Origin of the sequence: Olleya sp. ITB9 (assembly GCF_001315805.1) — a bacterium.
Classification (GTDB): domain Bacteria; phylum Bacteroidota; class Bacteroidia; order Flavobacteriales; family Flavobacteriaceae; genus Olleya; species Olleya sediminilitoris.
Genome location: NZ_BCBW01000009.1, coordinates 57,672 through 115,342, shown reverse-complemented (window position 1 = coordinate 115,342; position 57,671 = coordinate 57,672). Strand labels below are relative to the sequence as shown.

Sequence of the window (57,671 nt, the reverse complement as noted above, 5' to 3'; positions counted from 1 at the left end):
ACACTTTGGAGTTCACTGACCTTATGGAATATTTCTAGTTGATGCAAAGTATACTTCATAAATATTTCTTATGTAATTCATAATAAAAATAAATAAAAATAAATAAATAATACTTGTAATCTTTGCACAAATAATTAAAACTTTAAAATTATGAGCGATTTTGTAATTAGAAAAAATGACAACAGTAAATCAAAAAATAAACTAGCTACATATGCTAAACCAACAACAAAAGAGGCAACTCTATTTGTAAAAGTGATTGCTTTTGTTATTGCTTTTTCTGGACTTATTTTCATGTCTACTAGTAACGATAATTTAATGCTTAGTGAGCTAGTAGTTTCTGGAGTAATATTATCCATAGTCTTTTTTATTCACAATGTATCAAACTATTAGGTTAAAAATTAAACTCACTAAACAAACGCTAAATTAAATGGATTTACATTTATTATTGGACAATTTAACTAATCCTGCTTTACTTTTTTTCTTTTTAGGAATCATAGCAGTCCAGTTAAAAAGCGATTTAAGTATCCCAGAAAACTCCTCAAAATTTATTTCACTTTACCTACTATTAGCCATTGGTTTTAAAGGCGGTCAAGAACTTGCTCACAGTGATTTCTCTATGGAAATACTATGGTCATTACTCTTCGGAATACTGTTAGCTATTTTAGTTCCTGTTTACACCTATTTTATTTTAAGAAGAAAATTTAATGTAGAAAACGCAGGTGCGATTGCTGCTGCTTACGGATCTGTAAGCGCAGTAACATTTGTGACTACAATCTCTTTTTTAGAATTAGAGCAAATCGCCTTTAGTGGACACATGGTAGCAGTTATGGCACTGATGGAAGCACCATCAATTATGGTAGGACTTTTACTAATGACTTATTTCAAGAAAAGTAAAAAAGACGAAAAAACAGTACCAATGAAAAAAGTAATCCATCATGCACTGACCAACGGTAGTGTGTTAATTATTATTGGAAGTCTTTTTATAGGTTTTATGGCTAGTGAAGCACAAGCTGAAGGAATTAAACCATTTACTACAGACATTTTTAAAGGGTTTCTAGCTGTTTTCCTCTTAGACATGGGTATCACAAGCGGTAGAAAATTATCGGACTTTATTAAAAAAGGATGGTTTGCTCTAGTATTTGCTATTATAATACCTGTTATAAATGGAAGTTTAGTTGCCGTAAGCAGTGGAATAATAACAGAAAGCACAGGTAACAGATTACTGTTTGCCATACTTGCAGCTAGCGCCTCCTACATTGCTGTACCAGCAGCAATGAAAATTGCTGCACCAAAAGCCAATCCAAGTTTATACATACCTATGGCGCTTGCTATTACATTCCCTTTTAATATCACATTAGGGATGCCTCTTTATTTATGTATCATAAACATATCATAAATAAAATTAATAAATAGTATAAAATATATAAATAAAAATCAATACAATTAATTACGCAACTTTGCAATAACAACACAATAAAACAATTATAACATCATGGAAACATTAGTACAACCTAAAACAAAACAAAAAATAGATTTAATTGATGGTAAATTTACACCGTCAGAAGCTTCGGACATAATCAAATCTATATTAGACGCAAAAATAAATTTTCATAAAATACAACGACTTTCAATTACAGAAGGTAATAATATTGATCCTTGCGAATATGACAGTAGTAGAATAAATGAGCTTATCAATGAACAACAAATCGCTAAAGATTTTTTTGCTCAAGCACGATTACAAGGTAAAAAGTTAAAAATGCGTAGTGTTATTCAAATTGACATAGAAGAATAAATTTTCACATAAAAAAATCCTACTAACCATTATATAAATATTGTATAATGGTTAGTAGAATTTTTTTTTAGTTATAAATAAAAGGACTAAAATAGTACTAAAAAAAACTCACTAATGTTTTAAATAAAATACTTCTGTACTAATGATTCTAAATTAGTTCTCATTTTGCAATAACAATAGCCTCTTTTAATACTGTTTTACAAACTACTAAAGCTTACTTTTTCGCTTTCCTTTGGTGAGTAATTGATTATAAATGCTTTGTAAAACGTCTTCAATTTACAAGTATTATAACTGCATAAAAATAACAAAACAATTACCATTTATAATCCAAATAACAAGGGGTAATTTTAGTCTATTTTACCATAAAATCAAAAATCAACATAAACACCTAAAAAACAAATAGTTAAACTAAAACTTAACAAAGGTTATAGCGTGGTTATAGCATGGTTATAACATACTTATAGCATGCTTATAGTATGATTATAGAGAGTCAGCAATAACTAACCCTAATATAAAACCAAGCAGATTATACACAATAACCTTTTGCGACACTTATACTACCCATTATTTTTAGAAATAAAAAACTGCAAACGAAGCACTTAATGCAAAAGATTATAATAAAGTAGAAAAAATATTAAAGGTTAGTAAAGCCTCCCTATTTCAAGAAAAACAATCAAAAATATTTTCAAAAATAAAAACGATTATTAATTGTGACACGTTAAAAGGGTTTAACCAACTGGTAATTATTACAGAAATACAAGTTTATGAAAATATAGCAATGGGTCTTAATAGTAGCGGTTTGAAAACTCCAATTGGTGTTAATAATATTCTTGAATACCTAGAAGATTCTATAATAGTTTAAACAAAAAAATCTAATAGCTTCAAAGCCAAAACTAGATTACAAATTAACCGTAACTAATAACGCAACGGTAATATAAAATGTAGTCAATAAAAAAAGGTGCTAAAAAAAACTTTAGCACCTTTAGTATTTTTGCGTTGTAGCTTTAATTTATTCGCAAATAAAATTACTATTTATAGCATTCTCACCTGTAATTTCAGATTCTAAATTGTCTTCTGTAAATAATACAAATCTGTCAATAGCATGACCTGTAGATCGTCCCGAAACCTCAATGGTATAATCTCCAGGCGTATCAAAAACTACATAAATATTGTGTGCATCATTATCGCTTGTTTTTGTATTCCATTTCCAAGTATTTTGAGTATTCATATAAGCTTTAAACCATCCATCTCTTCCTGGTCCGTTTGGTAATGTAGAGGTTTGACCTGCACTTTCAGGAATAGGATCTAGAGTTGTTTCTTTTGGATAAACAATATGGCCATCGTTTTTCATTCCATAAAAGTGATCTGCATCAGGTATGCGTAACCAACTGTCATTATGCTCTGATCCTTGGTCACCAATGGTAATATATGATCGCCAAATAAATCTATAAGTTCCTGGTGTTGTTATTCTAATGTTATAAGTTAAAAGTCCATTTCCAGGATTCCCCAAAAAAGTATCTCCTGTCCATACTAAATATCCATCGCCAGAAGCTTCTTCAATACTTTGCTGAAAACTCCAATTAGTATTTTGAAAATTGGTCTTCTCAAATTCGATATCCAAAACACCGTTTTCCTCTATAAAAAAAGAGGCTTGTGTACCATCACAACCTGAAGACATGCCAGAATCGGTTGAATCATCTGAGCTACATGACGATATTGAAGTAATAAAGATTGAAAAAATTAAGGGAATTAAAATTGATTTTTTTAAAAACATATTATATAAATTTTGGTTGTTCTCAAATATAATAAATGTTAAAATAAAATAGCTTATTAAATAAGATAACTAAATTTAAAACCTATAAAACACAGTAACCATATTCTAAATCGTTACTATTAAACAAGACATAACTTATGAGAAAAATCACCTTAATAATTATAATAACTGCTTGTTTGTTCTCTTGTAAAGAAAACACAAAATCTAACAATAACATCAAGATTACAAATATTGAAGATTTAATACCTGGACCAATAGTTAATGACTCGTTAAGTAAAAAACAATTAGACCAAATTAAAAATATACATTAGACGTTTATTGAAGTGTATCCAATGTCTCTTAAAGAAACCATTTCTAACTTTAAAAGAGACCAAAATCCCGATAATGAAATTTTTATATGGTTAAATATGGCAAAAGTCTTTAAAGCATTTACCTTAGAAAACGTAGAACATCAAAAGCTTGAAGTAAAAAAAGAAGCCTTTAGATTAATTTTAATGCGTTCTATGATGTCTGAAAAAGAAGCGATAAACAAAGCTGATTTAAAATTACTTAATGAAAACAAGGCTAAAGAGATTTTGAAAAATTATTCTTTAGATAAAAAACCAATCAAAATAGAACATAAATAACTATTTTACCCAAATTAAACCAGGTAAAAACATGAAAAGAAATGAAAATTGGAGATTGTGTTGAATATAATAATGAATTTGGAATTATAATCGAAATCTCAAAAACAGACGACAACGGAAAATACTTGTCTGGAGATTTACTTGTAAGATGGGATAGCCCAAATAAAAACGATATTGAAAGCTGTATTGGTAATCTAGAGGGATTACTAAAAATAGTTAAACAACATCCATTCAAGTTTATAAAGGAACAATGCTATGAGTCGATCAAAAAAGAAAACTAAAATACAAGCAATTACTACTGCTAAATCTGAAAAAGACAATAAAACGGAGGCTAACCGAAAATTACGTAGGATTGTAAAACAAAAAGTTAACTCAGGACAAATGGATTTACCTGATTTACGCGAAGTTTCAAACGTTTGGAACTTTAATAAAGACGGAAAAAAATATAAACCAGAAATGACTGAAAAAGATTTACGTAAATAAAAACTAACACTTAAAACATTAATAAACAACAAAATAAAACAAACATCAAGCAACCATTTTACCAAAATTTGCGTCTATTAAATAAAACACTCTAAACAAGTATATCATGGACACAAAACAATTCTGGAAGCAGCTTACCTTATTTATAAGTATACTACTACTTATTTTAATAACAAGAGAGTATATTTCATACCAATTAATTAACAACAGAATTGAATCTTACCAAACACATACAATATTAAGCATTAGCGCAAACCTGATATTAATACTAGTGTCTTTATTTTTTATTAATAAAAACGGGCTTTACACCATTGCAGGACTAAAAGATACCACACTAAAAAAGTGGTACCTTTTAGTATTTCCGCTTATATTTTTGGTTATACTTAACCTATTAGTCATAGATCCTATAAATACAGAAACTTTATATTCTAATATTGTAATTTATACAATCTATTCTATGTCTATTGGGTTTGCAGAAGAATTAAGTATTAGAGGATTCATGCAATCGCATTTAATAAACTACTTTGGACAGACTAAAAAAAGCATCGTTATATCTATCTTTATAGCGTCTGCATTTTTTGGAGTTATTCACCTTATAAATTTTGACAAAGGGTTTTATGGCGAGATGTCTCAAGTTTGTTTTGCTACTTTTATTGGTGTAATGTTTGGTGTTTTATTAGTCATTACAAAAAGAATATATCCATTAATTTTAGTACACACTATAATAGATTTTGTTGCAGATTTGGACACCGTTGGCATGCCAATAACAGAAAAAATAAGCGATCCAACAACTCTTGAAACTGCTATAATTATTACTTTACTGGCTTTTCCTTGTTTATTATATGCTGTCTTTTTAATGAAAAAACAACCTTTAATACATCAAAACCAAAAATTATAAACTATCCTTTTAGTATTTCAAACTAATTTTAAGACTATTATAAAAAACATTTGATATACATTTCAAGAGTTCTTAATTCTTAAAATTTGAAACAAAAAGAATCCTTAAAAACAAAATATTAAAACTGAATTTAAATATTTTAAATAAATTCAGTTTAATCTAAAAAAACTAATAATAAAGATAACTTTACTCAAAAAAAACAATTCTTTTAAAATGAAAAAATTATTAACCTTTATTCTAATTTTATGTAGCATCACTGCTTATTGTCAAGATAAAATACTTGTTTTAAGTTTAAATAACTATCAAGTTTTTCAAGATACAACTCAAAAAACATACACTATTGTAGATTCTAATAACAACATAATTGTACAGGATTTAAAATATGTAAATTACGCAGGTTTCAGCCAAAGCTTACAGACTTTAGATAAAAGCAACAACATAATTTACTATGACAATACTTTAAAACAAATTGAAACACCTAAAGAGGGAATTATGACAGTTTGTGGTACTGTAGCCTATTTTAAAAGGAAAATTACTGAAGATAAAAACAATTACTATGTAGAGTTTACAAAGGATAATTCTGTATATAATAATGGTATTACCAAAACTATTGTAGATACCATTCCTAAAACTAATATCAAACAAATTTACTTTGCCAATACTAAAAAAGAAATTAATTACGATGAAAATTTCTATTTTCCAACGGTCTTAATTTTAAAATTAGAAAACACTATAACTATAAAAGACAAAGATTCGATAAAATATTACGACTCAATTGATTTAAACAATCCATTTGCTATAAAAGTAAAAAAAGGCGATTTACTAGGTTTTTATGGTATTACAGAGGTTAGATTTAAACAATTAGATAACTTTGTGTATAACCTTGCTAAATTCACAGATGCAAACGGTAAAATAGGTTATATTGATTTACTAGGTAATGAGTATTAATAGACATTGATTATTCCCTTAAAAATTTGTATCTTTTATAAACTAACCTATAAACACCTTACTCATGGAAGCTACAGTTATATTTGCCAGTTTACTATTTGTTTTAATCACGTTTGTGTTTTATAAACTAACAAGTAAAGATTACAAAAAAGATTATAGTAAAAAAATGTGGTCCAATTGGGTGACCAGATTGTATTATTGGCAAGGTGCATTACTAATTAGTGGTGGTTTAACCGTAGCTTTATTATTTGCCCTAAAGTCTGTAAATATCTTACAATTCTAAACTCTTTAGTTTTCATTTAAAATAAACAATTCAATTCCGTAAATTTGTTGTACTTAAAAAAGATAAATTAAAAGAATTAAGGATGTTCCGTTGTCACGGAAACTATTATAAATGATAAACATTCACGAAAAAACATTACAAGATTTAGAGTTTTCAACCGTATTACACCAAGTAAGCGAGTATTGTATTACCACTTTAGGAAACGAGAAAACACTAAGTATTTTACCATATAAAGATCAAGAAACGTTGTTAAATGCATTGCAATTAACCAACGAGTATCTGTCGTCTTACTACAATGATAATCGCATACCAAACCATGGTTTTGATACGATTAGCAAAGAGCTTAAGTTACTAAAAATAGAAAACACCTATTTAGAAACGCACAGCTTAAAAAAACTAGTCTCGATATCCTTAACAGCCAATGAGCTGGTAAAGTTTTTCAAAAAGTTTGAAACCTACTATCCTGGTTTATACCAATACAGTTCTAAAATTGAAGTCACTACAGATATCATTGAAAAAATTGATAGTGTTGTAGACCGATTTGGAGATGTTAAAGACACTGCTTCAGCATTATTAAAAGAGATTAGACAACAAATAAACAGGTTAAAAGGAAAAATAAACTCTAGCTTTACTTCCGCATTAAATCAATATCACAATCTAGAATATTTAGATGATATCAGAGAGTCTGTAGTAGATAACAAACGTGTATTGGCTGTAAAAGCCATGTACAGACGTAAAGTTAAAGGTGCCATAATGGGTGGAAGTAAAACCGGAAGCATTGTTTATATAGAGCCTGAAACCACACTACAACATTCCAGAGAATTAAATAATTTAGAATACGAAGAAAGCGAAGAAGTGGTTCGTATTTTAAAAGAAGTGACCAATTATATGCGTCACTACCTACCATTGCTTAATTTATACCAAACTTTTTTAACCGAAGTGGATGTGATTTCCGCGAAAGCGAAATACGCAAAATCCATGAACGCTATTTTACCAGAAATTAGCGAAACACGTGAGCTATATCTGCGTGATGCCTACCATCCACTACTCTATTTAACCAATCTAGAGAAAAAAGAAAAAACGCATCCACAAACCATTAATCTAAAAGAAGATAGTCGTATCATTGTTATTTCTGGTCCAAATGCAGGAGGAAAATCTATTACTTTAAAAACCGTAGGTTTATTACAAGTCATGTTACAATCTGGATTATTAATTCCAGTACATGAGCGTAGTAAAGCCTTTTTATTTGATAGAATTGTAAGCGACATTGGAGATAACCAGTCAATAGAAAATCACTTAAGTACCTACAGTTACCGTTTAAAACAGATGAATTATTTCTTAAAAAAAATTAACAAGAATACACTGTTTTTAATAGATGAATTTGGTACAGGATCTGACCCAGAATTAGGAGGTGCTTTAGCAGAAACTTTTTTAGAAGAATTTTATGCCAGAAAAGCTTACGGAATCATTACCACACATTATGCTAATTTAAAAATGTTAGCTAATGAAAAAGAGGAAATGATTAACGCTAACATGATGTTTGACGAGCGTACTTTGGAGCCAATGTACAAATTAGCATTAGGTCAAGCCGGAAGTAGCTTTACTTTTGAAGTCGCACAAAAAAATGGTATTCCGTATAGTTTAATAAACCGTTCTAAAAAGAAAATAGAACGCAGTAAAGTACGTTTTGATGCCACTATAGCTAAATTACAAAAACAACGTGCAAAGCTTGAAAAAACTAGCGAATCACTTAAGGTTAATGAGAAGAAAAAACAAACCGAAGCTGATAAGTTGGAAGAAATCAACGCAAAAATACAACGTAAACTAGAAAACTATCAAGAGTTGTATGATAACAATCAACGATTGATTTATTTAGGTCAAAAAGTAAATGATATCTCTGAAAAATACTTTAACGACAAGAAAAAAAGAGAATTAATGGCTGAGTTATTTAAACTAGTTCAGATTGAAAACTCTAAGCGTAAAAAGATATCGGCAAAACAAGCTAAAGCTGAAAAAGCTAAAGAAAAGCAAGTACAACAAGAAGCCGAGAAGAAGGTTAATGTTATTAGAAAAAAGAAAAAAGAAGCTAAACAAAAAGCTAAAGACATACCTGTTGCACCAAAACCAATTTTAAAAGTTGGAGATAGAGTCCGTATGAATGATGGACGAGCTGTTGGAACAATTGATAAGTTTGAAAAAGGAAAAGCTATTGTAAACTATGGTATGTTTACTACCAATGTTAATGTAGACCTTTTAGAGCTAGTTGAAGCTGTTAAAAACAAAAAGTAAATCTAGTAGGTAATTAATATAGTATTATAAGTTTTCAAAACACCAAACCACCACTTTAAGGGATTGGTGAGGCATGAACAAATTGTATCGAAAACCACTAAAACTAAATATGCTATAAAGCAATAAAAATAAGATCTAATTACTTACCAAATAACTTGTACATAACCCAAGCAGGTCCAACTAATAAAAACTGTAAATCATCAATAAAACTAGGTTTTTGACCTTCAACTTTATGACCATAAAATTGACCAATCCAAGCAATTACAAATAGCGCTATTGAGAAATATAAAATGGAAACATATTGAGCAATGTAATAATTAAGTATCAAACAAAATGCAGAAAATAATAGCATTTGTATCCCAACTTTTACAGACAGTCTAAAGTAAAATAATACTAAAATCACTACTAAAACAACAAATGCCCAATTAGCAATAATTGGATGTGGTAAAAACGTGCTTAATACACCTGAAGGTATAGACATAAATAAACCCACTACGCTAAAAAATATAGCTGGAACACAAATAAAATGAATTGAAATATTAGTTGGGTTTTGGTGACTGACTGCGTAGCTGTCAAACCATTGTTGTAAAGTTTTCATAAAATTGATTTATGTAAATATATTAATTTATTTTTGTGATATGCAAAAATTACCAAAAGACAAATCTTTAATTCTTTTTGATGGTGTTTGCAATTTATGCAACAGCTCTGTACTTTACGTTATTAAACGCGATAAGAACAATGCTTTTTTATTTGCACCTTTACAAAGTACCATTGGTAAACAGATTATTGATAAATATAATTTAGACACCACTGCAACAGATTCTATTTTATTATACAATGAAGCTAAAGGACTAAAAATTAAATCTACAGCAGCTTTACACATTGCTAAACGACTTGGGTTTCCTAATAATTTAATGACTATATTTTTTATAGTTCCAACTTTTATAAGAAATCTAGTCTATGATTTTGTGGCAAAAAACAGATATAAATGGTATGGTAAAAAAGAATCTTGTATGATACCTACTCCTGAATTAAAAGCGAAGTTTATAGATTAAAAACGTAATTTACTTTAATACTTTTTTAAGTAAATTATAGGCCATATGTTCCATTTGGTCCATATCTCCATCAGCAAATGCCATAAGTTTTATATCGGCAAACAAATCGGCTAAATCATTACGATAGTAATCATGAGATTTTACAGCTTCAATTATATTTTGAATACTTTGATAGTCATTATCTTGTTCAAATTTTTCGTGTACCTTTTTATAAACAGTTGTATCTACTCTTGATAAAATGTATTCTTTTTCCTTTTTGCTTTCGTCTAAATCAGAATGTGCTACAAATATTAAAATATAAGCTAGCAATTGGTCTTTAGTCCATAATTTAGGGTTGTCCATAGTTGTTGCTGTTAAAGTTCCGTATTCTGTCCACGAGCCATCATAAACACTATTAGTATAACCTAATGTGGTTGCTGCTAAACTTAATATAGATGCTGTTATACCTGATCCACAAGTAAACACTAAATGTTGTTTAGCTTTAGCAAAAGTATTAAATATAGCTACGATATCATCTTTAGATTTAAATTGACTTGTGTCTAAAATTGAGGTGTAAGGTAAATTTATAGAATTTGGAATATGTCCTGATCTTAATCCTACTCTAGGTTCTGGTACTTTAGAGGTAAATCTTTCTGTAGATCTGGCATCAATAATTTTAAAATTTTCGTCTTTACATATAACATCTAAAGATTCAAAATACACAACATTACTAGGATTATATTTTGCTTTAAAATTACCAGTCATATATTCGGCTTTAGCCTTAATTTCTGTTTTACCTTTTTGACCATTCCACTCTGGGAAACCACCATCCAAAACGGCTACATTATTATGTCCAAAGGTTTTAAATAACCACCAAGCACGAGGACTAGAGTAAATACCCTTTGTATCATAAACAACAATATAGCTGTCTTGTTGTATGCCTAAATGTTGAGCAGATTGCTCAAATTGTTGTTCCGAGGGAATGGTACTAGAAAATTGTGATGAAACATCACTAAAATCCTTTTTAATATCAAAATAACGAGCATTTGGTATTTGTAATTCTGTTGTAGTATTTTCCACTTCTGTGACTTTAGCTATAGTCGCATCCAAAATTATAAGTTGTGGATGATTTAAATTAGCTTTTAACCAGTTTACAGATACTATGTCACCAAATCCTTCCATTGTTTAGATTATTTTACTTTATCGTAATTATCATCCCATTCTTTTGGCACAGGATTATCATGAAGTTTTCCTAAGGATTTGGCTACTAACATAGACACTGTAGCGTCACCTGTTACGTTAACAACAGTTCTGCACATATCTAAAGGTCTATCTACTGCAAAAATAAGCGCTAGTCCAATTGGTAATAATTCGGCTGGAAAACCAATAGCTTCCAGTACAATAACTAACATTACCATTCCTGCACTTGGTACAGCTGCACTACCTATTGAGGCTAATAAAGCTGTTCCAACAATGACTAATTGGTTGGTTAATGTCAATCCCTCTGGCCAAATTACTTGCATGATAAAAACAGCAGCAATCCCTTGATATAAACTAGTTCCATCCATGTTTACAGTAGCTCCAACAGGTAAAACAAATCCTGAAACTTCTTTATCAACACCTAAATGCTCTTCAACACGCTCCATTGTTACTGGTAAAGTCGCAGCACTACTTGAAGTAGAAAACGCTAATAATTGCGCAGGACTAAATCTGTTTAAAAACCATAAAGGTGATTTTTTAGTCACTAATTTAATTAGTAACATGTAAAAACAAATCATTAAAAATAATCCAACAACTACACATGCTGCATAACCTAAAAGTTTGACTAAAATGGTTGTATCGTCAAAAGCTATAATGACGTTAGCCATTAAAGCAAATACTGCATAAGGTGCAAAAAGCATGATTAAATCTACCATTTTCATTACCACTTCATTTAAAGAATCAAAAAAGTCTATTAATGGTTTTGCTTTTTTCTCTGAAATTAACAATAAACAAATTCCAACAAACAAAGCAAAAAAGATAACTTGAAGCATTGCTGGTTCTGCAAAAGATTTAAAAATATTACTAGGAAAAACATCTACCAAAGCTTGTAATGGTCCAGCATCTTGAGTCGCTTTTGCTTTACCAATCATGACATCTGCATTACCTTGATAAGTTGTTTTTATTTTTTCAATGGTCTCTTTAGGCATTCCCACACCTGGTTTAACAATATTTACAATACTTAAACCAATTATAATTGCGATTACGGTTGTACCAATATAAATACCAATGGTGCGCAATCCCATAGATTTAATTTTAGAAATATCTTTTAAATCAGAAATTCCTTTAATTAAAGAGGCTAATATTAAAGGCACTGCAATAAGCTTTAATAAATTGATAAATATTTTACCAAAAGGAGCAATCCAATCGGTTACAAAGTCTTTACCTCCACTTACGCTATTCATTAAAAATCCAAAAATGATTCCTAAAATCATTCCAATAATTATTTTCCAGTGTAGTGCAAGTTTTTTCATATGCTTTATATAAATCTTAAGTGTTTGTTAGTTTAGTAATTAAAAGTATGTTTAGTAGGTCTTATTTATTAAAAAATAATCTGCTAAAACCAATGCAGCCATAGCTTCAACTATAGGTACAGCTCTTGGTACAACGCAAGGATCATGTCTACCTTTACCTTGCATTTCTACAATTTCTCCCTCTTTATTAATGGTTTCATATTTTTGTATTAAAGTCGCTACAGGTTTAAAAGCCACTCTAAAATAGATGTCCATTCCGTTACTAATTCCTCCTTGAATTCCTCCTGATAAATTAGTCTTAGTTGTGCCATCAATATTAAATTGATCGTTGTGATCACTACCTTTCATTTTAGCACCACAAAATCCGCTTCCATATTCAAAACCTTTTACAGCATTAATAGATAACATGGCTTTACCTAATTCGGCATGTAATTTATCAAAAACAGGTTCTCCTAATCCAATAGGTACATTTTGTAATACGCAAGTTACTGTTCCACCAATAGTATCTCCTTCTTTACGGATTTGTTTAATACGATCTATCATTTTTTCAGCTGTAGCTGAATCTGGACAACGTACAGCATTACTTTCTGTATTAGAAAAATCTAAATCTTGATAAGGCTTATCTATAAATATATCTCCAACAGAGGATGTAAACGCATTAATCTTTACATTGTTAAGCATTTGTTTTGCTATAGCTCCTGCAACAACACGACTGGCTGTTTCACGTGCAGAACTGCGTCCACCACCACGATAATCTCTAAAACCATATTTTTTATCATACACATAATCTGCATGACTTGGTCTGTAACTATCTTTTATGTGCGAATAATCTTTAGATTTTTGGTTTGCATTTTCAATAACAAAACCAATTGGTGTACCTGTTGTAACGCCTTCAAAAATACCTGACAAAAACTTAACTTCATCTGGCTCTTTACGTTGTGTAACAATAGCAGATTGACCAGGTTTACGTCTATCCATTTCTGCTTGTATGGCATGCAAATCTAATTCAATACCTGGAGGGCATCCATCAATAATCCCACCAATTGCAACACCATGTGACTCTCCAAAAGTGGTTAGTTTAAATAAGTTTCCGAAGCTATTACCTGCCATAAATAAATTAATTTACGCTAAAATAGTCATAAATAACAGTCAAACAAAACGTTAATAATTTCATCTTAAAAAAATTGATAATGATAACTTAACAATTAACTTATAATTAGATAATTATCCATTAATGTTTGATTAACAATAGAAACTAATCTTTGCTTATAATCTATTGAAAACATACGAATCCCTTGAAATTAAAAAGAAAAGTTGAAATTGTTGTTATATCAGACGTGCATTTAGGCACTTATGGTTGTCATGCCAAACAGTTATTGACTTATCTTAGCAGTGTTGAACCCAAACATTTGATCCTAAATGGAGATATTATAGACATTTGGCAGTTCAGCAAGCGCTACTTTCCTAAATCACATATGCAAGTTATTAAAAAGATTGTGTCTTTAGCTACTAAAGGCACAAAAGTAACTTACATCACTGGAAACCATGATGAAATGCTTAGAAAATTTACAGACTCTGAAATCGGTAATATTTCTATTGTCAATAAATTGGTTTTAGAATTAGACGGAAAAAAAGCATGGTTTTTTCATGGTGATGTATTTGACGCCTCCATCCAAAACGCAAAATGGTTAGCCAAACTAGGTGGTTATGGTTATGACCTTTTAATTTTATTTAATAGATTTATAAATTGGATATTAGTAACCCTTGGAAAAGAACGTTATTCACTATCCAAAAAAATAAAAAACAGTGTTAAAGGAGCAGTAAAATATATTAGTAATTTTGAAACTACTGCAACAGATTTAGCTATTGAAAATGGTTACGATTATGTGGTTTGTGGGCATATCCACCAACCAAAAAATGAAATTATCGAAACAAAAAAAGGGAAAACAACCTATCTTAATTCTGGAGACTGGGTAGAAAATTTTACTGCTTTAGAGTATCAGTTTAAACGTTGGAAATTATATAAATATAGTGACGACAAACTCTCGGCTTTTTTTGCAGATGAAGATTTAAAAGAAATGTCCGAACAAGAGTTAATTGCTGCTATAACCATTATGAAACCTCTTAAAAAAATCAAATAAGCATTTGATAACCCTCGTTTTAAGTATATTTATGTAATTTTATAAAAAACACATAAATGAATTTTAAACAGTTAATCACTCTCCTATTTTTAAGTCTTGTAATTTTTAATTGTTCTGATGATGACTCAGATAATACGGATAATAATGAAGTAGCTTTTACGGGAAACTTCTTCCCATTACACCTAGACAACAGTTGGACCTACCTAGTTACTGACCTTAATAATAACACTAATGAAACTACTGTAAATACAGACCTATTAATGGTAGAAAGTGAATCCAATACTGGTTATAATTTAACGGTTAACCAAGGTGATTTAGCTAACGGAATCATGAGTGGTATTTTAACTTCTGGAGAATTATCGCTTACCGAAACGACTTTAACATCCAATGGTAGCATACAATTACCAATTGAAGGATTTGATTTTGAAATAGAAATAGATAATGCTTTACTTTATAATACTTCAGCTGAGAATGAAACCGAATTGTCTTCACAATCAGATACATTTACTCAAGATATTGAAGGTTATCCAGTAACTATTAACTATACCTTAAGTAGTAAACAATTACAAAACTTAGAAAGCTACGTGGTAAATACTATTGATTATCAAACTGTAACCTCTGCCAAAATAGCATTGAACCTAACAGCAAGTATTACTATAACTCAATTTGGAATAAGTCAATCTCTTCCAATAGTTGACTCTCAAGAGGTATTAAGCATTGTAAGTCATTATGCTAAAGACATTGGTTTAATACAAGCAGAAGCTAATATTTCTTTTAGTTTAAATGCTACAATACTTGCACTTTTACAACAATCTGGCATGGATCTTAGTACATTACCAACTAGTTTATCAGCGACAAATACACAAATCTTAACAGATTTTAATATCACTGAATAGTTATAACAAAGCTTGTCTTAAAATAGTTACTGGATGCAAAGCTCTACGCTGCGTTCCATCTTTTATTTGATGTCTACAACTCGTTCCATTAGCACTAATAACAGTTGCTTTTGAGGCTTTTCTAACAGCAGGAAATAGGGTTTGCTCACCAACAGCCATACTGACGTCATAATGTTCTTTTTCGTATCCAAAACTTCCTGCCATACCACAACAACCACTAGGTATTAAAGTTACCTTATAATTTTTAGGAAGGTTTAAAACATTAAAACTATGTATTTGATTGGACTGTGCTTTTTGATGACAATGACCATGAAATTTTATCACTTTGGCTTCAGTTGTAAATTGATCCGAAGTAATGTTACCAATAGCGATTTCGTTAGATAAAAATTCCTCTATTAAAAAGGTGTTATTGGCAATCGCTTTCGCGGAAATTTTGTCGTCGACTAACTTTGGATATTCGTCTCTAAAAGACAAAATAGCCGAAGGTTCAATACCAATTAATGGAGTGTTTTTAGAAACTAAATCTTTATATAAATTCACATTATTGTTAGCGACTTTTTTAGCTTGTTCTAATAACCCTTTAGATATAAATGCACGACCAGATTCTGCATTTTTAACAACTTTAACTTTGTAATTTAATTGTTTTAAAAGCTGTAATGCATCTTTACCAATTTCAGAATCTAATTGATTAGTAAACTCATCATTAAACAAATAAATAGTTTTAATAACATCACTTTTAATGTTACTAATTATCTGTTTTTCAGTTTTTAAATAAAAAAATTTTAAAGTCTTACTTGACAATAAAGGCAAGCTCCTTTTAATAGCTATACCTAAACTTTTTTTAATAATAAAAGACGTCACAGGATTAGAAAACGTAAAATTTGTAAGTCCTTTAAAACGTCTTCCAAATTGGTTTAACGAATCATTATAAGCAAACATTTTAGTCCTAATAGATACACCGTTTTCTTTTTGATATTGGTATAAAAACTCCGCTTTTAAAGTTGCTACATCTACACTACTTGGACACTCGCTTGCACAAGCTTTACAACTTAAACATAAGTCAAAAACTTGTTTTAATTCTGTATGATTAAATCTGTTATTTTTTTCAGAATTAGTAAGAAATTCTCGTAGTGCATTTGCTCTAGCTCTAGTGGTATCCTTTTCGTTTTTTGTAGCACGATAACTAGGACACATTGTCCCACCAAACTCTGGTAATTTTCGGCAATCTCCAGAACCATTACATTTTTCGGTTTCACGTAAAATCCCTTCAGTTTTAGAAAAATCTAGAATGGTTTCAATGATAGGTTCAGTCCTATTTATCTCATACCTTAAATTCTCATCCATTGGATAAGCCTCTATAATTTTTCCTGGATTAAAGATGTTATTTGGATCAAAAGTTGATTTTATTTCTTTTAATAATTGGTAGTTTTTATCGCCAATCATTAGTTTAACAAATTCACCTCTTACTATACCATCTCCATGTTCTCCACTAAAAGAACCATTATATTTTTTAACTAAATAAGCGACATCTGTTGTTATTTGTCTAAATAACTTAACGTCCTCTTGTTGTTTTAAGTCTAAAATAGGACGTAAATGCAACTCGCCTGCTCCTGCATGAGCATAGTACACTGCATTTTGATTATAACCTTTCATTAAGGCTGTAAACTCTTGTATATAATTGGCTAAATCTGGTAAAGCAACAGCTGTATCTTCAATACAAGCTACTGCTTTTTTATCTCCTATCATGTTACCTAACAAACCTAATCCTGCACTTCTTAAATTATTTGCTTTATCTATTTGATTGTTTATTAAAATAGGGTTAGCATAACTTTTGGTTTGTTTTTCAGTTGTAGCGATTAAATTATTAGCTTTAAGCTTAGCCTCTTCAAGGGTTTTAGCTCTGACTTCACACATTAAAATCGCTTTAGGATCACCTTCAATAAAAAACCTGTTTTCTTGTTGGGTTTTATTATGTTTTGTAAGATCTAAAATGGTTTTATCCATCATTTCACAAGTATACAAATCATGTTCCATTGCTGGGTTTACAGCTATTAAGCAGGCCTCAATAGTTGTAAAGTGCATCGCTACCATAATTCTGTTTTCATCAGGTAAATCATCTAATTTTAAGGTTACTTGAGTAGTAAATGCTAAAGTCCCTTCGCTTCCTGTTAATACATCACATAAATTAATGGTTTCATTATTTACTAATTGGTCAATTGCATAACCTGTGTTTCTTCGATGTATTTCTTGTTTAGGATAATGTTTATTAATTTCAGCTTTAGCTTCATTTGTAAGTACATTATTATTAATTTGATTATAAATCTGACCTTCTAGGCTTTCTAATTTTAGTTTATTATTAAAGTCTTTTGTTGACAATGCTTTAAAAATAACTTCGCTACCATCGCTTAAAACAGTGTTTAGCTCTATAACCTTATCACGTGTTACACCATATTTAATAGATGTTGTTCCGGATGAATTATTACCAACCATACCACCTATCATACACCTATTAGATGTGGAAGTATTTGGCCCAAAAAATAGTCCGTAGGGCTTTAAGTAGTTATTTAATTGATCACGAACAACTCCTGGTTGAACAGTAACCGTTTTATTAAACTGATCAAAAGATATTATAGAATTAAAGTATTTAGAAACATCAACTACTATACCTTCTCCTACACATTGACCTGCTAAAGAAGTTCCTGCTGTTCTTGGTATTAAAGACGTTTTGTGTTGTGTAGCAAACTGAATTAATAGTTTTAAATCATTATTATTTTTTGGATAAGCCACAGCTAACGGAAGCATTCTATAAACAGAAGCATCTGTTGCATAAATAGATTTGGTTAAATCATCATAAAACAAGTCTCCTAACAAGCTGTTTTTTAAGCTTTTTAAATCCATACTACTAAATAAAATTAAAATTAAGTTAAGAAAAATGGTATTTAGACGTGAAAATAATACGTTTTACCGATAAACATCATTATGTTAAACAACAAAAATACTAAAGCTATTTAGAAAAATATCTTTGTATCTGTAATTATTAACATAAAACAATAAACAAATGGCAACAAATCTACTAAACTTATTTAAAGATCAATTATCTGATAATGTACTTGATAAAGTATCTTCTCTTGTTGGAGGAGAACAAAAGGATAACATCCAAAAAGGACTTATGGCTGCTGCACCTGCTTTATTAGGAGGAATGATGGATAAAGCGTCTTCACCAGAAGGTGCAAAATCTATTTTTAGTATGTTAGGAGATGGAAGTACTGTTAATAATTTAGCAGGAACTTTAAATACAGGAGGAGAACAATCAGAAGGATTTTTAAATAAAGGATTAGATTTTGTCAAAAATATATTAGGCGAAAAAGTATCAGGTGTTATTGACTTAGTAAGTTCTGTTTCTGGAATGGGTAAAGAGTCTTCTTCATCTATTTTAAATGTTGCAGGATCTGTATTAGGAGGAGTTTTAGGAAAACAAAAAGCATCTGGAATGGATTTAGGAAGTTTTGTAGGTTTACTATCTAACCAAGGAAGTTTTTTAGACAAGTTTGCTCCAGCTGGACTACTATCTTTATTGGGCTTAAGTTCTTTTTCAGGACTATCTGATAAATTAGGAAATCTTGCTAGTGGAGCTTTAGGATTTGCCGGAAACACAGGAAAAGCAGCTGTTGATGGTGCTGGTAAAATTATTGGTGGAGCTGCTGGTTTAGCTGGTGATGCTGGTAAATCTGTAATTAGTGGTACTGGAAAAGTTGTAGGAGGAGCTGCAGGATTAGCTGGAAGTGCTGGAAAAGCAGTATTTGATGGTGCTGGAAAAGTTACTGGAGCTGCTGCAAATACTGCCTCTAATGCTGTTAAGTCAGGTGGCTCATTAATTAAAAGAATTTTGCCTTGGGCAATTGGAATTATTGGACTGTTACTAGCTTTCTTTTTAATAAAAGGATGTGATAGTGAGAAATCTATAATGGATAATGTAAAAAATGCAGCAAACGAAACAACAGGAGCTATAAAAAATACAGCAAACGGTGTAACTGATGCAGCTGGGAATGCAATAGATAAAACAGTAGATGCAGCTGGAAATGTTGTTGATGCAGCTGGGAATGCAATAAACAAAACAGTAGATGCAGCAGGAAATGTTGTTGATGCTGCTGGGAATGCAATAAACAAAACAGTAGATGCAGCAGGAAATGTTGTTGATGCTGCTGGAAATACTATAGATAAAACGGTAGACGCAGCAGGAAACGCTGTTGATGCTGCTGGAAACGCAATAAGTAATGTTGCTGGAGGTATTGTTGATGCGTCTGGAAATGTGGTTAATGCTTTTGGTGAAGCTATCGGAAACTTTTTTAGTTCTGACTTACCAAATGGAACAAAATTAAGTATTCCTGAAGGTGGTTTTGAAGACAACTTTTTAAGCTATATCAAAGATGGAAAAATGGAAGCTGGTAAATATTATGCTTTTGATAGACTATATTTTAATACAGGCTCATCTTCTTTAGATGCTAATTCAATGAATCAAATTGAAAATGTTGCAGCTATAATGAAAGCTTATCCAAACGTAAAAGTATTATTTAGAGGTCATACAGACAATACAGGTTCTGTAGCAGGAAATAACAAATTATCAGCAAGTAGAGCACTTTCTGTTAAAAATAAATTAGTTGAAATGGGAGTTGCAACAGCACGTATTGATACAAAAGGAATGGGATCTGTTGAACCTATTGCTGACAACGCAACTGCTGAAGGACGAGCAAAAAATAGAAGAATTGATGTTTCTATTGTAAAATAGAAATTCATAGTTGGTTAGTTTTAGTTTAGTAAAGACTGATAAACATCTGTTTATCAGTCTTTCTTTTGCATGAATTTTAAAGTTTAATTAAGAAAAAACTGTTTGTTTTAACAATATATTTGTGTCACATAATCTATAAACTGATTTAAAACGTATTTACATTAATTAATAATTAACTTTTTATGAAACAATATTTTTTATTTGCATTAGCCATTTTTGGTTTTGCAACTTTTAGTTACGCACAAGACATTAGCGATAATGCTATAGGTTTGCGTTTAGGTGATAGTGATGGTTTTGGTGCTGAAATATCATACCAACGTGCATTAGGTGATAATAATAGGTTAGAAGTAGATTTGGGATGGCGTTCTGGAGATGCTTTTGATGGATTTAAACTAGCAGGTTTATACCAATGGGTTTGGGTTTTAGATGGTGATTTTAATTGGTACGCTGGTGTTGGTGGAGGTGTTGGATCTTATAGCTTTGAGAACAATGCTATTGATGATGAAACATTTATTTTTGCTGCTGGTGATATTGGAATTGAATACAATTTTGATTTCCCTCTACAATTATCACTAGATTTTAGACCAGAATTAGGTTTTGGTGACTATAGTGATGATCTAGATTTTGATATAGCATTAGGAGTTAGATATAGATTCTAAATGATGGTAATAAACAATAAAAAAGCCACCTTTTACAGGTGGCTTTTTTATTTAATTTAAAATCTTACATTTATTTAGAGTCTCTTGATAAATGGCTTCGTATTGAGGTACAATTTGGTGTATATCAAAATGTTTTGCTTGTTGTTTCGCATTTATTTTAAATTGATTTAAAACGGTTTCATCTTTTAAGATATGAACTGCATTTTTACTCATATCTTCAACATTACCAACAGGACTTAAGTATCCTGAAAATCCTTCCTTATTAACCTCAGGAATTCCACCTGTGTTACTAGATATTACAGGTACTCCTGATGCCATAGCCTCTAAAGCTGACAGACCAAAACTTTCAGTTTTACTAGGTAATAAAAACAAATCTGAAAAGCATAAAATTCGATCTATCTCATTACTATTACCAAAAAACACAACTTTATCGCTTATTCCTAAAGTTTCACATAAACGCTCAGCTGGTTCACGTTCAGGTCCTTCACCAACCATCATTAGTTTTGCAGGAATTTCTTTTTGAATAGCATTAAATATATTAATTACATCAGGAATACGTTTAACTTCACGCATGTTACTAATATGTGTAATAATTTTTTCGTCATCTGTTGCCATCATAGCTCGCTGGCAATCTGTATAATTATTATTAAATTTACTAATATCTATAAAGTTTGTAACAACATTAATTTCATTTTTAATATCAAATAAACGCAACGTATCGTCTTTTAAACTTTGTGACACAGCTGTTACAGCATCGGATTTGTTAATGCTAAATGTAACTGCAGGTTTATAAAACGGATGGCTACCAACTAAAGTAATATCTGTACCATGTAAAGTCGTTACTATAGGTACATAAATATTATCTTCTCTTAACATTTTTTGAGCCATATAAGCTGCATAAGCATGTGGTATAGCGTAATGTACGTGCAATACTTCAATTTGATGAAGCTTTACCATATCTACTAACTTACTAGATAAAGCAAGCTCATAAGGTTGATAATGAAATAAAGGATATTCAGGAACACTAACTTCATGAAAATGAACATTATTACCCAACAATTCTAACCTAACTGGCTGATTGTATGTTATAAAATGGATTTCGTGTCCACGTTTAGATAACTCCAAACCTAATTCGGTTGCTACAACTCCACTTCCGCCAAATGTTGGATAACAAACAATACCTATTTTCATTTAATCTTTAGTTTTTAACTTAGTCTCTTAAATTTAAATTCTTTACAAATTAATCTATAATTGCTTCGTAAATTGCTGCTTGAATATTAGTTCTTATGTCTTCTCTTAATAACATATTAGGACCTTTAGATGTTGGATAAGTACGGTTAGCCATAAACACATAAACGATTTCTTCAGATGGATCAGCCCAAGCGTAAGTCCCTGTAAAACCAGAATGACCAAAACTGGTCATACTAACACAACCACAAGTTGGTCCAACATTACCTAATTGTGGTTTATCAAAACCAATACCTCGTCTGTTGTTGCTTTCGCAATAATAACAGGTATTAAATTTATCCAGAGTTTCAGTTTTAAAATAGCGTTTTCCGCCATAAAACCCTTTTTGCAAATACAATTGCATGATTTTGGCTATATCATTGGCATTGCTAAAAATACCTGCATGACCTCCTACTCCATCTTGCATAGCTGCTCCCATATCATGTACATAACCTTGTACTTTTTGAAACCTATAATAATCATCATTTTCTGATGGGACGATGCGATTATCTGGGATTTTATAGTATGGATTATACATGGTATTATTAGCACCTAAGGATTTATAAAAGCGATCTGCTGTTAACTCGTCTAAACGTTTGTTATAGTGAGATTCAATAAATTGTTTTAAAATATAGTAAGGTAAATCACTATACCTGTAACGTAATCTTGATAATAAATCAGTATCTTTTATTCTGGTATTTATAGAGTCCATATAATCATCTCTTAAATACAATTCTGGTGCGACTTTAATAGAAAATCCTTGCGTACTATTTTTTCTGTAATATTTATCTGAAGGTTTTTTAGTTTCAGGATCTAAAGTTTTAAAATAAAAAGGAATCCATGGTTTTAATTGTGCATAATGTGACAACATTTTTTTTAAAGTCACATTTTTTTTATTTGAATTTTTATATGAAGGAATAATTTCTGAAAGTTTAGTATCTAAGGACACTATACCTTTTTCTTCTAATTCCATCAATAATGGTAATGTCGCTACAATTTTTGTTAATGAGGCAACATCATAAATATCTTCACTAGTTACAGGTTGATTACCTTCATAGGTATGTTTTCCAAAGTTTTTATTATAAATCACCTTACCTTTTCTAGCAATAACCAATTGTATACCTGGTGTCATTTTACCATTTACAGCATAATTAGCGATTGAATCAATTTTTTTTAAAGCATAACTTGACATACCTACACGTTCAGGAATTGTATATCCTAAACGTTCTAAAGCATTAGCTTGTTTTCCAGAACCAAGCTTAAAAAACTCTCCAGCAGATACTGGTAAAGTACCACGAGCAGGAATAGCTCCAAAAATTAATTGAGCTGATTTTTCTTGTGCTATTTTACTATTTTGATAGCTAACTACAACACTTTCAATATTTTCAACCGATTTTAAGTCTAATAACGCATATGGTTTAGCAAAAACATCTAGAATTACATTATTAGTGGCAGCTATTTTTTCTAGCCATAACTTTTCTTTTTTTGAAAATTTATATGATTTCCAAGGACTTGCATTAGATTTATGAAACCCAACAATAACCGTATTATAATTTTGAAGCTTAGTCATTAATTGCTCTAAATTATCTGCTGAAATCTCATGTACTTTAGCATATTTTTTTAATTCAGAAACAAAAGCACTTTCATCGCTATCACCTAATTTAACGTAGGCTATAGATTTAGTTTCAAGGTTACGTAATGGTAATTGGTCTGTTTGGTCACGTGCTATAGTTATAGCATTTTCCATTAGCATTTCATATAATGCATCATCTTTAATTCGGTTTAAATCAGATACTATATTATAGATACCAACTGGCTTATATTTATGTAAATCTACTTTATATTTTGCCATCAGTATTTTTTTAACCGAATGCTCTAAACGTGCCTCAGTTATAATTCCGTTTTTAAACGCAATTTTCATTCTAGCAATGGCTTTGGGTACGTCTTCTGACATTAACATAACATCATTACCAGCTAAAAAAGCAGCTAAATCAATTTCTCCACCTGTCACACCACTGTTAGATTGTCCTCCATCTAAATTTGGCTGAACAAAATCTGCTGCACCTTTCATGGTTAATGCATCTGTAAAAATAAGACCTTTAAACTGTAAACGGTCTTTTAAAATATCCGTAACAATTTTTTTTGATAATGTTGAAGGAAAGCCTTCACTTTGCGATAAACTTGGTATATTTAAATGTGCTACCATCACACTAGACAATCCTTCTTTAATTAGTTTTTTGTATGGATAAATCTCAATAGAATCTATACGTTTTGCATCAAAACCAACAGTTGGTAAGGTTTTATGCGAATCTGCCTCAGTATCTCCATGACCAGGAAAATGCTTGGCATTAGCTAAAACACCAGCACTTTGCATACCTTTCATAAAAGCTAAAGCTTTTTCTGTAACATTATCGCGATCTTCACCAAAAGAACGGTTTCCTATAATTGGATTATTAGGATTTGTGTTAATATCAACAACAGGAGCAAAATTAAAATGAACACCAATACGCTTACAATGTTCTCCTAACTGACGACCAGTTTGTTCTATTAAAAATTTATTTTTAACAGCTCCTAAAGTCATATTCCAAGGAAACGCGTACGTAGAATCCAAACGCATGCTTAAACCCCATTCTGCATCCATACCAATTAACAATGGTGTTTTAGCTGCAGCTTGAAGTTCGTTATTTAATTTAGCTTGTCTTACTGGACCACCTTTTGAGTAAATTAATCCTCCAATATTGTAATCTCTAATTAGCTCGACAATTTTATTTTTTTGTGCTTGAGATTGGTTAGAAAACACTTGTACCATATACAATTGACCGATTTTTTCGTCCAATGTCATGGCATTGTAAGTTTTATCAACCCATTGCTGTTGTGCTATTGGGTTAGTCGCTAAAAGAGGATTTCTACCATTTTGAGCATTTAAAATACTACCAAATGCTAAAAATAAAACTAGAGTTTTTAAATATTGCATATACTAAATGTGACTTTTAAAGTTGTACTTTACTATACAACTAAAAACAATGCCAAATTAGTACTTTTCTTATGATTAATAAAGCACTTTAAGAGAGAATTATAAAGGCAGTTGTAAACAATTTAATTTAAAAAACGATTATGCCAACTTTGACTAGCTGGTATTTCCCAACTCTCATTTAACTCTCCAATACTGGTAACTAGATTATTAAAGACGATTGTGTTTTTAGAAACCGCTTTTTGTTTAGCCATTTTTCTGAAATCAGTAAGTGTTTTATGAGCTACAAATTCACCTTGTTTGTAAGACACATTCATTTTATCAAGTAAATCTACGTTATATTCTTTTTCTAATTGTTGAATAAATGTCACTGAAGCATCAATACTACAACCTGTAGCTTGATTTAATTCTTGATCTAAAGCTATAATTATAAAACGTTTATATCTTATATCATATCCTGCTTTTAAATCGCTACCATGAGCTGTCCAACTTTCGATAAAAACATCTAATTTTGATTTGATTTCTTCTAATTCGGTGTCAGAAAAAGATCTATTGGCTTGGTAAATCCAAACTCTTGAAGTTTCGGGTAATGTATTAAATTGTACTAACATGTTGTTATTCTATTAAATCAATATGTCTATCATGATATCCTAATAAATATAAAACACCATCTAAACCAATACTTGATATTGCACTTTGTGCGTTATTTTTAACTTTTGGTTTGGCATGAAATGCAATGCCTAAACCTGCTAGGTTTAGCATTGGTAGATCATTGGCTCCATCACCTACTGCAATGGTTTGACTAATGTCAATCCCTTCTTTAATTGCAATTTCTTTTAAATACTCTGCTTTTTTATTTCCATCAACAATCTCACCAAGGTATCCTCCTGTTAATTTACCATCTTTAATTTCCAATTGATTGGCATATACATAATCCATACCTAATTCTTTCTGGAGATAATGTCCAAAATAAGTAAATCCACCTGATAAAATTGCAGTTTTGAAACCGTATTTTTTTAAGGTGTCTATTAATCGTCTTGCGCCTTTTGTTATTGGCAAATTAACAGCAACATCATGCAAAACCTCTTCGCTTAAACCTTTTAATAGTTTCATGCGTTGTTTAAAACTTTCGTTGAAATCAATTTCGCCTTGCATTGCAGATTCCGTAATAGCTTTAACCTGGTCACCAACTCCTGCAAGTTCTGCAAGTTTATCAATAACTTCTGCTTGAATTAGTGTTGAATCCATATCAAAAAACACTAATCTACGGTTACGACGATATATATTATCTTCTTGAAAAGCAATATCTACATCTAAATCATGTGATATTTGCATGAATTTTTCAGTAAACTCTGCTTTACTTTCAATTTTACCTCTTATAGATAATTGAATGGATGCTCTTGGATAATCTGCTTCTTTAACTAATGATGTACGACCAGTTAGACGCTTGATTGCATCTATATTTAGATTTTTATCTGAAATAAATTTAGTGACTTCAGAAATTTGTTCTGCAGTCAACTTCTCTCCAAGAATAGTAACAATATAACGGTCTTTACCTTGAAGATTAACCCATTTTTCATAATCTTCTAAAGAGATTGGTGTGAATTTAGCTTTTACACCAAGCTCATAAGCTTTAAATAATAAATCTTTTAAAACTGAAGCCGAATTGTTACCAGATTCGATTTCAAACATAAATCCTAAGGATAATGTATCATGAATATTTGCTTGTCCAATATCTAAAATTTTAGCTCCATAATGTGCCAAAACATTAGTCAATCCAGAGGTTAATCCTGGTTTATCTTGTCCTGAAATGTTTAAAAGAAATATTTCTTTAGTCATGAGTACTGTTTTGTTTTAAAACTAAAAGCACTTTAAAAAAGTGCTTTTATAATATTAGTTTACATTTTTTGCTTTTCTGTAAGTCATGTAACCATTAAAAGCTCCAAAAACAACTGTATGTATCACAAATTTTAAAACAGAAAATGGATTTTGTTTGTAATAATCCCATCCTGCTAATAATATGGCAAAAACTAAACCTGATATTAATCCAGTTATAATATATTTTTTAATATCCATTATAGGTTTTGAGCATTTGCAATTAACTCGGCTACGTCTAAAACTTTTATTTCGTTTTCTTTTTCTTTGACTTTTACACCATCAGACATCATGGTCATGCAATAAGGACAACCTGTAGCGATAATATCAGGATTGGTTGCTAATGCATCTTCAGTTCTTAACTCGTTTATATCTTTATCACCTTTTTCTGGTTCTTTAAACATTTGTGCTCCTCCTGCTCCACAACACAAAGCAGTTGCTTTGCTACGTTTCATTTCTTGAAGATTAGCATTTAAAACAGATAATACTTCTCTTGGTGCTTCATACTCTGAATTAGCACGTCCCAAATAACATGGATCATGAAAAGTAATACGTTTACCTTTAAAGCTATTATCTGTAACTTCAATTAGTTTTTTGTCTATTAACTCTTTGATAAATTGTGTGTGGTGTAATACCTCATAATTACCTCCTAATCCTGGATATTCATTTTTGATACAATTAAATGAATGTGGATCACATGTTACAATACGTTTAACCTCGTAAGCATTAAGTACTTCAATATTCATTACTGCTTGCATCTGAAACAAAAACTCGTTTCCTGCACGTTTAGCAAGATCACCTGTAGCACTTTCTTCTGCTCCTAATACTGCAAAATTTACATTTGCTTTGTTTAGTATTTTTACAAAAGCTTTAGTAATTTTTTTTGCTCTGTCATCATAACTTCCTGCAGATCCAACCCAAAATAAAATATCTGGAGTTTTTCCTTGGCTCATCATTTCTGCCATAGTTGGCACTATAAGTTGTTCGCTCATAATAAATATTATTTTAATGCTAAAAAATCGGTTTTAGATAATCTTATATAAATGGATAAGATTTTAATTCCGTTTTCTAATTTATTTTTTGGATCATATTGCTCTAAAGCTGCTAATTTTAATGCTTGTAATCCTAATTGTTTTTTTTGATTGTCTGTGCAATAATCACACATGACTTTTTTTAATTTGATGTCTTCTACTTGGCTAGAGTTATACTTTATATTGGTAATTATTTTAAATTGAAGTGAGTCTTTTTTATAATCTTGTGCCTGAAGCTTAGCTAAGCTAATGGTTAGTATTATTAGTATGTAAAGACTAATTTTCAATTTGCTTTTTGTTTATAAGTTATTACAAGTCCAACTCCTGTTCCTACTAAAATACCTGATAAAAATCCTCCTAAAAAACCTGTGTCATAATTATCTAAAATAAATAGAGACAATATTCCTAATACTGTTAGCGATAGGCCTAGTATTAATCTTGTTTTTGATGGTATTTTTAATATAAAACTCATTTTTTTGCGTTAGCGATAGTATTGGCATCCTTTTTTTGCTGCCATATATGGCAAAAAAAGATATAATGGATAGCGCGACCCTTGTGGTAACGCCCAAATTATATTACTCGTCTTTCCAATTTAAACGGTCCATTTGGTTATATGGCCAAGGTGCACCATTGTTTTCTATATTGGTCATCATGTTGTTTAACTCGGTTGGAGCTGCACTTTCTTCCATTACAGAGTATTGACGCATTTGCATAATAATGTTTAATGGATCGATACTTACTGGACAAGCCTCTACACAGGCATTACAACTTGTACATGCCCAAATTTCTTCTGGTGTGATGTAATCGCCTAATAACTGTTTACCATCGTCAACAAAGGTCCCTTTGTTAGCATCTATATTTTTACCAACTTCTACTAGACGGTCTCTAGTATCCATCATGATTTTACGTGGTGACAATTTTTTTCCTGTTAGGTTTGCAGGACACTCACTGGTACAACGTCCACATTCTGTACATGTGTAAGCATTTAATAGGTTTACCCAACTTAAATCTTGCACATCACTAGCTCCAAATTTTTCTGGTACTGCATCTTCTTCTCCTTCTGGTGCTGCTGCAAATGGATCTGCGTTTGGATCCATCATCATTTTAACCTCTTTAGTTACTACTGGATTATTAGCAAATTGCCCTTTTGGTGTTAATTTACCGTAGTATGTATTTGGGAATGCTAATAATATGTGTAAGTGTTTTGAAAAATACAGATAATTTAAGAATGCTAAAATCCCTACAATGTGTAACCACCAAGCTGCACGCTCTATGATATGTAATGTAGATTCTGATAATCCTTCAAATAAAGGTGCTATAAATTGACTGATTACATTTCCTGAATTATAACCTTGAAATACTGTATCTGTAGCATTCATGACTAAAAATAGACACATAAGTACGACTTCAAAATAAAGGATTATATTACCATCTGCTTTTGGCCAACCCTTCATCTCTGATTTGATAAAACGTTTGATTTTAATAACGTTACGTCTTACCCAGAAAATTATAACTGATACTAGTACTAATACTGCTAATATCTCAAAGCTACCTATTAAAAGTCCGTAGATTGATTCTGGTAAGAATTTGTGACCAATCCTGTGTGTTCCAAATAATCCATCGATAATGATTTCTAGAACCTCGATATTAATAATTACAAATCCAACATATACAACAACGTGTAAAATACCTGCTATTGGTCGTTTTACCATTTTGCTTTGTCCTAAAGCAATATAAGCCATATTTTTCCAACGTTGTGGTTTGTTATCCGAAACGTCTTGGTCTTTACCAAGTTTAATATTACGAATTAACTTTTTAACATTGTTTGCAAAATAGCCAATACCTACAGCAAGTATTATGGCAAAAATTATATTTGGTATGTATTCCATAAGTTAGTTAGTTTTTGTCTTAATCTTTCTTTTCTTCTTTAATTTCGTTACCCTCAGCATCATAACGTTTTGCTTTTTTTCCGAATAATGAAAAATGCACATAACGTTTAGGGTTAAGCTTCATGTCCTCTAAAAGTTGTTCCATTTGCAAAGCAGCACCTTCTAGATTGTTATATAATTTATCATCGTTAAGTAATTTACCCATTGATCCTTCTCCGTTTTTCACACTTGCTAGCATAGTATTTACACTTGATAAAGTAGATTCTAAATCAGATACCGTTTTAGTAATATCTACTTGCTTTAGCTTCTCACTCATTTCGCTTAAATTAGTGCTAGTGGTCGTAAAATTATCTACCATTGAGGTAATATTTTCATCATTCTTTTTTACAACAGAATTAATAGAGTAAGCTAAACCTTTGTATGATTTTAAGGTAGAATTTAACTCGGCTAATGTATTTTTTAAACCATTTTCTGACTGATCTGCTACCAAACCATTAAGGTTACCCATTAAAGTATCTACAGTTTGTAAGGTTCCGTCTAGATTGGTACTTAACTGAGAAAAATCGCTGGTAAGACTAGTAACTAAGCCATCTTCAACTTTAGATTGTATCAAATCTCCATCTTGGGCCATTTGATTATCGTCTGCTGGTTGAATAGCCAATGCATTTCCCCCCATTAAACCAGTTTGATACATGTTAATAGTGCTATTTTTTGAAAACTTAAGTTGTTTATCTACTGAAAAAGCAACTCTGGTTTTACCAGTTTCAAAATCGTATTTGATTTCTTTTACTTTACCTACTTTATTCCCTTTTATAGTGACAGGAGCAGATACTGCTAATGAGTTATAATCAAACTCTGTATAGTATGTATTATTGGAATCAAAAATGTTATTTCCTTTTAGATAGCTAAATCCAAAAATGAAGAATATTATTCCAAGTATGACTAATATGGCTGTTTTAACTTCTAGTGATAGTTTCAAGGTATGAAATTTAGATTGGTAACAAAATTAGAAAATAAATATAAAAGAATGGTTCTAATTAGCTTCGGTTTTTAAGACTTCTGACAGTTTTACTTGTTTTCCGTCTTTAAGTGCTACAATATAAGCATCTTTGTAGCCTTTATTTTTTGCTTCAATTTGAAGCTTTTGTGCTTTATTATAGTCAGAGGTATAACCGTAATAATATTTATATAAGCCATCTTGCTTTTCGCGTGAAATGTCATTTAAACCTTTAAAATTATAGGACATAGGCTCTAAAGCATTAGAGCTAGCAGCAATCTGAATTTTAAAAACTGTGTTTTCAATAGTATGTACTTCTGAAGAAATGGTATCTTCTATTGTAACATCTCCAACATAACTATCACCGACATTTAAATCTAAATTCTTTTTGTAAGCGTTAATAGCTTCAAGTATTGAGGCTGCCATTTTAGACTGACCACTTTTAGAATTTAAAAATTTCCCCTCGGCATTATTTGTTAAAAAACCAACTTCAACTAACACACTTGGCATGTATGTATTGTGTAAAACCCAAAGGCTAGCTTGCTTGATCCCTCTACTTTTTCGTTTAGATTTACCAATAAAACTATCTTCAATTAATCTTGCTAGTTTTATACTTTGTTCAACATAATCTTCTTGTTGAAAAGCTAATCCTATTAAAGATTCTGGTGCATCAGGATCAAATCCCTTATAGTCTTTTTTATAATCGTCTTCCAAAAAAATAACTTCGTTTTCTTTTTTAGCGATGTCAAAATTACGTTTAGTATTAGCAACTCCTAGTACAAAAGTTTCAGTTCCGGATGCTTGTGAAGAATGTGAGTTACAGTGGACAGACACAAACAAATCTGCATCAGCCCTGTTTGCAATTGCAGCTCTTTCCCTTAATTTAACAAACACGTCGGTCTTTCTGGTATAGATAACCTTAATGTCTTTGTTTTTTTCTAGGCTTTTACCGACTTCTAAAACAATTTTTAGAACAATGTCCTTTTCTTTATGACCATTACCCAAATTTCCTGGATCATCTCCACCATGACCTGCATCAAGCACAACAATAAATTTACCACTAGTACTTTGTGCATTAGCAATTTGAAAGTTAATAAATGTTAATACTATTGTAAAGGATAATATAATTTTAAAAATGTACGTTTGCATATAGGATATAACCATTAATTATTTCGTTTAGTATGAAATATAATTTTTAACGAATATTAAAACATTCACAAAAAAATATATGTAGTTTTGTCAATTCAAAAACCAAGCCATACTTTTACAAAAATACATTTAAAACCGTTGCGTACAAATAGTCTTTATATACTTTTTAGTTTGAGTTTTACAGTGTTTATTAACACTTTTGGCTTTGCCCAAGGGGATTTACCCAAGGATGGCACTTCAATATCACCTATTGAGGATAAACAAACACTTGTAACTAAACAAAAAGATTCTTCTACAGTTGATGTTAACGTCAAGGAATTGTTAGGTCCTAAAACAGAAACGGATAGTACAATTACAGATTCCATTAAACCTAAACCTTTATTAAGCAGCACAATTTCATACAAAGCTACAGACTATATGTCTTATAAGCAAAAAGAAGGTAAAATGTATCTATATAATGAAGCACAAATACTTTATGAAGATATGGACATTTCTGCAGGTGTAATTATTTTAGATTACAATAATGATTTAGTCTATGCTAAAGGAATCAAAGACTCATTAGGAGAATATACCCAAAAACCTGTTTTTAAACAAGGCGAAAATGTTATTGAGCCAGACTCGATTGTATTTAATACACAAACTAGAAAGGGGTTAATATATAATTCTGTAACAGAACAACAACAAGGTAGACTAATTACCGAAACGACTAAGCGTGTAAATGACTCGGTTTACTACCTAAGAAATTCAAAATTTACAACTTCTGATAATGTAGAAGATCCTGAATATTACTTTTTAATTAGAAAAGGTAAATTAGTACCAAACAAAAAAGTAATTACTGGTTTAACCAACTTATTTATCTATGATGTGCCTACACCAATAGGTTTACCTTTTGCATTTTTTCCGTTATCCAAAAAGCGTACTTCTGGTATTATTTTTCCTAGTTTTGGTGAAGACGGAAATAGAGGCTATTTTTTACAAAATGGAGGTTATTACTTTCCTATTAGTGATCATGTAGACTTGGCTATTTTGGGTGACTATTATACCAATGGAAGTTATGGTTTAAGATTAGAGAATAAATATGCAAAACGATATAAATACAATGGAAATTTAGGTTTTAGATATGAAAACCTAATTACTAGTGAAAGAGGTTTTCCTGATTATGCAAAAACAACAATATATAACTTACGTTGGTCTCATAGTCAAGATGCTAAAGCAAGTCCAAACTCAAGATTTGCAGCCTCTGTAAACTTAGGTAGCAGTAATTATTATACTCAGTCTATCAATCAATTAAACTTACCTAATACACAAAACAACACTTTATCATCATCTGTTTCATACTCTAAAACTTTTCAAGGTGAACCACAAGCTAATATTAGTTTAGCAGCCACACATAGTCAAAATACACAAACAGAAAGCATCAATATGACTCTACCAACTTTTCAAGGTAGTTTAAGTAGAATTTTTCCTTTTGCCGGAAAAGATGGAACAAAAAAAGGTGTTATTCAAAACATTAACTTTCAATATAGTGTGAGAGCTGAAAACAGAATAGTAACAACTGATTCATTATTTTTTAAAAAAGAAATGTTTAATGATGCAAAAGTAGGTGCCCAACACACTATACCTATAAGTACTAATTTTAAAATTTTTGATCACTTTAGTGTAACTGCAAGCACTAATTTTCAAGAAACATGGGCTATAAAAACAATTGAAAAAAATTATGATTTTGATAACGAAGAGATAGTTACTAGGGAAGTTAATGGTTTTGACGCTTTTAGAACATACAATTTTAGTACTAGTATTGGTACAACTTTATATGGGATTTTCAATTTTAATAAAGATAAAAAACTACAAGCGATACGCCATGTAATTAGACCCAGTTTAAACTATAATATAAACCCTTCTTTTGATAATTATTACGATGAATTTGAAGTTATCGATGCTAATGGGACAACCAAAAGTGAGTATACAAGATTTGAAAACAGTATATTTGGAACTCCTAACAAGACATTTTCAAGTTCTGTAGGAATAGCTGTTTCTAACAATTTTGAAGCTAAAATTAAAGACTCAGATTCAACCAAATTAGAGCCAAAAAAAATTAAATTATTAAATAATTTAAATTTCTCTACTTCTTATAATGTTGCAGGAGACTCCTTAAAATGGAGCCCTTTAAGAATCTCAGGAGGAACACAATTACTAGATAATAAAATGAATATTAATTTTGGAGCTAATTTAGATCCCTATGCTCTAAATTCAAATAATAAAAAAATTAATACTTTCAACATAAATAATGGAGGAAGTTTATTTAGACTAACAAGTGCTAATTTGACCATGAGCTATAGTTTAAGTAGTAAAAGTGGTAATACAAAAAATGATGAAGATGCTGTTGATGATAGATTATTAAGCGGTGGACGTGAAGATGATTTATTTGGTGTATCACAAGATTTTGCTAATCAACAATTAAACCAAAGAGACGAAGATAAAGAAGAACGAGAACCTGATGAATTTTATAATAATAAAATACCATGGAGCTTAAGGTTTGCCTACGCTGTTAACTATGCAAATAGCACACGTCAAAACGAAATATCTTCACACTCATTAATGTTTTCTGGTGATATTGAATTAACTCCTAAATGGTCTATTGGAGGATCCTCAAGTTATGACTTTAAAAATAAAGGCTTTGGTTTAACGCAATTGCGTTTTGAGCGTGATTTATTAAGCTGGAGAATGAATTTTTCATGGGTACCTTTTGGTACATATAACAGTTGGAATTTCTTTATAGGAATAAAATCAAGTATACTTAAAGACTTAAAATACGAGCAAAGACGTAAACCAGACGAAAGCTTGTAAATACTATAAATGTTTCGCTTACGCGGAAATTAAACACTCTTACTATGAAAAAGATTATTTCTACAACTAAAGCCCCTGCTCCTATTGGACCATACAATCAAGCTATTTTAAGTGGAAACACATTATATACATCAGGCCAAATTGCTTTACATCCAAAAACTGGAAAATTAGTGATGGATGATATTAAAACAGAGACTAAACAAGTTATGGAAAACATGAAAGCTGTTTTAGAAGCTGCTGACATGACTTTTGAAAACGTTATTAAAACCTCGATTTTTATTAATGACATGCATAACTTTTCAGAAATAAATGAAGTCTACGGAACCTATTTTGATGAAACAACTGCACCAGCAAGAGAAACTGTAGAAGTTGCTAATCTTCCTAAGTTTGTCAATGTAGAAATTAGTATGATTGCCATTAAATAAGTACTTTTCTTTATAAAAAAAGCTGAACATAATGTTCAGGCTTTTTTTTGTGTATTACTATTTGCTTTTAAAGCTACTTTAGCGTTTTAGGGTAAAGTGCGCTTTAAATTGTTTTCTGGTGTTGCTGGTATCATTTTGCTCTTTGTAATCTACCGTAAACCAATAATCACTGGTTGGCATTGGGTTACCATTGTAGGTTCCATCCCATCCTGATCCGGTTGGACTTAACTGTTTTATTAGCTTTCCGTAACGATCAAATATGTAAATAACTGCATCTGGTTGATTTGAGATTCCGTAGATGTTCCATGTGTCATTAAACCCATCTTCGTTTGGTGTGAAGAAGTGTGGATAGTCCATGATTGATACTGGTACACTTCGCTCTCCACATCCGTTTATATCTCTTACTGTTATTATATGATCGCCTGCTCCTACATCTGTAAAGGTAAAGCTTCCGTTGTTTGGGATATTACTTTCCCATGGTCCATCGTCTAAACTAAACTCATAGAGTGCTACCGTTCCGTTTCCTGTGGCTGTAACTTCTATGTTGTGAACATCTGCAAAGGCTTCTGTTAATAATTCATAGGTTACTGTTGGTGGCTCACTTTCTTCGACTATAGTCGTATCTGAGTTATTACATGTTGTGGTTACGTTGGTTACTATAACTTCATAAGTACCTGCTTGGGTTGGCTCTAAACTGCTTCCTGTTTCTCCCGAAAGGCTTAATCCGTCTAATAACCACTCGAAAGTATATTGGGTTTCATCTAATCCTGTGTCTATGATTGGTGCGCTGACTACCTCTGATCCATTGGTATTGATACATAGTAAATAACTATCTTCTAAATCAAATTCTGGTAATGGATTTACTCGTAAGGTGATTTCGGCTGTATCATAACAGATTGAACTGTCTACCATGGTTCCGGTTCCATCGTCTACCATGGTGTCGTTATCTACTCTTACATAAATAACTTGTGGGTTAACGATGTTTTCATACAATAATGGTAATGGATTGATTCCTGCATCTGCATCTGATTGTGACTCATAATAACTTACAATGTAGCTTAATGGGTCTTGTCCGTCTAATACTTCTTCGTTTAAACTTTCTAAATCAAATTGTACACTATCATTGGTGGTGTCTCCATCGGTTTCCATGTTATCATCACATTCTGAATAATCTAAGCTTTCCATGTCTGGATTGACTTGTGCTGCTTCTTGAACTTCTATCACAAACGTTGTTGTGGTATCACAACCAGTGATGGTATTAGTGATGTTTACATAAATGGTTTGTGGGTTACTTGTGTTAGTGTATGGACTAACTAAGTCATTCATTGATTGGTCTGCTTCTGCTTGTGTCTCATGATAAGTGACTGTAAAGAGGGTTGGATCTTGTCCGTTTAGGATTTCGTCCGTTTTACTCTCTAAATCAAATCCATATTGTCCGTCATTAAATAACTCGCAATAAATATAATCTGATATTGGCACTACTGCTGGTAATGGGTTAACCATGATATCAAAACTTACAATAGTGAAACATCCTGTTCCGCCTGTTCCTAAAGCATCTGATCCATTTGTTACACGTACATATATAGTTTGTGGTGTAATGGCTATGCCTGGATTGTTTGGATCTTCATTACTATGCATGGTTGGATCTACAATCTGATTGCTTCCCATTAAGGCATCGTCTAAGTCTGTGTAGTAACTTGCACTAACGTTAGCTTCGCCATTGATGGTTGCTACCTCGTTTGTGGTTAGATCAAAGATTTCGATTAAATCGTTTGGTCCGACTACATCTACATCATCACACAACACGATATTATCTGGGTTTGGTGCTGGTGTTGGGTTGGGTAATACACGTATGGTTAAGGTTGTGAATGAGAAACAACCTGTGTCGCCATCGGTAACACGTACATACACTGTTTGTGGATTGGCTGGATTGGTACCGACCATCATGTTAGTGTATTGCGTTGGGTCTGCTATAGCATTACTGTCTGCGGTAGCATCGGCTTGTGTTTCGTAATACGTCACGATCCAACTAGCATCTCCTGCTGTGATTTCATCATTTTTAACGGTTAAATCAAAAGTGGCTATCTCATCATTGTTTTCGTAATAATTAGCGTCTAACTCATCACAAATTGTTAATGGTGTTGGTTGTACGATTACTGGTGGAAATTCTACACTGATTATAAATTCGCCTGTGCTAACACATCCATTGGTATTGCTTACTAAACGTATATAAATAGTTTGTGGGTTGGTCGCGTTGGTATAGTTACCTGTGTTGACTATTGGACTACTTCCAGTGTCTGCATTGGCTTGTGTGGTGTGGTATGTTAGTGTGAAATCTGATGGGTTTTGAGTCCCTAAGATTTGAGGTGTCATTACCGTATCAAAATCAAATTGATTGAATCCATCGTCATTATCATCACAGACTACGTAATCGTCGATTGCTACTGGTACTACTGGTGAGGGTTGTACGTCTAATGGTAGTATAACGATAGTAAAACATCCTGTATTGTCGTTTTCTGCACGTACATAAACCATTTGGGTATTGGCTACAATGTTGGTGTATGGACTTATTAAAACATTAATGTCGTTGATGGCATCTGATTCTGTTTCGTGGTAGCTAATAGTGACATCTGGTTCTCCGTTTAAAATTGCTGTGGTTTGACTGTCTAAGTCAAAACTTGAGAATCCGTCATTGTCATCGTCACATACTACTAATGTTGCTGGTGTGGCTTGTGGTGATGGTGTTGGGTTTACTCGTAAATCTAAAGTAATGGTACTAACGCAATTAGTTACATTGTCTTCGGCTCTGATATACACGGTTTGTGCATTGGCAACATTGGTGTAAGGACTAAAATTTGGTCTGCTGCTGTTGCATTATCGGCTCCGAATTGTGTGAAGTAGTACGTTAACGTAATACCACTTTGTCCGTTTAAAATCTGTGCATTGGCATCTTCTAAAGTAAATTCTTCTTGGGCTAAAGCGCTAGTTTCTCCTGGTAAATCGGTAGCGTTACATAACTCTAATGCATCAGGTTGTACTAATACTGGTAATGGATTAACTACTAAATCCATTGTTGTTATTGTTGAACATCCATTAGCGTTATCGTCTACTCTTACCCAAATGGTTTGTAAATCTGGTGTGGTGTTTACGTAAGCATTTGGGGTTGCTATTGCATTTTGTGGCACTTCTGCATTGGCTAGAGTCTCGTAAAATGTAATTGTGTAATCTGCTGTTGCTAGATCGTTACTGGTATCTGAATCTAACTGGTTTAAAATCTCTGCATTATTTAATTCTAAATCAAAAACCGCAATACCATCTGTATCGTTATCACAAACTTCTAATGGGCTTGGGTCTGTGATTTGTGGGGTTGGGTAGACGATTAAATTTAAAAATACAACCGAAGAACAATCATTATTATAATTATTAATAGATACATAAATAGTTTGATTGTTTTCTACAATATTATAATACGGACTAGTTAAAGCATTTACGTTAAGTTGTGCATCACTTAAAGTTTCATGATAAGATAAATCTATTCCAGGTGCGCCTCCAATAATTGCTGGGTCTGCATCTGTTAATGTAAATACTCCAAAACCATCACTATCTGGATCACAAAATGTTAATGATGTTGTTGATAACAAAGCTCCAGAATTATTGACTATCAAATCAAAATCACCAACATCATAACAACCTGTTAACTGATTTTCTAAACGGATATAAACTGTCTCAGGATTACTAACGTTTTGATAAGATTCTGGATTATTAATTGCAGCATTACCTAATTGCGCATCTATTAAAGAATTATGATACGTAACCATTGTATCAGTTTGATTATTTATAATAATATCATCATTTGAGGTTAAATCAAAAGCTTCTGAATTATCAAAATCATTCTCACATATTATCATATCATCAACAGGGTTTACTGTTGGAGAGGTATTAACGTTTACGATAAAAGAATTTTCGTCTTTACAATTATTAGGAGAAGTTAAAGCTTCTGAAAAAACATACAAAGTTGTTGTTGCAAAAATTTCTGTACCAGCAGTAATCATATTACCAGTTCCGTAAGGTCCATCTGTTTCTGTGTAATAATTATTATTTGGAGATAACATTGGTAATATATAGGAATCACAAGCTTGAACATCCATTGGTGCATCTGCAACCGGAGAATAATCTATGATTACAATAAAGCTATTCTCGTCAAAACAATTATTTGGTGATGTTGCTGTATCAGAATACACATATAAAGTAGTGGTCGTTGTAATTGATGTTCCTTCTGAAACTAAATTACCAACGCCATTTGGTCCTCCTGTTGCTGTATAATAAGCATTATTGATAGACAATTGAGGTAATATATATGTATCACAAGATTGTACATTTGCAGGCGCATCTGCTACTGGTGTAGCATCTATTGTAATATTAAATATGTTTTCATCTGTACATTTATATGGATCAACACCTGACTCTGTATAGATATATAATGTCGTTGACATAGTGATTGTATCACCAGCTGCAAGCATTACTCCTGATCCGTTTGGTCCTCCTGTTTGTGAATAATAAAAATTATTTGGAGATAAAACAGGTAAAACATACATATCACAAGACTGAGCATCTGATGGATTATCTGCTATTGGAGAGGTATTGATTATTATGTTAAAATTATTTTCGTCAATACAAAAATTTGGTCCTGCACCTGTTTGACTATAAACAAATAGCGTTGTCGAGTTTGTAATAATATCACCTTGATTTAATAAAGTTCCTGTTCCTGAAGGACCTCCTGTAGCTGTGTAATAATTATTATTAGCCGATAACTGTGGTAAAACATAAGTATCACAGACTTGTACATCTATTGGTGCATCTGCGGTAGGCGTTGTATTAACAGTAACTTGGAAACTATTTTCATCTGTACAGTTATTTGGTGTAGAACCTAATTCTGTGTAAACATATAAAGTTGTACTGTTGGTAATTTCAGTTCCTGGTGCTACTATATTTCCTGATCCATTAGGACCTCCTGTTGCTGTATAATAGTAATTATCAGGAGATAAATTAGGCAAGAAGTATGAATCACATGATTGGACATCAGCTGGAGCATCTGCTGTAGGAGAAACATCAATAGTTATATTAAAAACATTTTCATCTGTACAGTTATTTGGACTTGTAGCTGTTTCAGAAAACACATACATTGTTGTTGTAGTTGTTATGGCTGTACCTTCAGGAACTAATAAACCTGTACCATTTGATCCTCCTGTCGCTGTATAATAAAAGTTATTAGGAGATAAATTAGGTAATATATATGAATCACAAGCTTGAACATCTACAGGAGCATCTGCTACTGGAGTATCATCAATTGTTATGGTAAGCATATTCTCGTCAGAACATATGTTTGGAGAAACACCATTTTCAGTAAACACATAAAGTATTGTGGATGAATTTATAACTGTTCCTTCAGCTACAATAGTTCCGCTTCCACTTGGTCCTCCTGTTGCTGTGTAATAAAAATTATCTGTAGATAATATTGGTAAAATATAACTATCACAAGCTTGAACATCTGCAGATGCGTCAGCAACTGGAGAGGTATTAATTGTAATTATAAAAGTACTTTCATCTGAACAATTATTTGGAGTAACTCCACTTTCAGTAAATACATACAACGTTGTTGTGCTTGTAAAATCAGAACCTTCTGGTAACATCGTACCGCTTCCGTTTGGACCTCCTGTTGCTGTATAATAAAAATTATCAGGTGACAGTATTGGTAAGGTATAAGTGTCACAAACTTCTACATCTGAAGGAGCATCTGCTACAGGTGATGCATTTATTGTGATATTAAACATGTTTTCATCAGAACACATATTTGGATCCATACCAATTTCTGTGTAAACGTATAGTGTTGATGACGTGCTAATTACTGTTCCTTCTACAACTATAGTTCCGCTTCCGTTGGGTCCTCCAGTTTCTGTATAATAAAAATTATTAGCTGATAATACAGGTAATATATAATTGTCACAGGCATTAACATCTATAGGAGCGTCCGCTACAGGAAAAGGGTTTATGGTTACTGTAAATGTATTTTCGTCTGAACAATCATTTGGAGCAACACCATTTTCTGTATAAACATATAGTGTGGTTGTTGTAGTTATTACAGTACCTTCAGCTATAATGGTTCCGCTTCCGTTTGATCCTCCTGTTGCTGTGTAGTAAAAATTATCAGCTGACAATGTTGGTAATGTATAAGTTTCGCAGGCTTGTACATCTGTAGGTGCATCTGCTACGGGAGATGTGTTTATGGTAATATTAAATAGGTTTTCATCAGAACACATGTTAGGTGCTGTACCAATTTCAGAATATACATAAAGCACTGAAGATGTTGTAATCACTGTACCATCAGCGACTAAAGTTCCACTTCCGTTTGGTCCTCCTGTTGCAGTATAATAATTATTGTTTGTAGATAATGTTGGTAATATATAATTATCACAAGCATTAACATCTGAAGGAGCATCTGCTACAGGAAAAGGGTTTATGGTAATTGTAAATACATTTTCATCTGAACAATTATTTGGAGTAACACCATTTTCGGTATAAACATACAGTGTTGTGGTGGTTGTTATTACTGTTCCTTCAGCAACGAGAGTTCCACTTCCAGTTGGTCCACCTGTTGCTGTATAATAAAAATTATTAGGCGACAATGTTGGTAATGTATAAGTCTCACAAGCTTGAACATCTATTGGTGTATCTGCTATAGGTGATGTATTAATAGTTATGTTAAAACTTTTTTGGTCAAAACACTCATTTGGTGCTATTCCAGTAACTACATATACAAATAAAGTTGTAGACGTTGTAATAACTGTACCTTCATTAACTATTGATCCACTTCCGTTAGGTCCATCGATTGCTGTATAATAAAAATTATTAGGAGCTAAAGTTGGTAAAACATATGAATCACAGACATTGATATCTGGAGAGGAATCTACGATTGGAAAAGGATTAACAATAATATCAAAAGTTGTTTCTGCAAAACAAGTTGGATTTGAATTATTATCAACTCTAACATAAATAGTCTGTGAGGGACTTGCTGTATTAATGTAAGCTGTTGGATTAACAATTGGGCTAACTCCACTAGTACTTTCTAATTGTGTTTCATAAAAACTTACAGTAAAATCTGCTGAATTTTGACCATTTAATATGTCTATTTCTTGAGAGGTAAGGTCAAAAGCTTCTACTCCATCATTCATTAAGTCATCACAAACTTGTAAATCATTAGGTTGTGTAGCAGTAGCAATAGCATTAACTACTAAATCAAACTCTGCAGTTGATGAAACCTCATAACAAGTTGAATCTGTAACACTTTCTACTCTAACAAAAATAGGTTGAGGATTAGTTGTATTTATATAACCATCACTTAAAGCATTTGTACCTGAATTAGCATTTGCTAAATCTAAATAATAAGTAACACTATATAAAGTTGGATCTAGTGAACCTAAAATAGAAGCATCTTGATTTGTTAATGTGAAAGCTTCAAAACCATCATTTGAACTATCATCACAGACTTCAAGGTTTGAAGTTGTATTAATTTCTGGATTTAAAACATTCAATGAAAAAGAATCAATTGAATAACAACCACCACTAATATTTTCAATTCTAACATAAATAGTTTGACCATTTGTCCCTGAATAAGAAGTAGTATTAGAAATAGGAGCAAAATCTAGTTCTGCCTGAGAATATGAGGTGTGAAAGGATACCATTACAGTACTCGGATCCTGAGTTCCTATAGCAGAGGTTTCATTGTCGGTAAAATCAAAAAGTGCAACACCTGTACCATCATCACATAAGCTTAAGTCTGTTAAACTTTGTATTGTTGGGCTAGGAATAAACTCGATTAAAATTGAGTCCGAACTTACACAAGAACCAGAGTGTGTTATATCAACACTATAAGTACCTGTTTGTGTTACATCCAAAGTAGATCCTGTTTCACCAGGAATTAATACACCATTAAAATACCATGAATGAGAATTTGATGGAAGTTCTGTATCCAAAGTTATAGATGTAGACTCACATTGTGCTGTTCCGTTTGCGATGGTAATATCATCACCCAAATAACCACCGACATCAAATGATTTTGCTTTTAAGAACACAGCAGAATTATAAGAAGTGTCATTATAATCTGCTATTATAATTTCAAGTGTATAGGGTACATTTGGAATAACTGTTGCAGATGCTGTCATGGGTTTTGTATATCCTCTTAAACTAATAGGATCGTCTACAAGAGGCAAGCCAGATGTACCGTAATAAGAATCGAAATATTGAGGATTGACTGAGGCGCAACTGGCATTATAAGTATTATCTCTGACTGTAAAAGTTGACACAAAATCTGTAGTACCAGGTACTAACGCAAGGTTTGATTCTACATTGGTTACCAAATTTGTTAATTTAAAAACTAAAGCATCTCCATAAGTACACTGAAAACCTCCATATTCATCTGAAGCAAATAAAAAATCAAAACTTATTGTATTTTTAATAGTAGTGAAATTAAAATCAATTAACGTAGCATCATTAGAGTCTCCAGGATTCATATAAGGAATCATGTCTTCCAAAATGGTACTTCCTGCCCAACCTCCACTACTAACTGGTCCCGTTTTTGGACCTACTAAATCCATTGCTGAACCTGTTGTTAAAACAACTCCAGATTCAAATGGAAAAACACCTGGATCTGCTGTAAAATAAGCAATACCATTCTCTTGACCTACACTAACTCCTGTAAAGTAACTAAAACTTGTTATGTCTGCACAGGTATTAGAAACTAAAACATCTGTTACTAATTCATTAAAACTATACGTAGTTTGGTCTATAGTAATATATTGTCCAGCAGCAGCAGCACTCTGATTTATGTCAGAAATCTCTTTTTTTTCTATATTACTTTTAACAGTATTAGAATTTGAAGATATTTTATTAAAAGCGGTAACTGAAATACCATCTTCTACAAAACATTGGTTATTATTTTGTATTGATGAATTTAAAATGAGGTTCTCATTTAAACTATCGATTTCTGAAACAAAAGAAACTTTGTAAGCATGTAATGCATTTGGAATATCATAATTATTTGATATTGTTGAGGGATTAAAATAACCTGATACAGCAAGTGCTGTGAGGAATATTAGGCTTTTCATAAATAATAAAATGGAATAATAATTAACTAATAGAGTTTAAAAATACTATTAAATTAATTTGTAACTAGCTAAGTAGTTACTTTTTTTACTCGAAAAATGAATAAATAAATTCCTAATGTTTTATATTATTTTTTTATCAACAAATAAATGATATTCAGTATTTTAATAATAATTACAGATAATGCTTGCTAAAAGATTAAAAAAAAGACATGTATATTAACGTATTTATATGCACTTTATAAAGCATTAACAAAATCATTCAAACACCTTAAAATCAATAGTTAACAAAAATTTTCTTACAAAAAAAATAACCCCTAAAATAGTTGACAATTTTGTGAATTAAAATCAACTATTTTAAGGGTTAATGTTAGGTTTCTTTAAAAAGAAAAAAAATTTTATGATGTTTTTAAGGCATTTATAAACAATTCTGCACTTGCTAAATTAGTGGCTAATGGTACGTCATGAACATCACATAAACGCATTAACATTAAAACATCAGGTTCGTGTGGATGCTTTTCTAGTGGATCTCTAAAAAAAATAACCATTTTACATTTACCTTCAGCGACTCTTGCTGCGATTTGTGCATCTCCACCTAAAGGCCCAGATAACATACGTATAACATCAAATCCTGCTTTTTTCACTTTTTTACCAGTGGTACCTGTAGATATTAAAGTAATTTCTTTTTGATGAAAAACAGCTTGATGCTCGTTTAAAAACTGAACCATTTCGGCTTTTTTACCATCATGAGCAATAATTGCTATTTCCATATTATTCTAATGTATTAGTATGAAAGGCTACTAACCCTTCAATTGGTCTTCTTTCAAAATTACCAACCTTAAAGTTTAATTCTTCTGCAACAGCTTTAATTTCATCTTGACAGAAAAATGCAATCGAACCAGCAAAATGAACAGGAACTGTTTTTAATTCTTCTTTGAATTGTAAAATCATGTTTTTAGCAAATCGTCTTATACCAGATTTTATTAAATTGATAATATAATCAGAGTCTTTATTTAAAATCATAAACTCTGCAAACTGAGCTAAATATGCATTTGGATTTGGTTGCTTGTATAGGTTATATTTGATATAATCTGCGTCTAAATTATATTTATCTGCAAATGCAATTTTAATTTCTTCTGGCATATGATTAAAATAATAATCACGAATTAATTCTTTACCATAGTAATTACCTGATGCATCATCCATAAGTGTGTAACCTAATGATTTTACACGTTGATGTAATATTGAACCGTCATAATAACTACAATTAGATCCTGTACCTAAAATACAAACTACAGCTGCTTCTGTTGGTTTATTAATGGTAGCATACACTGCTGCCATAGTATCTTCATCAACTAAAATTTCTGCATTTGGAAAAAATTCTTGTAAGGCTGTTTTTAGTAATAAACGTGGATTTTCTGTTCCGCAACCTGCTCCATAAAAAAAGACGTGAGATACTTCATTTTTATTATCAAACAAAGGTGTACTCTTTTTTAAAATTTTACTTATTTTCTTTTCAGAAAGTATTGCAGGATTTAATCCTTTGGTTCTTATTTTTTCAAGTAATTGGTTACCGTTTTTATCAACTGCAATCCAATCGCACTTTGTAGATCCACTATCAACAACTAAAATCATATATTAAATATTTATGGTAAGATAAAAAAAAGCACAGTAAAAAAGATACATATATCTAATTACTGTGCTAAAATTATTTAAAAAATAACACGTTTTATAGCGTGTTAATTTTTTGTGCTAAGTCTACTAATTTATTTGAATATCCAAACTCATTATCATACCAAGATACTAACTTAAAGAATGTAGAGTTTAACTCGATAGCAGAATCTGCATCAAAAACACTTGTTTTAACTTCACTTACAAAATCTTGAGATACTACAGCTGCTTCAGTATAACCTAAAACACCATTCATAGATCCTTCAGATGCTTTTTTCATGGCTGCTTTAATGTCTTCTAAAGACGTTTCTTTTTTAGTTTTAACTGTTAAGTCAACTACAGATACATCTACTGTTGGCACTCTAAAAGCCATACCTGTTAATTTACCATCTAATTCAGGAATTACTTTTCCTACTGCTTTAGCAGCTCCTGTTGATGTTGGAATAATATTATTTAAAGCACTGCGTCCTAATCTATAGTTTTTACGAGAAGGTGCATCTACTGTAAATTGTGTAGAAGTTGCTGCGTGAATTGTTGTCATTAAAGCTTCTTCAATACCAAAATTATCTTCTATAACTTTAGCTATTGGCGCTAAACAGTTTGTTGTACATGATGCATTTGATACGATTGTATCTGAAGCTGTTAATTTATCATCATTTACACCCATTACAAACATTGGTGCATCTTTACTTGGTGCAGAGATTACTACTTTTTTAGCTCCACCTTCAATGTGGTAGTTAGCAGTTTCTAAAGTTGTAAAAATACCAGTACATTCTGCAACTACATCAGCTCCAGCTTCATCCCAATTTAAATTTTTAGGATCTCTTTCTGCAGTTACTCTAATTGTTTTACCATCAACTATAAGGTTACCATCTTTAACTTCAATAGTACCATCAAATCTTCCGTGTACAGAATCATACTCTAATAAATATGCTAAATGGTCTACATCTAACAAGTCATTAATTGCAACAACATCTACGTCGCTACGTTTTACTGTCGCTCTAAATACTATACGACCTATTCTTCCAAATCCGTTAATTCCTAATTTTAATGTTGACATATTGTTATTTTGTTTAATTCAATTTATATTAAGTGGTCATTATGTCTGACACACGTATTAATTCTTCGTTTATTTTTGATTTTCCTTTTACTGCTTGTTCTAATGGTGTTAAGTCAATTTTATCGTTAACCAATCCTACCATGTAATTAGATTTTCCTTCTAGAAGACTTTCAACTGCTTTTACACCCATTCTACTAGCTAAAACACGATCAAAACATGAAGGAGATCCACCACGTTGCATGTGTCCTAAAACTGAAACTCGTACTTCGTACTCTTCCATATTTTCTTCCACATAATCTTTAAGTTCAAAAACATTTTTACCAATTTTATCACCTTCTGCAACAACTACAATACTGGATGATTTACCTGACAATTTACTTCGTCTTAAAGATTCTAATAATCTGTCCAGACCTAAATCTTCTTCAGGTATTAATATTTCTTCAGCTCCTGCTCCAACACCTACATTAAGAGCAATATGTCCAACGTCACGTCCCATAACTTCTACAAAAAACAATCTGTTATGTGAGCTGGCAGTATCTCTAATTTTATCTATAACTTCAACTACCGTATTTAAAGCTGTGTCATAGCCAAGTGTGTGTGAAGTCCCATAAATATCATTATCTATGGTTCCAGGAATACCCATTACTGGGAAATTAAATTCTTGATTAAAAATTAAGGCTCCTGTAAATGTTCCATCTCCACCAATTGTGACTAGTGCGTCCACGTTGGCTTCTTTTAAAGCTTCATAAGCTTTTTGACGACCTTCTTTAGTACGAAACTTTTTTGATCTAGCCGATTTTAATACTGTACCACCTTTATTAATAATGCCTTTTACATTACGTGCAGTAAGCTCTTTAAAATCACCTTCAATCATACCTTCATAACCACGATAAATACCTACACACTCTATATTATAATAGGCACAAGTTCTGGCTACAGAACGTATTGCTGCATTCATTCCTGGAGCATCTCCTCCAGAAGTCATAACAGCAATTTTATTTATTTTTTTTGACATATTTTTCTCTTAATAAAGTAAATCTACTAAAGAAAAATAATATATAACATTGGTTTTACTAAAATTTAACGATAAGCCTAAAACTATAACGTTTTCGTTAATAACTTAATAAAAAACAGTAGGTTAAATTGAATTTATGGATAAAATATGATGGTAAAGTCTACTCTTCATCAAAGGACATATCATCAGGAAAAAATGTGCCTTTATCATTTTGAGGTTGTGGTGTATTTGAAGGAGACTCTTCTTTTTTATCTTCTTCCTTCTTATTAGGATTAAAAATTTTGTGCAATAATTCTCCAAAAGTATCAAATGAAACGCTGTAAGATAAACCTACACCTTGAGTATACCCTACTTCTTCACCAAAGTTTCTGATACTATTTTCACGATTAAAAACTTTTGCAGTAAGCGTACCTTCTTCATTTAATAAAAAATCGACTTGAACATCTCCTGCAATTACAGAATCACCAAGACCACCAACAGGCACACCTACTTTACCATTTATTAATACACGATCTGATATTTGTGTTTGTAAAGTTAAACCAACACGATTATCTGTTTGATAATCTGGATTGTTTTGTCCAGCTTCAAAATTAACACCTATATTAAATTTACCATCACCTGTAGAAAGTAGATTATTAACTAAACTATTTAAACGTTCTGTTAAAGTACCTGTAAAATTAACATCGTCCAAACCACTACTAAAACCTCCTGTAGTAATTAAGTATAATGCTTGACTCTCTCTTTCTTCTTTTGAATCTAATCTATAATTTAACTCAGATTTTATAGTTGATTCTGTTGTTGGAAATGCATAACTATAGTCTATAGTTGGACGCTCTAGTTGATCTGATAATTCAATTAATAAATCTACAGGAATACTTCTACTAATTGGGTTATCTAATAAAGGAGAAGGGTTTGCTCGTGTTGAGTATTTAGCTTTTATATTGATGATTGCTTCCAAAGGAGACCCATTCCATTGTAAACTACTTACATATGGCACAACAGTAAATTTCTTCTCAATAACACCTCCATATAAGAAATTATAGAACCCTTCATAAACTACAAAATCACCATACATATCAAACTTATCATTGGTATTAATTTCAATTAATAGACCTCCTACACCACGACCACTAATAGTACTACCAGATGTTTTGTCTATTAAAATTTCAATTTCTGCATCTTCAGTAACATCTAATTCAAAATTAAGATCTAATCCAGATTCCTCAGCTACTTCAAAAGCAACTCCATCTTGTTTTGCTTGCTTTTCTTCAGGACTTAAAAAATGAATAATAGAATTGTCTCCAAAAGACTCGTTATCATTTAATGGAATTTTAAATACAGTTCCTTTTTTAGTTTCACCAATAACGTTAATACTTAAACTCTCTGTTGGACCATAAATTCTAGCCGAACCACCAATAAAACCGGTTCCATAGTACAAAGATTCTTCATTTTCTTTTGTATCTAAAACTAATAATCTAGGTGTTTCAAGATTTAAATCTAACTTCCATTTTGAGAAATTAGTATGACTAATACTTCCATCTAAAACCGCTTTAGAGTTTTCTTTTACATCAGTAATATTAATAGTATTAAAATTGAAGGTTTGATCTTTAAGTGTAACAGAGGCTTGATCTTGGAAAGCATAATCTACATTTAAGTAAGGTACACCAATACCACCATTATCTATTTTTAAAGAACCATTAAAACTTGGTTTATTTAGCTTACCAATCACTTTAACATTACCATAAACATCCCCTCTAATTTTATCTAATACACCTTCTAAAAATGGGTTTAAAATCTGAAGATCAAATTTATTAAAGTCTAAATTAACACCAATTAAAGCTTCGTCATTTTTAATATTTACATTCCCTTTAGCTACAAAAGAATTAGTATCGTCATCTTTAATTTTGGCACTTATCAAATAGCTAGACAAATCTGCATTTCCTTTTATTTTGGCATCAAATGCACCATAAAAGGTATTATTTACTTCTAAATCATCAATAATTAAAGCAGCATTTGGTAAATAGTTTCCGTTTTCTTGAAGGACATCCAAATTACCATTAATATTACCTGCTAATGATAAACCTGAAATTTCAGGAATAATTTTATTTAAATCTACATCTTTAAAATCTAACTTTAAATCTTTATAAGTAGAGTCTCTAATAATACCAGCTAATTTAATCTCTTCGTTTTGATGATTCAATACAAATTCTTCAATTTTGAAATCTTTAAAATCACGATCAAAAATTACTTTATTAAATTTATTTTTATCCTCATTAATTAACCACTTATTATTTTTAAAAGTTACATCACTCTTTTTAAAACCTAGTACTGATAAATTATCTTCGTTAATTGTATGGTAAAAACTTAGGTTATAAGCATCATCGTTACGTTTTCCTCCTTTAAATTCTGAGCGCATAAATAACGTATCATTAAGAGTTACGTTAATTAAATTAAATTTTGAAATGTTGTAATGTTTGGTATAAACGCTATCTACTTCTACGTAAGTATTAAACAGTGGATTGTTATTATCTACTTGTACCTCTATAGTGTTTGCAAAATAATCTAAAAGCTTGATTTTTGGAGATTTAAAAGTTAATTTAAATGCTTTTTCATTACTTTCTACACGTCCTTTAATAAAAGTATTTGCTCCTACTTCTACTTCTGGTAAAAAGACCTCAATAATTTTATTATAAATTTTAAAATTGAAATCTACGTATTGGTTTTCCTCTATGTTATTTGGTACGTAGTTAGCATATATACTTTTAAGCGAATTTTCAAAAAGAAGCTCTAAATCATTAAATTTAAAGTTTCCGCTTAATTGACCTTCAATAATTTCTGGTGAATTTACTTTTATAAATCTTTCATTTTCTAAAAATTCTGAACTTATTGCAAAATCTTTAAAAGTGTAAGTATCGTTTTCGTTTTTATAAATTGTGTTTTTAAAATTTATACTACCAACAGCGTCGTCTATATTAGTTGCACTCATTTTCATATCTACAATTCCTGTAAATTCTGATTGTTGATCTCTTTTGTAAAAATTTAAAGCTTTAAAGTTAGCATAGTCTACTTTAGCCACAAAGTCAAAAGTTTTCACCTCTTGAGACAGGTCTGCCAAACCATCAAACTCTAATTTTAAATTTTTATCTAAAGACAGTAATTTTCCGTTAAATTTTCTTTGTTTGTATTGACCATTAACTGCAATGTTTTGATAATTGTAGTTATTGTAATTAATACTATAGACGTCTCCTTTTAATTGTGTTTTTAAGTTATTCTTTTTAAAACCAACACCATCAACATCTACATTAAAGGAGGTTTTACCTAATTTAGGATCATCTAATAAAATACCTAAATCAAATTCGTCAAGAATAACATTACCTTTGTATGAGGCATAATCTATATTGTCTATTTCAGACATTTCTAAATCACTGTTTACAATACCCAATGAGGTTGCAATTTGTAAATTTGCTTTGATAGTATGAGGTGTGATATGGCTTTTACCAACTGCTGTAAAATCTCCTAATTTACCAAATAATGACGGAATAGACTCGCCTAAAACATTAGGTAAAAGGTCTTTTAAATCTCTATAATTTGAAGATAAATTATCAAAATCACCTTCCATAGAAAAGTTATTAGCTTCGCTATTAAATAGGTTTTTAAAGTTTATATTTCCATAAATTTTGGTGTTTCGACTGGTTTCTAACTTTAAATTCTCAGTTGTCAAATTATTAAGAGTACCAGATAATACAGTCGAAAAATTAGCGCGTTGATTTTTACCAAATTCGTTATAAAATACATTTAATTCATCTAATAAAACACTACCATCTGTAAAGTTAGCAGACACTAATACTTTGTCTTCAAACTCTTTAAAATCTTCACGATTATAATTAAAACGCAATGCTCCTTTTACAAATGATTCTGGTGTTTTAATATTTAAATCATCAAAACGCATTTCTGATAAGGTGTAAGAAAAATTAGATGTTAGATTTTCTAACTTTAAACCTCGACTATCATTAAATTGCATGGTATTGATACGTGATCTAACATCACTACCATCAATAACAAAATTGGTTCCGTTTAAGTTTATATTATCAAACTGTAATATTTCTGGAGTTGTTTTGTTTTGATCAATCAGTCTAAATGTACCATTACTAATTGTAATGTCGCTAGAAGACATTAAAAACGTACTTTTTTCTTTTCTTGGGTTATTGTCATCAAATCTAGCAACAAAAACATCAAGATTGGTATCAGATTCGTCTTTATAGGTTACTATATTAAAAACTAAATCTTCTAAATCTATATCACCAAAATTAAGTGTCCCTTGACTTAATTTTCTAAAATTAATAATAGAGGTATTTAACTCTGAAGCACTTATTAATGTGTCTTTTTTATAATCTTTAATTAGGATGCCTTTAATTTGCACGTCACCATTAAAATGCAATCCTATTTTTTCAATATTAATATTGGTTTTATATTCTTCATTTAACCAATTAGTTGACCACTTACCTAAACTTGTTTGCACAGCTGGAATAGACATCACTAATATAAATATGACGAAAAGCAACAGTAAAATTGCTATAAGTTTACCTACTATTTTTAGAAATTTTTTGATACGTTTTTTAAGCTTAAAATTTATTTATAATATCTTACTTTTGCTTTAAGTAAAACAAATGTAATTTAGTTGTTAAACAATACACCAAAATTAACAATTATTATGCCTAAAAATAACTAATGACTTCACAAAATATTTATATCCTCGGAATTGAAAGTTCTTGCGACGATACTGCAGCTTCTGTTATCCTTAACGGAAAGATCTTAAGTAACATTGTTGCAAGTCAAAAAATCCATGAAGAATATGGTGGTGTTGTCCCAGAATTAGCTTCTAGAGCACACCAGCAAAACATTGTTCCTGTGGTTGATCAAGCTTTAAAAAAAGCAGGCATCACTAAAGCACAACTTAGTGCTGTAGCGTTTACTAAAGGACCAGGATTAATGGGTAGTTTATTAGTTGGTACTTCGTTTGCAAAATCTTTAGCATATGGTTTAAACATACCGTTAATTGATGTCAACCATATGCAAGCTCATATTTTAGCGCATTTTATTGAAGAAGACGGTTTTAACAAACCTCCTTTTCCGTTTTTAGCAATGACTATTTCTGGTGGACACACACAAATAGTCAAAGTCAATCATTATTTTGATATGGATGTTATTGGAGAAACTATTGATGACGCTGTTGGAGAAGCCTTTGATAAAAGTGGTAAAATTTTAGGTTTAGGATATCCTGCTGGTCCACAAATAGATAAACTTGCTAAACTAGGTAACCCAAAGGCTTTTAAATTTACTAAACCAAGAGTAGATGGATTAAACTTTAGCTTTTCTGGTTTTAAAACTGCAGTTTTATATTTTATCCAAAAACAAGTCAAACTAAATCCTAATTTTATCACAGAAAATTTAAACGACATTTGTGCCTCAATACAATATACCATTATTGGTATATTAACAGACAAACTTAAATTAGCTGTAAAACAGACAGGTATTTCACACATAGCAATTGGTGGTGGTGTATCTGCAAACTCAGGAATTAGACAAGCTTTAAAAGATGGAGAAGCTAAACATGGTTGGACAACTTATGTTCCTAAATTTGAATTTACAACTGACAATGCTGCTATGATTGCTATTGTTGGTTACTTAAAATTTTTAGAAGGTGACTTTGCCGAGCAAAATGTAATGGCTAACTCTAGATTAAAAATTTAAATTACCGTGTTAAATCAGTACGAATTTTATCCTATAAAACTTTATTTTTTTGTTTTTTTGTCAAAACAAACATAATTCAAACATGAAAAACCTACTTAAGCTTGCCATTTGCCTACTAACCATTACAACTGTTGCGCAAAAATCATTAAAAAAAGAATTAGATACAATTGCAACCGTTGAGCAAGCTGAAAAGTTTTTAGAAACTAAAAAATCTCGAAAAAATAAAATTTTAGTTTTTAACGAAGCTAAACACAAAACCAAATTAGCAGCAAAACTTTTAAACAATAGCGTTGGAAGTACAGAAGTAGTTAAAACAGAGTTTAATACCACACATTATAAAATTGTAGATAAAACTAACGACAGACATTACAGAATTAGTTACATCTTTTTTGATGGAAATCAAGTTGAAGCTTCAAAAATTGTAAAATATAAAAACAACATTTTACAATCATATAAAGATGGTATAAGCTTTGACGACTTAGCAAAACGATACTCGATGGACAAAAACGCAAATCGTGGTGGTGATTCTGGTTGGTTAAAAGAAGGAAGTATGCCTGCTGAAGTTGAAGAACAAGCTTTTAATTTAGATAATAAACTTGGTACATTATATACAGTTAGAATTGCAGAACCAAATGCTTTTTATGTTATTTTAAAAACCGAACGCATTAAAAAGATAAAAGAAATTAAAGTTTTAAAAGTGATAGCTAAAGACTAAATGCAATTATTTTACAACCAAAATATTGAAGCAGATACCAAACAATTTACGTTTCCTAAGGACGAAAGCAGACATATTGTAAAAGTCTTGCGTAAACAAGTTGGAGATATCCTTAACATTACAAATGGTAAAGGATATTTATTTAAAGCTGAAATCACTATAAATGACCAAAAAAATTGTGTTGTAACTATTATTGAAACAACTTTACAACAACCGCTAGATTACACCTTACATTTAGCGGTTGCACCAACAAAAATGAATGACAGATACGAGTGGTTTCTTGAAAAAGCTACCGAAATTGGCATAACAAGCATTACACCTATTATTTGCGATCATAGCGAAAGAAAAATAATAAAGGCGGAACGTTTTGAAAAAATTATTCAGTCTGCTATGAAGCAATCTTTAAATTGCTACTACCCTATTTTAAATCCTGCAATGTCATTTAAAGAATATTGTAATCAAGACTTTTCTGGTAATTTATATATTGCTCATTGCGAAGAAACAGATAAAAAATCTTTAAAATCTCAAGTAAAGCCTAATACTGAAATTACAATCTTAATTGGACCCGAAGGCGATTTTTCTGTAAAAGAAATTAATACTGCTATCCAAAATAAATTTATTCCTGTAACTTTAGGACAAACACGACTACGTACAGAAACTGCTGCAATAGTTGCATGTCATAGTGTTGCATTTATAAACGAATAAAATTTATGAAATTAAGACTTACTATTCTCTTTACATTTTTCACACTTTTAATGTATGGTCAAGATTTAGCCATTCTTAAATACAAAGGTGGTGGTGATTGGTATAGTAATCCAACTGCTTTACCCAATTTAATACAATTTTGCAATAATAATATTAATACACAAATGACTGCTAAACCAGAAACTGTAGAAGCAGGAAGTATTGATATTTTTAGGTTTCCGCTGTTGCATATGACTGGACATGGAAATGTGTTATTTGATGATGACGAAGTAGATAATCTTAGAAATTATTTAAAAGCTGGAGGTTTCTTGCATATTGATGATAATTACGGAATGAAACCCTATGTTATTAAAGAATTGAAGAAAATTTTTCCTAATCAAGAATTAGAAGAATTACCCACAACTCACCCAATATTTAGTAGTGCTTTTATTTTTAAAGATGGACTACCAAAAATACACGAACATGATGGTAAAAGACCACAAGCTTTTGGACTTTATCATGAAACTAGATTGGTAATACTTTTTACTTTTGAAAGTGACTTAGGTGACGGTTGGGAAGATCAAGAAGTACATAACGACCCTGAAGACGTTAGATTAAAGGCTTTAAAAATGGGAGCAAATATTGTAAAATATGCTTTTGAAAACTAAGTGTTTATTTTAAACATTTAGATAACATTTGATAAAAATATCATGCAACATACACACTATACGTCTACTTTTACGCAAAAAAAACATCCTATTACAATAATTTGCGAAAACGTTACAAATGCACCAAATATTGGTAGTCTATTTAGAGCTTGTGATGCTTTTGGAATTGAAAAATTAATATTCTGCGGAAGTGATATTCCTTTAGGTCGAAAAATGACCAAAACATCACGTGCCACAGAAAAAGTTGTAAATTATCAGGTAGAAGAAACCATTCTACCAATTGTTAATAAACTTAAAAATGAAGGTTTTACAGTTATTTCTTTAGAGATTACTACAAATAGCCAAGCTTTAAACCAATACAAATTTAACACTTCAAAACCTATTGCTTTGATTATTGGAGATGAAAATTTTGGAGTTTCGGAAGAGATCTTAAAACTAAGTGATGCAACACTTCACATCAACATGTTTGGACAAAATAGTAGCATGAATGTCGTACAAGCAACCAGTATTTGCCTGTATGAAATTACCAAACAATTTTCAACTAAATAAAATTCAAAATTTTATATTTACAAGATGACAGCAAAAACAATATCAAACGGAATTTTAAGAGCAGTTGGAACATTATTGTCTGTTGCCATATTGGTATGGTTTATATACAAAATACAATCTGTAATTGTCTATTTAGTAATTGCAGGTATTATTGCATTACTTGGTAGACCTTTAGTTGTCTTTTTAAAATCACGTTTAAAGTTTTCTGATACTTTGGCAGTTGTTGTTTCAATGATTGTTTTTTTAGCTATAGTATTTGGACTAATAAGTTTGTTTATACCATTAATTATAGAACAAGGACAAAATTTAGCTTTACTTGATATTGAATTACTTCAAACAAATGTTGAAAACCTATATAAAGAAGCTATTAGTCATTTTGGTTTAAACTCTTCAGAAGTTGAAGAGTCTATAAAAGACTCAAAATTTATGTCTAATATTAATTTTGGTGTCATTCCTGAGTTTTTAAATTATGTTATTGCAGGCTTTGGTAGTTTTAGTATAGGCTTGTTTTCGGTGTTATTCATCTCTTTCTTTTTTCTAAAAGATAGCAAATTAATGAGTACAGGATTAATTACTGTACTGCCAAAAAAACATGAAAAACGCTTAAGAAAATCTTTCGTTACCATTCGTGATTTACTAACAAGATATTTTGGAGGATTACTATTACAATTATTAATATTATTTACTATTTATTCTATTGTACTATTAATTTTCGGAATTCAAAATGCAGTAATAATAGCAACACTATGTGCACTTTTAAACATCATACCATACATTGGACCAATAATTAGTGCTTTTTTGTTAATATTATTAAGCATGTCTAGTAATCTTGGACAAAATTTTAGTGAGGTAATACTTCCTAAAACT

At 31.1% G+C, this 57,671-nt stretch carries 49 protein-coding genes (2 of these 49 cut by a window edge); 24 read left to right on the top strand and 25 right to left on the bottom strand.

Annotated features, from left to right (window positions below):
* Positions 1-59, bottom strand: partial view of a LysR family transcriptional regulator gene (locus tag ITB9_RS01510; protein ID WP_054850848.1) — the start only. 868 nt of this gene lie to the left of the window's left edge; the window shows 59 of its 927 coding nt (coding positions 1-59); it begins with the start codon at positions 57-59; the stop codon falls past the left edge of the window.
* Between the two features lie 91 nt (positions 60-150).
* Between ITB9_RS01510 and ITB9_RS01505 the strand changes: the two genes are divergently transcribed.
* The 3 genes from ITB9_RS01505 (at position 151) to ITB9_RS01495 (ending at position 1,792) form a co-directional block, all read left to right on the top strand.
* The gene (locus ITB9_RS01505) at positions 151-390 is read left to right on the top strand and encodes a hypothetical protein (RefSeq protein WP_054850847.1); all 240 of its coding nucleotides are present in this window, start codon (positions 151-153) and stop codon (positions 388-390) included.
* Between the two features lie 37 nt (positions 391-427).
* On the top strand, positions 428-1,396 hold the full coding sequence (locus tag ITB9_RS01500) for a sodium-dependent bicarbonate transport family permease (RefSeq protein ID WP_054850846.1): 969 nt from the start codon (positions 428-430) through the stop codon (positions 1,394-1,396).
* 96 nt (positions 1,397-1,492) lie between these two features.
* Entirely contained in the window at positions 1,493-1,792 is a 300-nt protein-coding gene (locus ITB9_RS01495; protein WP_054850845.1) for a hypothetical protein, read from the top strand.
* Positions 1,793-2,801: 1,009 nt separating this feature from the next.
* Here ITB9_RS01495 and ITB9_RS01490 read toward each other — a convergent pair.
* Positions 2,802-3,566: a hypothetical protein gene (locus tag ITB9_RS01490; RefSeq protein WP_148638316.1), complete on the bottom strand. Its 765-nt coding sequence runs from the start codon at positions 3,564-3,566 to the stop codon at positions 2,802-2,804.
* A 137-nt stretch (positions 3,567-3,703) separates the two neighbouring features.
* Here ITB9_RS01490 and ITB9_RS15520 point away from each other — a divergent pair, with 137 nt between their 5' ends.
* The 8 genes from ITB9_RS15520 to ITB9_RS01455 all read left to right on the top strand — a co-directional run bounded on the left by ITB9_RS15520 (position 3,704) and on the right by ITB9_RS01455 (position 9,093).
* Positions 3,704-3,877 (top strand): hypothetical protein, encoded by a 174-nt coding sequence (locus ITB9_RS15520; protein WP_187294239.1) that lies wholly within the window; start codon positions 3,704-3,706, stop codon positions 3,875-3,877.
* 21 nt (positions 3,878-3,898) lie between these two features.
* Positions 3,899-4,192: a hypothetical protein gene (locus ITB9_RS01485; protein ID WP_054850843.1), complete on the top strand. Its 294-nt coding sequence runs from the start codon at positions 3,899-3,901 to the stop codon at positions 4,190-4,192.
* 41 nt (positions 4,193-4,233) lie between these two features.
* Positions 4,234-4,473, top strand: a complete 240-nt coding sequence (locus tag ITB9_RS01480) for a hypothetical protein (protein ID WP_054850842.1) — start codon at positions 4,234-4,236, stop codon at positions 4,471-4,473.
* Positions 4,448-4,675 carry a hypothetical protein gene (locus ITB9_RS01475; RefSeq protein ID WP_054850841.1) on the top strand — a complete coding sequence of 76 codons (228 nt, stop codon included), beginning with the start codon at positions 4,448-4,450 and terminating at the stop codon, positions 4,673-4,675. Before ITB9_RS01480 ends, ITB9_RS01475 begins: the two co-directional genes overlap by 26 nt.
* A 106-nt stretch (positions 4,676-4,781) precedes the next feature.
* The gene (locus ITB9_RS01470; protein ID WP_054850840.1) at positions 4,782-5,573 is read left to right on the top strand and encodes a CPBP family intramembrane glutamic endopeptidase; all 792 of its coding nucleotides are present in this window, start codon (positions 4,782-4,784) and stop codon (positions 5,571-5,573) included.
* A 213-nt stretch (positions 5,574-5,786) separates the two neighbouring features.
* Entirely contained in the window at positions 5,787-6,521 is a 735-nt protein-coding gene (locus ITB9_RS01465; RefSeq protein WP_054850839.1) for a hypothetical protein, read from the top strand.
* Between the two features lie 64 nt (positions 6,522-6,585).
* Entirely contained in the window at positions 6,586-6,804 is a 219-nt protein-coding gene (locus ITB9_RS01460) for a hypothetical protein (RefSeq protein ID WP_028607827.1), read from the top strand.
* 111 nt (positions 6,805-6,915) lie between these two features.
* On the top strand, positions 6,916-9,093 hold the full coding sequence (locus ITB9_RS01455) for a DNA mismatch repair protein MutS (RefSeq protein WP_054850838.1): 2,178 nt from the start codon (positions 6,916-6,918) through the stop codon (positions 9,091-9,093).
* A 139-nt stretch (positions 9,094-9,232) separates the two neighbouring features.
* Here the strand turns inward: ITB9_RS01455 and ITB9_RS01450 are convergent, their stop codons facing one another.
* Positions 9,233-9,691: a DUF962 domain-containing protein gene (locus tag ITB9_RS01450; protein ID WP_054850837.1), complete on the bottom strand. Its 459-nt coding sequence runs from the start codon at positions 9,689-9,691 to the stop codon at positions 9,233-9,235.
* A gap of 40 nt (positions 9,692-9,731) precedes the next feature.
* Here ITB9_RS01450 and ITB9_RS01445 point away from each other — a divergent pair, with 40 nt between their 5' ends.
* Complete coding sequence (locus ITB9_RS01445) at positions 9,732-10,148, top strand: thiol-disulfide oxidoreductase DCC family protein (protein ID WP_054850836.1); 417 nt, start codon at positions 9,732-9,734, stop codon at positions 10,146-10,148.
* A 9-nt stretch (positions 10,149-10,157) separates the two neighbouring features.
* Here ITB9_RS01445 and ITB9_RS01440 read toward each other — a convergent pair whose 3' ends face one another.
* The 3 genes from ITB9_RS01440 to aroC are packed head-to-tail and all read right to left on the bottom strand — an operon-like array spanning position 10,158 to position 13,750.
* The gene (locus ITB9_RS01440) at positions 10,158-11,309 is read right to left on the bottom strand and encodes a sulfurtransferase (RefSeq protein ID WP_082395987.1); all 1,152 of its coding nucleotides are present in this window, start codon (positions 11,307-11,309) and stop codon (positions 10,158-10,160) included.
* An 8-nt stretch (positions 11,310-11,317) separates the two neighbouring features.
* Entirely contained in the window at positions 11,318-12,640 is a 1,323-nt protein-coding gene (locus ITB9_RS01435; protein ID WP_054850835.1) for a dicarboxylate/amino acid:cation symporter, read from the bottom strand.
* Positions 12,641-12,691: 51 nt separating this feature from the next.
* Positions 12,692-13,750 carry a chorismate synthase gene (aroC, locus tag ITB9_RS01430; RefSeq protein ID WP_054850834.1) on the bottom strand — a complete coding sequence of 353 codons (1,059 nt, stop codon included), beginning with the start codon at positions 13,748-13,750 and terminating at the stop codon, positions 12,692-12,694.
* A 185-nt stretch (positions 13,751-13,935) separates the two neighbouring features.
* Between aroC and ITB9_RS01425 the strand changes: the two genes are divergently transcribed.
* Complete coding sequence (locus ITB9_RS01425; RefSeq protein WP_028290638.1) at positions 13,936-14,781, top strand: UDP-2,3-diacylglucosamine diphosphatase; 846 nt, start codon at positions 13,936-13,938, stop codon at positions 14,779-14,781.
* A 56-nt stretch (positions 14,782-14,837) separates the two neighbouring features.
* Positions 14,838-15,677, top strand: coding sequence for a hypothetical protein (locus tag ITB9_RS01420; RefSeq protein ID WP_054850833.1), 840 nt, complete (start codon positions 14,838-14,840; stop codon positions 15,675-15,677).
* On the opposite strand, the gene ITB9_RS01415 is transcribed toward ITB9_RS01420, so the two are convergent.
* Positions 15,678-18,575, bottom strand: a complete 2,898-nt coding sequence (locus ITB9_RS01415) for an FAD-binding and (Fe-S)-binding domain-containing protein (RefSeq protein ID WP_054850832.1) — start codon at positions 18,573-18,575, stop codon at positions 15,678-15,680.
* A gap of 160 nt (positions 18,576-18,735) precedes the next feature.
* On the opposite strand from ITB9_RS01415, the gene ITB9_RS01410 reads away from it, so the two are divergent.
* Both ITB9_RS01410 and ITB9_RS01405 read left to right on the top strand, forming a co-directional pair.
* Complete coding sequence (locus ITB9_RS01410; protein WP_054850831.1) at positions 18,736-20,463, top strand: OmpA family protein; 1,728 nt, start codon at positions 18,736-18,738, stop codon at positions 20,461-20,463.
* A gap of 182 nt (positions 20,464-20,645) precedes the next feature.
* The gene (locus ITB9_RS01405) at positions 20,646-21,122 is read left to right on the top strand and encodes a hypothetical protein (protein ID WP_054850830.1); all 477 of its coding nucleotides are present in this window, start codon (positions 20,646-20,648) and stop codon (positions 21,120-21,122) included.
* A 51-nt stretch (positions 21,123-21,173) separates the two neighbouring features.
* Here the strand turns inward: ITB9_RS01405 and bshA are convergent, their stop codons facing one another.
* The 11 genes from bshA to ITB9_RS01350 all read right to left on the bottom strand — a co-directional run bounded on the left by bshA (position 21,174) and on the right by ITB9_RS01350 (position 32,276).
* A complete protein-coding gene (gene bshA / locus ITB9_RS01400; RefSeq protein ID WP_054850829.1) occupies positions 21,174-22,313 on the bottom strand; it encodes an N-acetyl-alpha-D-glucosaminyl L-malate synthase BshA in 1,140 nt (379 codons plus the stop codon).
* A 49-nt stretch (positions 22,314-22,362) separates the two neighbouring features.
* Positions 22,363-25,323, bottom strand: a complete 2,961-nt coding sequence (locus ITB9_RS01395; RefSeq protein WP_054850828.1) for a glycoside hydrolase family 3 N-terminal domain-containing protein — start codon at positions 25,321-25,323, stop codon at positions 22,363-22,365.
* A gap of 122 nt (positions 25,324-25,445) precedes the next feature.
* Positions 25,446-25,931: a hypothetical protein gene (locus ITB9_RS01390; RefSeq protein WP_054850827.1), complete on the bottom strand. Its 486-nt coding sequence runs from the start codon at positions 25,929-25,931 to the stop codon at positions 25,446-25,448.
* A gap of 4 nt (positions 25,932-25,935) precedes the next feature.
* A complete protein-coding gene (serB, locus tag ITB9_RS01385; RefSeq protein ID WP_054850826.1) occupies positions 25,936-27,159 on the bottom strand; it encodes a phosphoserine phosphatase SerB in 1,224 nt (407 codons plus the stop codon).
* Positions 27,160-27,213: 54 nt separating this feature from the next.
* Entirely contained in the window at positions 27,214-27,396 is a 183-nt protein-coding gene (locus ITB9_RS01380; protein ID WP_054850825.1) for a hypothetical protein, read from the bottom strand.
* A complete protein-coding gene (locus tag ITB9_RS01375; protein WP_028607818.1) occupies positions 27,396-28,187 on the bottom strand; it encodes a (Fe-S)-binding protein in 792 nt (263 codons plus the stop codon). Before ITB9_RS01375 ends, ITB9_RS01380 begins: the two co-directional genes overlap by 1 nt.
* A gap of 8 nt (positions 28,188-28,195) precedes the next feature.
* Entirely contained in the window at positions 28,196-28,513 is a 318-nt protein-coding gene (locus ITB9_RS01370) for a hypothetical protein (protein ID WP_261975532.1), read from the bottom strand.
* Positions 28,510-28,698 (bottom strand): hypothetical protein, encoded by a 189-nt coding sequence (locus ITB9_RS01365; protein ID WP_054850824.1) that lies wholly within the window; start codon positions 28,696-28,698, stop codon positions 28,510-28,512. The genes ITB9_RS01370 and ITB9_RS01365 overlap by 4 nt, the downstream gene beginning before the upstream one ends.
* Before the next feature lie 103 nt (positions 28,699-28,801).
* Positions 28,802-30,115: a 4Fe-4S dicluster domain-containing protein gene (locus tag ITB9_RS01360; RefSeq protein WP_028290650.1), complete on the bottom strand. Its 1,314-nt coding sequence runs from the start codon at positions 30,113-30,115 to the stop codon at positions 28,802-28,804.
* 19 nt (positions 30,116-30,134) lie between these two features.
* Complete coding sequence (locus ITB9_RS01355) at positions 30,135-31,094, bottom strand: MlaD family protein (protein ID WP_054850823.1); 960 nt, start codon at positions 31,092-31,094, stop codon at positions 30,135-30,137.
* A gap of 54 nt (positions 31,095-31,148) precedes the next feature.
* The gene (locus ITB9_RS01350) at positions 31,149-32,276 is read right to left on the bottom strand and encodes an N-acetylmuramoyl-L-alanine amidase (protein ID WP_261975531.1); all 1,128 of its coding nucleotides are present in this window, start codon (positions 32,274-32,276) and stop codon (positions 31,149-31,151) included.
* A gap of 72 nt (positions 32,277-32,348) precedes the next feature.
* Here ITB9_RS01350 and ITB9_RS01345 point away from each other — a divergent pair, with 72 nt between their 5' ends.
* Entirely contained in the window at positions 32,349-35,108 is a 2,760-nt protein-coding gene (locus ITB9_RS01345) for a putative LPS assembly protein LptD (RefSeq protein ID WP_054850821.1), read from the top strand.
* Between the two features lie 44 nt (positions 35,109-35,152).
* The gene (locus tag ITB9_RS01340; RefSeq protein ID WP_054850820.1) at positions 35,153-35,533 is read left to right on the top strand and encodes a RidA family protein; all 381 of its coding nucleotides are present in this window, start codon (positions 35,153-35,155) and stop codon (positions 35,531-35,533) included.
* Between the two features lie 78 nt (positions 35,534-35,611).
* Here the strand turns inward: ITB9_RS01340 and ITB9_RS15750 are convergent, their stop codons facing one another.
* The 7 genes from ITB9_RS15750 to ITB9_RS01305 all read right to left on the bottom strand — a co-directional run bounded on the left by ITB9_RS15750 (position 35,612) and on the right by ITB9_RS01305 (position 52,971).
* The gene (locus ITB9_RS15750) at positions 35,612-38,350 is read right to left on the bottom strand and encodes a T9SS type B sorting domain-containing protein (RefSeq protein ID WP_054850819.1); all 2,739 of its coding nucleotides are present in this window, start codon (positions 38,348-38,350) and stop codon (positions 35,612-35,614) included.
* Positions 38,323-44,694 (bottom strand): choice-of-anchor L domain-containing protein, encoded by a 6,372-nt coding sequence (locus ITB9_RS15745; RefSeq protein ID WP_054850818.1) that lies wholly within the window; start codon positions 44,692-44,694, stop codon positions 38,323-38,325. The genes ITB9_RS15750 and ITB9_RS15745 overlap by 28 nt, the downstream gene beginning before the upstream one ends.
* A 395-nt stretch (positions 44,695-45,089) precedes the next feature.
* Positions 45,090-45,461 carry a methylglyoxal synthase gene (locus tag ITB9_RS01325; protein WP_054850817.1) on the bottom strand — a complete coding sequence of 124 codons (372 nt, stop codon included), beginning with the start codon at positions 45,459-45,461 and terminating at the stop codon, positions 45,090-45,092.
* Position 45,462: 1 nt separating this feature from the next.
* The gene (locus tag ITB9_RS01320) at positions 45,463-46,326 is read right to left on the bottom strand and encodes an N-acetylglucosamine kinase (protein ID WP_054850816.1); all 864 of its coding nucleotides are present in this window, start codon (positions 46,324-46,326) and stop codon (positions 45,463-45,465) included.
* Between the two features lie 94 nt (positions 46,327-46,420).
* Entirely contained in the window at positions 46,421-47,422 is a 1,002-nt protein-coding gene (gene gap / locus ITB9_RS01315) for a type I glyceraldehyde-3-phosphate dehydrogenase (RefSeq protein ID WP_054850815.1), read from the bottom strand.
* Positions 47,423-47,450: 28 nt separating this feature from the next.
* The gene (gene pfkA / locus ITB9_RS01310; protein WP_054850814.1) at positions 47,451-48,437 is read right to left on the bottom strand and encodes a 6-phosphofructokinase; all 987 of its coding nucleotides are present in this window, start codon (positions 48,435-48,437) and stop codon (positions 47,451-47,453) included.
* 160 nt (positions 48,438-48,597) lie between these two features.
* A complete protein-coding gene (locus tag ITB9_RS01305) occupies positions 48,598-52,971 on the bottom strand; it encodes a translocation/assembly module TamB (RefSeq protein ID WP_054850813.1) in 4,374 nt (1,457 codons plus the stop codon).
* 194 nt (positions 52,972-53,165) lie between these two features.
* Between ITB9_RS01305 and tsaD the strand changes: the two genes are divergently transcribed.
* The 6 genes from tsaD to ITB9_RS01275 all read left to right on the top strand — a co-directional run.
* Positions 53,166-54,188 (top strand): tRNA (adenosine(37)-N6)-threonylcarbamoyltransferase complex transferase subunit TsaD, encoded by a 1,023-nt coding sequence (tsaD, locus tag ITB9_RS01300; protein ID WP_054850812.1) that lies wholly within the window; start codon positions 53,166-53,168, stop codon positions 54,186-54,188.
* 82 nt (positions 54,189-54,270) lie between these two features.
* Positions 54,271-54,903: a peptidylprolyl isomerase gene (locus ITB9_RS01295; protein ID WP_054850811.1), complete on the top strand. Its 633-nt coding sequence runs from the start codon at positions 54,271-54,273 to the stop codon at positions 54,901-54,903.
* Positions 54,904-55,608 (top strand): 16S rRNA (uracil(1498)-N(3))-methyltransferase, encoded by a 705-nt coding sequence (locus ITB9_RS01290; RefSeq protein WP_054850810.1) that lies wholly within the window; start codon positions 54,904-54,906, stop codon positions 55,606-55,608.
* 5 nt (positions 55,609-55,613) lie between these two features.
* Positions 55,614-56,255, top strand: coding sequence for a DUF4159 domain-containing protein (locus tag ITB9_RS01285; protein ID WP_054850809.1), 642 nt, complete (start codon positions 55,614-55,616; stop codon positions 56,253-56,255).
* Between the two features lie 42 nt (positions 56,256-56,297).
* Positions 56,298-56,804, top strand: coding sequence for a TrmH family RNA methyltransferase (locus ITB9_RS01280; RefSeq protein ID WP_054850808.1), 507 nt, complete (start codon positions 56,298-56,300; stop codon positions 56,802-56,804).
* Between the two features lie 24 nt (positions 56,805-56,828).
* Positions 56,829-57,671 carry the 5' portion of an AI-2E family transporter gene (locus tag ITB9_RS01275; protein WP_028608143.1) on the top strand. The gene runs 252 nt beyond the window's last position, so only the first 843 of its 1,095 coding nucleotides appear in the window; the start codon lies at positions 56,829-56,831; its stop codon lies beyond the right edge, outside the window.

Bases quoted from the DNA above. Each gene is read 5' to 3' on its own strand.
- ITB9_RS01505 (WP_054850847.1), top strand. From the start codon at position 151: ATGAGCGATTTTGTAATTAGAAAAAATGACAACAGTAAATCAAAAAAT.
- ITB9_RS01500 (WP_054850846.1), top strand. From the start codon at position 428: ATGGATTTACATTTATTATTGGACAATTTAACTAATCCTGCTTTACTT.
- ITB9_RS01495 (WP_054850845.1), top strand. From the start codon at position 1,493: ATGGAAACATTAGTACAACCTAAAACAAAACAAAAAATAGATTTAATT.
- ITB9_RS01490 (WP_148638316.1), bottom strand. From the start codon at position 3,566: ATGTTTTTAAAAAAATCAATTTTAATTCCCTTAATTTTTTCAATCTTT.
- ITB9_RS15520 (WP_187294239.1), top strand. From the start codon at position 3,704: ATGAGAAAAATCACCTTAATAATTATAATAACTGCTTGTTTGTTCTCT.
- ITB9_RS01485 (WP_054850843.1), top strand. From the start codon at position 3,899: ATGTCTCTTAAAGAAACCATTTCTAACTTTAAAAGAGACCAAAATCCC.
- ITB9_RS01480 (WP_054850842.1), top strand. From the start codon at position 4,234: ATGAAAATTGGAGATTGTGTTGAATATAATAATGAATTTGGAATTATA.
- ITB9_RS01475 (WP_054850841.1), top strand. From the start codon at position 4,448: ATGAGTCGATCAAAAAAGAAAACTAAAATACAAGCAATTACTACTGCT.
- ITB9_RS01470 (WP_054850840.1), top strand. From the start codon at position 4,782: ATGGACACAAAACAATTCTGGAAGCAGCTTACCTTATTTATAAGTATA.
- ITB9_RS01465 (WP_054850839.1), top strand. From the start codon at position 5,787: ATGAAAAAATTATTAACCTTTATTCTAATTTTATGTAGCATCACTGCT.
- ITB9_RS01460 (WP_028607827.1), top strand. From the start codon at position 6,586: ATGGAAGCTACAGTTATATTTGCCAGTTTACTATTTGTTTTAATCACG.
- ITB9_RS01455 (WP_054850838.1), top strand. From the start codon at position 6,916: ATGATAAACATTCACGAAAAAACATTACAAGATTTAGAGTTTTCAACC.
- ITB9_RS01450 (WP_054850837.1), bottom strand. From the start codon at position 9,691: ATGAAAACTTTACAACAATGGTTTGACAGCTACGCAGTCAGTCACCAA.
- ITB9_RS01445 (WP_054850836.1), top strand. From the start codon at position 9,732: ATGCAAAAATTACCAAAAGACAAATCTTTAATTCTTTTTGATGGTGTT.
- ITB9_RS01440 (WP_082395987.1), bottom strand. From the start codon at position 11,309: ATGGAAGGATTTGGTGACATAGTATCTGTAAACTGGTTAAAAGCTAAT.
- ITB9_RS01435 (WP_054850835.1), bottom strand. From the start codon at position 12,640: ATGAAAAAACTTGCACTACACTGGAAAATAATTATTGGAATGATTTTA.
- aroC (WP_054850834.1), bottom strand. From the start codon at position 13,750: ATGGCAGGTAATAGCTTCGGAAACTTATTTAAACTAACCACTTTTGGA.
- ITB9_RS01420 (WP_054850833.1), top strand. From the start codon at position 14,838: ATGAATTTTAAACAGTTAATCACTCTCCTATTTTTAAGTCTTGTAATT.
- ITB9_RS01415 (WP_054850832.1), bottom strand. From the start codon at position 18,575: ATGGATTTAAAAAGCTTAAAAAACAGCTTGTTAGGAGACTTGTTTTAT.
- ITB9_RS01410 (WP_054850831.1), top strand. From the start codon at position 18,736: ATGGCAACAAATCTACTAAACTTATTTAAAGATCAATTATCTGATAAT.
- ITB9_RS01405 (WP_054850830.1), top strand. From the start codon at position 20,646: ATGAAACAATATTTTTTATTTGCATTAGCCATTTTTGGTTTTGCAACT.
- bshA (WP_054850829.1), bottom strand. From the start codon at position 22,313: ATGAAAATAGGTATTGTTTGTTATCCAACATTTGGCGGAAGTGGAGTT.
- ITB9_RS01395 (WP_054850828.1), bottom strand. From the start codon at position 25,323: ATGCAATATTTAAAAACTCTAGTTTTATTTTTAGCATTTGGTAGTATT.
- ITB9_RS01390 (WP_054850827.1), bottom strand. From the start codon at position 25,931: ATGTTAGTACAATTTAATACATTACCCGAAACTTCAAGAGTTTGGATT.
- serB (WP_054850826.1), bottom strand. From the start codon at position 27,159: ATGACTAAAGAAATATTTCTTTTAAACATTTCAGGACAAGATAAACCA.
- ITB9_RS01380 (WP_054850825.1), bottom strand. From the start codon at position 27,396: ATGGATATTAAAAAATATATTATAACTGGATTAATATCAGGTTTAGTT.
- ITB9_RS01375 (WP_028607818.1), bottom strand. From the start codon at position 28,187: ATGAGCGAACAACTTATAGTGCCAACTATGGCAGAAATGATGAGCCAA.
- ITB9_RS01365 (WP_054850824.1), bottom strand. From the start codon at position 28,698: ATGAGTTTTATATTAAAAATACCATCAAAAACAAGATTAATACTAGGC.
- ITB9_RS01360 (WP_028290650.1), bottom strand. From the start codon at position 30,115: ATGGAATACATACCAAATATAATTTTTGCCATAATACTTGCTGTAGGT.
- ITB9_RS01350 (WP_261975531.1), bottom strand. From the start codon at position 32,276: ATGGTTATATCCTATATGCAAACGTACATTTTTAAAATTATATTATCC.
- ITB9_RS01340 (WP_054850820.1), top strand. From the start codon at position 35,153: ATGAAAAAGATTATTTCTACAACTAAAGCCCCTGCTCCTATTGGACCA.
- ITB9_RS15745 (WP_054850818.1), bottom strand. From the start codon at position 44,694: ATGAAAAGCCTAATATTCCTCACAGCACTTGCTGTATCAGGTTATTTT.
- ITB9_RS01325 (WP_054850817.1), bottom strand. From the start codon at position 45,461: ATGGAAATAGCAATTATTGCTCATGATGGTAAAAAAGCCGAAATGGTT.
- ITB9_RS01320 (WP_054850816.1), bottom strand. From the start codon at position 46,326: ATGATTTTAGTTGTTGATAGTGGATCTACAAAGTGCGATTGGATTGCA.
- gap (WP_054850815.1), bottom strand. From the start codon at position 47,422: ATGTCAACATTAAAATTAGGAATTAACGGATTTGGAAGAATAGGTCGT.
- pfkA (WP_054850814.1), bottom strand. From the start codon at position 48,437: ATGTCAAAAAAAATAAATAAAATTGCTGTTATGACTTCTGGAGGAGAT.
- ITB9_RS01305 (WP_054850813.1), bottom strand. From the start codon at position 52,971: ATGTCTATTCCAGCTGTGCAAACAAGTTTAGGTAAGTGGTCAACTAAT.
- tsaD (WP_054850812.1), top strand. From the start codon at position 53,166: ATGACTTCACAAAATATTTATATCCTCGGAATTGAAAGTTCTTGCGAC.
- ITB9_RS01295 (WP_054850811.1), top strand. From the start codon at position 54,271: ATGAAAAACCTACTTAAGCTTGCCATTTGCCTACTAACCATTACAACT.
- ITB9_RS01290 (WP_054850810.1), top strand. From the start codon at position 54,904: ATGCAATTATTTTACAACCAAAATATTGAAGCAGATACCAAACAATTT.
- ITB9_RS01285 (WP_054850809.1), top strand. From the start codon at position 55,614: ATGAAATTAAGACTTACTATTCTCTTTACATTTTTCACACTTTTAATG.
- ITB9_RS01280 (WP_054850808.1), top strand. From the start codon at position 56,298: ATGCAACATACACACTATACGTCTACTTTTACGCAAAAAAAACATCCT.